Raw genomic sequence first — 42,837 nt, forward strand, 5'->3', positions numbered from 1 at the left:
TCCGGGTGCAGGAGGCGGTGTACCGCTATCCGGGCAAGGACAAGCCGGCCGTCGACGGGGTGTCGCTGACTCTGCGGCGCGGCCAGATCCTGGCGTGGCCGCGCACTCCGCGCAGCAGGCCGCCGGCGATCCGCTGGCCCCGTTCACCGCGGCCGGCCAGGGCGTCTCGGCGGCGGTCGCCGCGCTCGCGGCCGGCCTGCTCTTCCTTATCCGCGACCGCTTCGACCTCTTCCAGGGGAGCCCCGCATGACCCCGACCCCGACCGTCTCCGCCTCCGGGCTCGGTCTGCGCTACGGCGGTACCCGCGCCCTCGACGACGTGTCGCTGCGGCTCACCCCGGGTGTCACCGGGCTGCTCGGTCCCAACGGCGCCGGGAAGACCACCCTGCTCAGGGTGCTGGCCACCGCCGCGCCCGCCGACCGGGGCACGTTCACGGTCCTCGGCCACGACCCGTCCGGCTCGCGCGGCCGCCAGCAGGTCCGCCGCTCGCTCGGCTATCTGCCCCAGACCCCCGGCTTCCCCCCGGACTTCACGGCCTTCGACTTCGTCGACTACGTGGCGATCCTCAAGGAGCTGACCGACCGCACCGCCCGCCACCGCGAGGTGCGCCGGGTGCTGGAGGAGGTCGACCTCGGGGACGTGCGCGGCAAGCGCATCAAGAAGCTGTCCGGCGGTATGCGGCAGCGGGTCGCGCTGGCCGCCGCCCTCGTCGGCGACCCGGGTTTCCTCGTCCTCGACGAGCCCACGGTCGGCCTGGACCCCGAACAACGCATGCGCTTCCGGGAGTTGATCGCGCAGGCGGGCGAGGGCCGGACGGTCCTGCTCTCCACGCACCAGACGGAGGACGTGGCGATGCTCTGCCACCGCGTCCTCGTCATGGCCCACGGCCGCATCCTCTTCGAGGGCACCCCCGCCGAGCTGACCGCCCGCGCCGCCGGCCGGGTCTGGAGCAGCACCGAGCGCGCCCCGGGAGCGAAGGCGGGCTGGCGCACCGGCACCGGCTCCTTCCGCAACGTCGGCGACCCGCCCGAGGGCGCCGACCTCCTCGAACCGACTCTGGAGGACGGGTACTTGCTCACCCTCGACGCGGTGGAGGTGGCGGCCGCGTGAGCCTCGCAGTGGAGCCGACGGCCCGTCCCGCCGCCGTGGACGAAGGCGATCCGCGCCGCTCGTGGGCCGCCGTGTTCGCCCTCGCCCGCTTCGAGGCGCGCGACCTGCTGCGGTACGTCCCGGTGCTCTCGATGTTCGCGATCTACCTCGCCTACACCGTCTGGCGGATGTGGAGCGACTACGGCACGGACGGCTACCCCGCCCTCCAGGACGCCGACCGCGCCACCCAGTCCGGGCCGGTGATGCTGGTCGGGGTCGCCCTGTTCGTCTGCGTCAACCGCGCCGCGCTGCGCTCCCGACGGCGCGGCACCGACCGGCAGTTCGACGTGCTGGTCATGGAGCCGTGGCGGCGCACGGTCGGGCATCTGCTGTCCGTCGTGCCGTTCGTCGTGGTCACCGCGCTGGTCGTGCTGGCCGACTTCACCTCCCAGGCGCTGCGGCCGGGCGCGATCGGCCACGGCTCGCCGGCCGAGCTGGCCGTCGGCCCGCTGTACGTCCTGCTCTGCGGGGCGCTCGGACTGCTGCTCGCCCGGCTGGTGCCGACCACGTTCGTGGCACCGGTCGCGGTGATCGTCCTCTTCGTCTTCGACGCGGTCCTCTCCACCGGGCAGGGCTCGGCGCAGTGGAGCCGCTGGCTGTCCCCGGTCGTGACCGAGACCAGCAGCGACACGCTTCCCTCGGACCTCATCGGGCGGCCGGCCGCGTGGCACGCGCTGTATCTGACGGGCCTGATCCTGCTGGCGGCCGTCGCCGCGATCCTGGTCGCCGGGGGCCGGACGCTGCCGCTGAAGGCCGGTCTCGCGGGGGCGCTCGCGCTGACGCTGGCCGGGGCGGTGGGACAGGCCGGAGGAGTCTCGCCGGAGCTCGCCGCCGCGCGGGAGCGGGCGTCGGGGAACCCGCGATTGCCCTGTGTGCAGCGGGAGGGCTCGACGTACTGCGCGTTTCCCGAGTGGACAGGACGCGTGGACGACTGGGCGGGTGTCGTGAACCGGGTGCGGTCCCTGGCGGGCGGTACGACCGCCGAGCGGCCGTTGGTGGTACGGCAGCGGGTCGAGGCGCGCTACGGCCTCGACGGCAACGCGGCGATCTCCCCGTCGACGACGCCGGGACAGGCGAGCGTCGGGACGCACTGGGGCGGCAACCGGGTGCCCGAGTTCGCGGTCGGAGTGGCCGCCGTGCTGGTGGCGGGGGACGAGTCGAAGGGCGGGGAGCTGTGCGACGGGCGGGTGGTCACGCTGATGTGGCTGGCCCTGGGGAGCGACGCGCACCCGATGGCCACGCTCCGGAACGTCCGCCTCGACGACAGCGTCAGCGGCTCGGCGATCGCCCTCGCCCCGACGGACCCGGTGTCCATGTCGGCGGCCCAGACCGACGTGGTCCGCGCACTCCTGGGCCGGCCCCGGGCGCAGGTGACGGCGTCGGTGAAGCGGCACTGGAGCCGGCTGACGGCACCGGGGGTCACTACGGCGGAGGTGGCGCGGGTGCTGGGGACCGAGGTGCCGAAGGGGGCGAAGGACTGTGCGGAGGAGTGAGAGGAGCGAGAGGAGTGAGAGGAGTGAGGTGAGTGAGGTGAGCGGCGGGCGGTTGAGCGGGCGGTTGGCGTGGGCGTTGGCGTTGGCTTGGGCCGTGGCGCGGGGTGTGCCGTGGCGGGTGGTCGGGGTCGGGGCCGTCGGTGGGGCCGGGGTCGTCGCAGTGGTGCGGTGGATGGGGGGTGCGATGGACCCCTGGCTCGGCATCAATCTGCTGCGGGCCGCCGCTCTCGTCTTCGCGCTGGGGCTGGCCTTTCTGCTGGACGACCCGGCCCGGCACACCACCGCGCCCGTCCCGGCCCGGCGTTGGGTGCGGGCGGGGCTGCGGGTCGGGCTCGTCCTGCCGGTCGCCGCGCTGTGGTGGACGGCGGTGCTGGCCCTCGTACCGGAGCAGGCCCGTCCCCCGGTCGGCGCGGTCACGCTGGAGGCCGCGGCCGTCGCCGCGCTCGCCCTGGCCGGCGCGGCCGTCACCCTCCGCTTCACCGACGAACCCGAGCCGGGTCCGTCGGTCGCGGCGGGCCTCCTGACGGTCGCCGTCGTCGCCCCCCTGCTGACACCGGCCCGCTGGTCACTGCTCGTGGCCCCGGGCGACCCTCGCTGGGAGGCGTCCCACACCCGCTGGGCCTGGCTGCTCGCGGCGGCGGCGCTGGTGTGGGCGGCGTGCGAGCCGGAGCCCCTGCAAAGAAGGGCGTTGCGGAACGGAACGCGGCCGAGACCCGTCTTCGGGCGGGAAACCTCGCTGTCCGGCCGGTCCGACGGGTGACGATCTCCCGCCACCGGTAACGCAGTTGTCGATCTATAATCTCTCCTGCCCATGCCGTGGAACCGTGCTCGTGCCGAGAAGCCGGTGTGCGCTGAAGTCGTGACGGGTCGAGGCGGGCGGGGTGCGCAGCCGGATGGGTGGAGACGGCGGGCCGTCGACCGGGACGGCCGAACTGCGGGACCGGATGGGCGCGTTCGCGCGCGGTGAAGGGGACCCGCGGGCGCTGGTCGAGGCCGTGCGGGGCGCGGAGCTGCTGCTCCCTCTGCTCGGTGAGGACGCCGTGTGGACCGCGGATCTGGAGGACATCCGCTGGGTGTTCGCGTTCACCGGCACCCGCGAGATGCACACCTTCCTCCAGCAGAAGTGGGAGGCCGCCGAGCCGGGCGAACTGCCCGCGGGACTGGCCCGGTTCGCGCGGTACCTCGCCGTGGACGGTGAAGAGCTGCTGCAGGAGATGCTGCCCGCCTGGGTGGGGCGGGACCGGGTCCCGATGGGGGTCGTGGTGGACGTGACCTCCGACGCCCGCGCCTTCCTGCCGCCGGTGTCCGGGATCGTGCCGGACGCGATCGCGCTCGACCGGCAGCCGGTCGCCGAGGGAGAGGGGGCCGCGTCATGAGCGGTGGAGGGTACGGGGTCGACCCGCAGATCCTGAAGCAGGTCGCCCAGGGCATCAACGACGCGCTGGACGAGCTGAAGAAGATCACGGACGCGACCGGGGCGACCACCGGCCAGGGCTTCTCCGACCTGTCCGTGCCGCCGAACGCGATGGGCCACTCCGATGCCTCGCAGCGGCTCGACGACTTCTCCCGGCGCTGGGGCTGGGAGGTCCAGGCGCTCCTGGACGAGGGCAACGACGTGGCCGGGACGCTGGATCTGAACGCCGGCTACTACCACGAGGCGGAGGAGTACGGCATGGGCGTCCTCAAGGACGTCGCGCTGTCCGCGACCGCCGACCCGTCGCTGACCTCGCAGGACGCGGAGAAGATGTCCTGGGGCCAGGTGGGGGCCAAGGCCGCGGACACCTACGACCCCGACTACTCCATGGCGAGTTTCGAGAACGCCTCCGAGGAGAGCCGGAAGAACCTCTCCGCCACCTGGACCGATGTCACCGAGACCGGCACGGTCGGCACCGAGATCGGGGTGGTGAAGGCCGCCGGGGCCCTGCCCTTCGGCGGTGACGACGACGGCCAGGACTCCGGCGTCGCGGCGAAGGGCAAGTGATGGGCTTCCTCGACGACCTGGACGGCACCACCCAGGGCCTGCGCGACACCTTCGCCGACGGGGTGCAGTCCGTCACCCACGGCACCTCGGAGCTGCTCGACGCGGCGGGCGCCCACGGCTGGGCGGACAAGGCCGACGGAGCCGGCTCCTGGGTGGCCGACCGACTGGGTGCCGGGACCCGTGAGTTGGAGCTGGACGAGACCGACGACCCCGCCCTGCTGGTGCACGGGGACGCGGGCCGGATCCGTGCGTCCGCGGGGCAGTTGAGGAAGCTGGGCGCCGCCTTCGAACGTACCGGCCAGGCGCTGCGGAAGATGGATCCCGCGGACTGGCACGGACAGGCCGCCGACCGCTTCCGCGACAAGGTGCGGACCCACCCCAGGCGCTGGCTCAAGGCCGCCGACTCCTTCGAGGACGCGGCCGCCGCGCTGGACCACTACGCCCACACCGTCGAGTGGGCGCGGGGGCAGGCCCGCGAGGCGGTCGAGCGGTGGAGGCAGGCCCGGCGGCAGACCGAGGCGGCCCAGGCGCAGTACCGGCGCGAGGCCGACGACTACGCCCAGCAGGCCCTCGCGTTCCAGGTTGCGGGGCTGTCCGGCGGCAAGGACGGGCAGCGGCCTCCGCAGGAGCCGGGACCGTTCCACGACCCCGGGGCCGAGGGCCGTGACTCCGCGGAGCACCTGCTCAAGGCGGCCCGGGGCGAGCGCGACAGCGAGGGCGCCCAGCTGGCGCAGAAGCTCGCGCGCGGCACGGACCAGGCGCCCGCCGAGCCCCAGGGCCTGGACCGGCTCAAGCGCGAACTCGGCAACACGCTGAAGAACCAGCTGGTCGGCGCCGAGCACAAGCTGGGCGGCGTCATCAAGACCGGCACCGGGATGCTGCGCCTGGCCCGCACGGTCAACCCCCTGGACCCGTACAACCTGACCCACCCGGCCGACTACACCACCAACCTCACCGGCGTCGCCCGCGGTCTGGTGCACTCCGCCAACCACCCCACCGAGCTGGTCAAGGGCCTGGTCGGCGAGGGCTGGAGCACCGACCGCAACCAGGCCATGGGCGCCTTCGCGACCAACTTCATCGGCGGCGGGGGCGCCCTGGGCAAGGCCGGCGCCAAGTCCGTCGCCCACGGCCTGGAAGGCGCCGTAGCCAAGGAATCCACCAGGACCGTCGGCCAGGAACTCGCCGAGGACACCGCCGGGGCCGTCCAGCATGTCGACGACGTCTCCGAGGCGGCCGGGAAACCGGCCCCGGACGACCCGCGCAGCCTGCCCGCCGCCGTCGAGAAGGACATCGACATCGACGGCATGGAGCACCAGCCGGTGTGGCGGGAGAGCCACGAACCGCTGTACCGCAACGACAACCGTCATCCCCGGGAGATCTTCGAGCAGGGCTTCCATCCATGGGACGCGTCCAACAACGACCTGTTCGGCTATGTGGAGGGCAACCACAAGTCGGCCTTCGTGGGCACCACCACGGACCCGGACGCGAACTGGGTGAAGGACTACCGGTACGAGATCGACGCCCCCGGCGGGATCGACGTCAACCAGACCCTGCCGAACAACAAGTACGCGGACACCGACAAGGAGATCGCCTTCGCCGGCGGCATCGACCGCAAGCACATCAAGGGAGCCTGGGAGATCTTCCGCGACGGGACCAAGGGAGAATGGGTGCCGAACCCCCACTACGAGCCGCACGTCCCCCGGACTCCCGCCCCCGAACCACCGCCCGCCAGTCGACTGCCCCAAGGATGGACCCGATGAGCGGCCTCGTTCCCGACCGTTTCGACATCCTCGCCTTCAACGGTGCCTGGCAGACCCCCGCCGTGCTGCGCTGGGAGGGCGACGACCGCGAGCACGACTACACCGTGACCGCCGAAGGCCCCTGGGGGCGGTTCTCCGGCCGGGCGGGCGACTGCTTCGAGGCGCTCGTCCGCGTCCGTGAGCAGCTCGAACCCCTGGGGTGGTTCCTGGGGGTCAACGGTTCCCGGCGCGACACCTGGCCTTCCGGGATGTGCCGGGGCATGGGCGGGTTCCTGGTGTACCGCCTCAGCCTCGTCGCGCCGCTGACCAGCGCCGACCGTATCCAGACGTTCCACCCCGCACCCCGCGAGACGCTGGCCACCATCGCCGACCAGACCGCTTTCGAGAAGTACTGGCAGACCCTGTGACCCCTCCGCCCGGATCCGCGCCCGCCGTCCCTCCGGTCACCCCGGCCCTGCGTGCCCAGGCCGCCCGGCAGCGCGGCGGCTACGTGTACGCGATCGACCCGTTCTTCGACCCCGGCGGTGCGGTGCCCCCGTACGGCATCGTCGGTGGCTGGTCCGTCGACCGGGCCGGGCAGCTCGTCTCCTTCACGCCCAACCCGAAGTACCGTCCCTCGCCGGTCGCGCTGGAGTTCCCCGCACCGGTCTCCGCCCTGGAAGCCGTCGTGCAGCGGGCCGTCACCGGCTACTGCGACGAGGCGGAACTGCTCACGACCTTCTACGACGCCACGCTCCTTCTGTTCGCCGAGGAGGGCCGGGACGGGCTCTACACGGTGGTCGACGACGGCGGCGGCCGATACATCCCGGCCTTCACCCACCCCGACCGCGTCCCTGACGGCCGGCACCAGTGGCGGCAGGCCACCGGCCACTACCTCGCGGCCACCGGCCTCCCGATCCGCCTCGACCCCGGCCACCGCATCAGCCTGACGATCCCGGCGGGGGCGGGCGGCCGGGCCCGGGCGGGGGACTCAGCAGGTGCGGAAGGCGCCGGCATTGGGAGGGCCGGTGCGGGGGAGGCTGGTCGTGAGGGTGCCGGTGCGGGGGATGCCGGTCGTGAGGGTGCCGGTGCGGGGGATGCCGGTCGTGAGGGTGCCGGTGCGGGGGATGCCGGTCGTGAGGGTGCCGGTGCGGGGGACGCTGGTCGTGAGGGTGCCGGTGCCGAGGACATGCGTAGGGAGAGCGCCGGTAGCGAGAGTGCCGGTGCGGAGAGCGGCCGTAGCGGGATCGCCGGTATCGAGAACGCGGGTATCGAGAGCGCCGGTATCGAGAACGCGGGTAGTGAGAGCGCCGGTTCCGAAAGGGCCGGTCCCCAGGACGCCGGTCCCGAAAAGGCCGGTCCCCAGGACGCCGACTCCGAAAAGGCCGCTCCCGAGGGCGCCGGTCCCGAGGGCGCCGATATCGAGACCGCCGGTCCCGAGGGCGCCGCTCCCGAGACCGCCGGTCCCGAGGCCGCCCTCCTGGGCGCCCGCCTCCTGGATGCCGCCCTCCTGGACGCCCCCCTCCTCTCCGCCGGTCTGCTCTCTGCGCTCGCCCGGCGGAGCCGTACCGCTCTGTGGGAGTCGGCCATGGGTGCCGAGGGCCGCCGTGCCCCGGAGCCCGCGCCGCCGGCCGGGGGCGTCGCCGACATCCGGGACGCGCTGGTGGTCGGCGCGGAGTCGCAGGTCGTACGGGATCTCGACCGTGCCCTGCGGCAGCTGGCCGGCGCGCTGGCCGTGGAGTCCCGCGCTCTGCCGACCGTGCACGCCGCCTGGCTCACCGACGGCGAGCTCAGCCTTCAGCTCGCCCGGCCGGCGCCGCGGCCCCCGGCGCCGTGGCAGCCCGACCGGAACGACACGTTCTGGCGGATCCGGCTTGCCGACGTCCCGGTGCACGAGACGGACACCGCCGCCCCCTACCCCGGCCTGGTCAGCCTCGGCACCCACGGCCGGGCGCGGCTGCTGCTGAACCTCGAAGCCCTGCCCGGACTCGTCGCGCTGACCGGCGCCGAGGCGGACCGGACGGCCGTCCTCGCCTCGGTCGCCGCGGAACTCGCCACCAGCGCCTGGGCGGACCGGATGACCCTCACCCTCGTGGGCCTCGACGCGGAACTCGCCGAGCGGGCGGCCCCCACCCGGGTCCGCCGGGTCGACGACCTCGACGAACTGCTGGCAACCATGGAGGCCGAGACCGTCCGGCGCCGCGACGCCCTCGCCACGGCAGGCCACGACTCGGTGCTCACCGGGCGCACCGGCCGGTCCGGGGACACCTCATGGGAACCCCACCTCGTGCTGCTCGCCGCCCCGCCGAGCGAGGAGCAGGCGGCGAGACTCGCCGAACTCGCCGTGGATTCCGGCCGGTTGGGCATCGGCTACCTGGCCGCCACCGCCGCCACCACCGACGGCGGTCTGCCCGGCGCCTTCTGGAAACTCGACGTCACCCCCGACGGACGCCTCCTCGCCCCGTCGCTCGGCCTGGACCTCCAGGCACAGCTCCTGCCGCGGGAGCGTTACGACGCCGTGGTCCGGCTCTTCACGGACGCCGTGCCCGACGCCGGCGGCCCCCCGCCGTTCCGGGTCGACCTGACGCCCAGTGGACAACCCGCGGTGTACGCACGGCTGGTCGGCGCCTACGAGATCATCGGCCTCGACACCTCCGACACCGAGCACGGCCCGCTGCTCCGGGAGGCGCTGGCGATGCTCCTGCTCCACCGCGAGGGAGTGCACCCGCGCGTCCTGGCCCGCGGTCTGTGGCCCCGTGGCGTGACCGAGGACGTCCGGGACGCCTTCGTGGCCCGCCTGCGCACCTGGCTGGGAACCGACCCCGACGGAACCCCGCGCCTCCGCGTCGACGGCACCGGGCGGCTGACCCTCGCCCCCTCCGTCGTCAGCGACCTCGACGTACTGCGCACGCTCCACCACGAGGCCACCGCGGGCAGCGGTTCGGGTGACGCACGGCTACGGGAGCGTCTGCTCGGCGACGCCCTGGCACTGGCCCGCGGCCCCCTGCTCGCCGACCGCCCGCAGGGCCGCTACACCTGGCTCGCCCACGACATCGCCGAGACCCGGCTGTCCCTGCTGGTGGGAGACGTGGCGCTGGCCCTGTCCGCCCACCACCTGGAGGCCGGCGACCCGGCACGGGCGCGCGCCGCCCTGGAGACGGCCCTGACCACCACACCGGAGGACCAGCGACTGAAGAGCCGGCTCGCGCGCGAGGCCCCCGGAGCCGCCGACTGATCCGTCACGTCTCGGTGCGGTACATCAGGTCCGTCTCGTACGTGGTGAAGCCGAGGCGTTCGTAGACCGAGACCGCCGCCTTGTTGTCGGCGTCCACGTACAGCATCGACGTGGGAACCCCCTGCGCCGCCAGGTGCCGCAGGCCCGTCGTCGTGAGCGCCTTGCCCAGGCCCCCGCCCTGTGCGCCCGGCTTCACGCCGACGACGTAGACCTCGCCGAGGCCCTCCGCCGCGTGGACCTTCGTCCAGTGGAAGCCGATGAGTTCGTCGCCGCGGAAGGCGAGGAAGAAGCCCGCGGGGTCGAACCAGGGCTCGGCCTTGCGGTCGTCGAGGTCGCGCTGGGTCAGGGAGCCCTGCTCGGGGTGATGGGCGAAGGCGGCCGCGTTCACGGCGAGCCAGGCCGCGTCGTCCTCGCCCGGCACGAAGGTCCGCACGGTCACACCGAGCGGCAGCACCGGCTCGGGCAGCTCCAGACCGGTCAACGGGCGCCGCATCTGCCGTAGCTCCCGGAAGAGCGTCAGCCCGAGGACCTGCGCCAGATGCCGGGCCGCGGAGTGGCCGCCGTGGGCCCACACCCGCAGCCGCTTGCCGGAGGCGGCGAGCAGGGCGGCGCCGAGCGCGCGGCCGTGGCCGTGGGTGCGGTGGTCGGGGTGGACGACGAGTTCCGCGGCCGGTGCCTCGACCGGGTCGGTGTCCTCCAGCTGGGCATAGCCGACCAGTTCGGCACCGACGTGGAGAAGCAGATGGGACACGCCGTCCCGGGGGCCGCCGCGCAGCTGGAGCCGGCCCTGCTCGGACACCGCCTGCTGACCGTCCACGCGCGCGGCCTCGGTGATGATCGCGAGCACGGCCTCGGTCTGCTGCGGGGAGAGGGCCGAAGTGGTCTCGATGGAGCGGGAGATGGCGGGGCGTGCGATGTCGTCGCTGGTCATGCGTCGAGGGTAAGGGGAGGTCCGGGCAAAGTGGCGGCAAAGAAGCAACCAGGATGTAACCACGAAACCTCTGTCGCGCTACGCGCGTTGACCTTAGGCTGCGCCGGGACGGGGCCCACATCACCTCACTTCACACCCGGAACTCAGGGGGGCGTATGCCAGCCGTATCCCAGTCACACCCGCGCCGCAGACGGACGTACCGTCTGGTGGCCGCCACCGCCACGCTCGCCACCGCCGGTGCCCTCGCCGCCGCGCTGCCCGCCGACGCGCACGACGTGCAGCACGGCAAGCCGCTGCCGAGCCGCTACCAGGACGTGCAGCTGCTGTCCTTCAACGACCTGCACGGCAATCTGGAGCCGCCGTCCGGCTCCTCCGGCCGGGTCACCGAGCTCCAGGCGGACGGGACGACGAAGACGATCGACGCCGGTGGTGTCGAGTACCTCGCCACCCATCTGCGCCAGGCCCGCGAGGGCCAGAAGTACTCCATCACCGCGGCCGGCGGCGACATGGTCGGCGCCTCCCCGCTGATCTCGGGCCTCTTCCACGACGAGCCCACCATCGAGGCGCTGAACAAGCTCGACCTGGATGTGACGAGCGTCGGCAACCACGAGTTCGACGAGGGCGCCAAGGAACTGGGCCGGCTGCAGAACGGCGGCTGTCACCCCACCGCCGGCTGCTACACGGACAAGAAGTTCAAGGGCGCCGACTTCCCCTACCTCGCGGCGAACGTCCTGGACGAGAAGACCGGCAAGCCGATCCTCGCGCCGTACTGGGTGTGGCAGAAGAAGGACGTCAAGATCGGCTTCATCGGCGTGACGCTGGAGGACACCCCGGGTGTGGTCTCCGCCGAGGGTGTCAAGGGCCTGAAGTTCAAGGACGAGGTCGAGACGATCAACAAGTACGCCAAGGTGCTCCAGCGCCAGGGCGTGAAGTCGATCGTGGCGCTCATCCACGAGGGCGGACAGCCCGCGTCGGGCGCGTACAACTACGACTGCGACTCCCCGGGCGCCGGTGACGGCATCTCCGGCCCGATCGTGGACATCGCGAAGAACATCTCCCCGTCGGTGGACGCGCTGGTCACCGGCCACACGCACGCCGCGTACGTCTGCACGATCCCGGACCCGGCGGGCAACCCCCGCATGGTCACCTCGGCCGCCTCCTTCGGCCGGCTGTACACGGACACCACGCTGACGTACGACCGCTTCACCGGCGACATCGCGCGTACGACGGTGAAGTCGCCCACTTCGGCGAACCACGTGGTCACCCGGACCGTCGCCAAGGCGCCGGACATGACCGAGCTGATCAGCAGGTGGAACACCCTCGCGGCGCCCATCGGCAACCGCGCGATCGGCTACATCTCCGCCGACATCCCGAGCACCGGCACCGAGTCGCCCATGGGTGACCTGATCGCGGACGCCCAACTCGCGTACGGCAAGGGCCTCGACGCCGAGACCGACCTCGCGCTGATGAACCCGGGCGGGGTCCGGGCGGGCCTGACCTACGCGGCCAAGGGCACCGAGGGCGACGGCGTGGTGACCTACGCCGAGGGCTTCACCGTGCAGCCGTTCTCCAACACCGTGAACCTCCAGGACTTCACCGGCGCCCAGCTGATCCAGGTGCTCAAGGAGCAGGTCAGCGGCAGCAACACGGCCTCGCCGAAGATCCTCCAGCCGTCGGCGAACCTGACGTACACCCTGGACCTGACGAAGACCGGCGCCGACCGGGTCGTCACGGACTCGATCAAGGTGAACGGCACGGCCGTCGACCCGGCCGCCACCTACCGCATCGCGACGAACAGCTTCCTCGCGGGCGGCGGCGACGGCTTCACCACGCTGGGCCAGGGCACCAACGACCTCGTGGGCGGCGACGACCTGGCAGCCCTTGAGCAGTACCTGACGGCCAACTCCTCGGCCACCAGCCCGATCGCGCCGCCGGTGACCAACCGGATCACGATCACGCAGTAGAAGCCAGGAGGAGCAGGTCATCCCACCGGCTGGGGCCGGGTCCCCGCCGGACTCGCGAGCCCCAGCCGGTTGAGGAACTGCTCCAGCGTGAACGCCGCCATCCCCAACGACACGGCGTTGCCGGGGACTTCTGAGATGTCGACGGTCAACCCCGGCAGGGAGCCCGGCAGGACGTGGTGGGGCAGCTCCTCGCGCACCGCGGGGAGCAGCCACTCGGCGAGCGCCTTCGGCAGCCAGCCGGTGAGGGTCACCGTCGGCACGTTGAGCAGGTTGACCAAGTCGCCGAGGGCGGCGGCGAGATGGCGGCCGGTGCGTCGGAGCAGTTCCCGCAGTACCGGGTCCCCGGCGGCCAGCCCTACGGCGAGGGTCGCGACGAAGTCCCGCTGCCCGGGCTGCCCGAGCGCCGGATGGGACGGGTCGATCTCGGCGAGCGTCGTCTCCAGACCGGGCGCGCCGACGTACGCCTCGACGCAGCCCTGTCGCCCGCAGCGGCACGGACGGCCGTCCAGGGCGAGGAGCGTGTGCCCCCATTCGCCCGCGTTGTTGGTGGCGCCCCGCACGAGGGTGCCCTCCAGGGCGATCCCGGCGCCCGCGCCGGTGCCGATGTTGACCACGGCCATGCTGTCGACGACACGTCCGGCGCCGAACCACATCTCCGCGAGGATCGCCGCCTTGAGCGGGTTGTCCACGTACAGCGGTAACTCCAGCCGTCCGGCGAGGAGTTCCTCGATGCGGACGTCGTGCCAGTTCCAGTTGGGCGCGAAGACGGAGACCCCGCAGTCGTGCTGGACATGGCCCGGCATGCTGACCCCGACGCCGACGATCCGCTCGCGCCCGGTGCCGCTCGCCGCGAGGGCCGTACCGATCGCGGCGGCGATGCCGTCGACGACGTACGCCTGGTCGTTCTGGTCCTCGTCGAGCGCGACCTCGTGCCGGCCGAGCACACCGAGCGCGAGGTCGTACACCGTGGCGTCGACGTAGGTCTCGGCGACGTCGACGCCGATGATCCGGCCGCGGTCGGGGTTGATGGTGAGCCGTTCGTACGGCCGTCCCACCCTCTTGCGCTCCACGGCGGCGATGCGCAGCACGTCCTCCGCCAGGAACTCGCCGGCCAGCGTGGTGACGGTGGCCTGGCTGAGCCCGGTGTGCCGGGCGAGTTCCTGACGGGAGGACGGGCCGAGGTCGAACAGGGCGTGGAGTACCTCGAAGCGGTTCTCGCTGCGCACGTCACGGGCCGAGTGCCGGGCCACCGTCTCCCCCTCAGTCGGTCGTCGGAACTCCCGCCCACAGCGTACGGATCTCGGGGGGAGCGCTCCCCTCGATTCCCTGGACGAAGAGGGTCAGACCTCGCCAACCCGGCGGAATCCAGAGGGAGTCGGGGTCTCCGCCCGAGAACTCGGGCCGCTCACCGGCCCAGACGCGCCCCACGCACTCGCCGCCGGCCCAGCCGGTCACCCGGACCTGGGTGGCGTCCAGCCGGACGAGGAGACCGTACGGCGAAGGTGACGGCGGCAGGTCCACGTCGAGCCACGCCTCCTCGCCCGGCTTCAGCGCCAGCGGCAGCCGTACGGCCTCTCCCGCGAGGTCGTCCCGCGCGGCGAACGCCGTCAGCAGCCCGTCGTCCTGGGTCGCGCACGACCAGTCGGATACGGCGTCCAGGGCGAGGAGTTCGGCGCGCAGGCCGGGTCCGCTCGGGTGGTGCGGGAAGGTGACCGCCAACTCATGGGCACCGGCGGGCAGTTGCACCCAGGGGTTCTCGGTGTGCACGGTCTCCGGCGCGCCGCCGTCCACGCTCACCCGCAGCGGGGCGAGGACACCGTGCACGTGCAGGGCGGACGGGGTGGGCGAGTGGACCGTACGGCGGTAGGTGACCGGGACGCCGACGCGGGTGCTGCTCCAGCCGCCGAGCGTGCGCAGCGGTGCCGGTTCGCCCGACCAGTGGTCGTGCACGGTCCACAGGGCGGACACGTCCGTGACCGACCGCACCGTCCACAGCGTGCCGAGGCCGCGCAGGGCGCCCAGGCGCAGGGCGGGCAGCCGGGCGTCGTCGAAGTTGGCGTGACCCCAGATCTCCACGACGGCCTCGACCGCGACCTCGCCCGTCACATCCCGGACGTCGACGCGGTGCGCCGCGCCGAACCCGGCGACGGTCGGCAGCGCCCGGCCCGCGACGGACAGGTCGACGATGTCGGCGGCGTCGCTGAGCAGGAGTTCGTCGACGCCGGTCAGGTCGGTGGTGGTGCGGTAGGCGCCCCGGCCGCGGTACACGCCCAACGACTCCAGCGTGGGCGGCAGTTGGTGCAGTCCGGCGGTCTCCTCGGGGGCGGCCTCGACCCGCCTTCGCACCTCGCGCACGGCGACTGGTTCCGGTACGTCGGGCTGTGCGACGGCATCCGCCAAGTGGACCGTGCCGTCGTCCACCGACCGCAGCCGCGCCGCCTCGGCCGACGGCAGCACCACCAGGATCACTCCGCCCACCGTCTCCCGCCCGGACACCGGGACCTCCGCCCGAGTCCCGTCGAGTACGACGGTCACCGGCACGTCGGAGGAGAACACCAGCACCCCGTCCGCCCGCGCCACGAGGTCCGCCGAGGCGAGGTCCAGAGTCGCACCACCGAGGGGCACATCCAGAGCCATCAGCGGGCACGACCCCGGCGCGACCGCGACCGGCACACCCCCCAAGGCCGCCGTGCCCAGCGCATCACCGAGGTGCGGTACGGCCACCAACCGCCCACCCCCGTCCAGCTCCAGAGCTGACAGAGACGAGCTGGTGGGAAAGTCGCAGTCGACTCCGCCGTACGACACCGTTGTCGCCAGGGCCAGTTGGGGCCCCCACGCTTCCACGACCCGGGACAGCACCCGCGCCTCCGCGTACTCCGGGCGCTCCAGGCCGGTCGAGGAGACGTAGCCGCCGAAGTCGTAACCGTGGCTCATGAAGTTGCCCGGCCGACCCCAGTTGCCGCTCGACGGGGTGTACCCGAAGTTCCAGCCGGAGGACTGGAGATAGGGCGCGATCAGCTTGGCGCCGCTCGCCAGCAGTCGCCGTAGCGTGCGGTGGCGGCGGTTGGTCTCGGTGACCAGCAGCGGTACGCCCCGCTCGGCCACCAGGTCGGCGTAGCGCCGTACTTCGGGCTCGATGTCCGGGGAGTCGTCGTCCGGGTAGAAGTTGCTCGCCGGTACGACCCCTTCGACGTCCCCGGTGGCGCCGGGGAGGTCGCCCTGGCCGGAGCAGGCGATCAGCGGGACGGTGATGCCGTGCCGAACCGCCGTGTCCCGTAGGTGAGTTAGGTAGCCGGCGCGGTCCTCGCAGTCGAAGAAGTCCAGCTCGTTCTCCAGCTGCACCATGATCACCGGTCCGCCCGCCGGGAGTTGGCGCTCGGCCAGGATCGGCAGCACCCGGTCGAACCAGGCGGTGACCTGCGCCAGATAGCGGGGCTCGTTCTGACGGACCCTCAGCTCAGGGCCCAGGCCCAGCCAGGCGGGAAGCGCGCCGCCGTCCCACTCGGAGCAGATGTACGGGCCCGGGCGGGCGATGACGTACAACCCCTCTTCGCGCGCGAGGTCGAGGAAGGCGGCGACGTCCCGGCGGCCCTCGAAGTCCCACCGGCCGGGTGCCAACTCGTGGAAGTTCCACGGGAGATAGACGTCGACGCAGGTGTACCCCGAGGCCCGTACCTGGGCCAGGCGCTCGCGCCACTGCTCCCGGGGGAGGCGGAAGTAGAAGAGCGAGGCGCACAGCAGGGTGCGGGGACGGCCGTCGATCCACACCGCCCGGCCGTCCACATGGATGGTGGTCACTTCACTCCCGCGCTTCCGCCGCTGATGTCCATCTCGTACAGGTACTTCTGGCCCAGGTAGTAGACGAGGATCATCGGCACCGCGAGCATGATCGAGCCGACCATCACCAGGTTCCAGGGCGGCGCCTGGCCCGCCTGCGAGGTGGCGGTGATGTACTGCACGCCCAGCGCGAGCGGCATCTTCGACTCGTCGTTGAGGTAGATCAGGGGGCCCATGAAGTCGCCCCAGGTGTGGGTGAGGGTGAAGATGCCGATGGCGATCAGGACCGGCCTGAGCATCGGGAACATGATCCGCCGGTAGATGCCGAAGAAGCCCAGGCCGTCCATCATCGCGGCCTCGTCGAGCTGGCTGGGCAGCCGGGAGACGAACTGCCGTACCAGGAAGACGTTGAAGGCGTTGGAGAAGAAGTTCGGCACGATCAGCGGCAGGAAGGTGTTCACCCAGCCCAGGTCCCGGAAGAGGATGAACTGGGGGATCATCGTGATCTGCGTGGGGATCATCATCGTCGCGATGACGATGAGGAACATCGTGTTCTTGCCGGGCGCCCTCAGGCGGGCGAAGGCGTAGCCGACCAGGCCGCTGGAGAGGACCTGCCCCACCACCGAGAACAGCGAGATGAGCACCGAGTTGAGCAGGAAGCTGCCCATCGGCAGGTCGGTGCTGAACACCCGCGAGAAGTTGTCCCAGTGGAACTCGCGCGGGATGACCGTGAACCCGCCGGAGTTCACGGTGGCGTCGCTGGACAGGGCGATCGAGCCGACGAAGACCAACGGGGTGGTCAGGACCGCCGCGACGATCAGCAGGGTGCCGTAGGTGAACGGGGTCGCGCGGAACGCCCGTACGGCGGGGGCCTCTTGGCTCTTCCTGCGCAGGGGGGTGGCGAGGGTCGCCATCACTTCACCTCGGTCTCGTAGAACACCCAGCGCCGGGTGGTGCGGAAGGCGATCACCGTGAAGACGAGGATCACCAGGAACAGCAGCCAGGAGATCGCCGAGGCGTAGCCCATGTGGTAGTAGCTGAACGCCTGGTCGAAGAGGAACGGCACCATCGTCTGGGCCGCGTCGTAGCCGGCGGGGTTCTTGCCCTTCGAGACCAGGATGTAGACCTGCGAGAACACCTGGAACGCGCCGATCAGGCCCATGATCAGGTTGAAGAAGATGATGGGCGTCAGATGCGGCAGCGTGATGCTCCAGAACTGCCGCATCGCGCTCGCGCCGTCGACCTCGGCCGCCTCGTACAGCTCACGCGGGATGCCCTTCATCGCGGCGAGCAGCAGCACGGTCGCTGCGCCCGCGCCCCACGTCGACATCAGGATCAGGGCGGGTTTCACCCAGGGGCCGTCGTACAGCCAGTTGGGGCCCGAGACGCCGAACAGTCCGAGGAAGTCGTTGAGCGGGCCGTTCGGAGCGAGCACCATTCGGAAGATCATCGCGGTGGCGACCAGCGGGATCAGCGTCGGCAGGTAGATCAGGGTGCGGAACAGCTTGCGGGCGCGGATCTGCTTGTTGAGCAGGTTCGCCAGCCACAGGCCGACCACCAGGCCGAGCGGGACCGAGATCGCCGCGTAGTAGAGGGTGTTCCACAGGGCCTTCCAGAACACCGGGTCGTCCGTGAGGAGCTTGGTGTAGTTCTGGAAGCCGACCCACTGGGGCGGGGTGAAGGAGTCCCAGTCGGTCAGGGAGTAGTAGATCGACGCGATCATCGGCCCCAGCAGGAAGACCAGGAAGCCGATGATCCACGGCGAGACGAACAGGTAGAAGGAGAGCGCCTCACGCCGCCGCCGCTTGGAGAGCTTCGGCTTCTTCGGCGGGGCGGAGCTCTTGGCGGCCGCCGGCGCTTCAGGCGGCGGGGTCGGTGCGGTCGTGGTCGCCATCGCCGGTCATGACCCGGACTTGATGAGGGCTTCCAGGTCCTTCTGTACGGCCGTCAGCGCCTTCTTGGCGCTGCGCTCCTTGCCGAGCCAGAAGTCCGCGAGCCCGTTGGAGATGGTGTCGGTCATCTCCTGCCACTCGGGGATGAACGGGGCACGGAAGACGAACGCGCTCGACTCGGCGAAGACGCTCATGTCGACGTCCGTCTTCATCCAGGACGGCTTGAGGAACGCCTGGCTCTTCTGCACCTCCAGGTTGGCCGGCACGTCCTGGCCGGAGGAGATGATCTCCGTCTGCGCCGCGGGGGAGGTGAGGAAGTCGATCGCCTTGAAGGCGTTGTCGCGCTGCTTGGAGGTGCGGGAGATCGCGAGACCGCTGCCGAACGCCGACACGGCCTGCTTCTTGCCGCGCCACATCGGCGCGATGTCCCAGGCGAACTTCGCGTCCGTCAGGCCGCCCATGACCCAGAAGCCGTTGGCGTGCGTGGCGACCTTCTGGTTCGGGAAGGCCTGGTCGCCGCCGATGTCGGGGCCCATGTCGGCGTAGTCGGCCTTGCTGGGGACGACCTTGTGCTTGAAGACCAGGTCGCCCGCCCACTGGAGCGCCTCGACCACGGCGTCGCTGTCGACGGCGGGCCGGCCGTTGGCGTCGATGATGGTGCCGCCGTTCTGGTAGGCGAGGCTCCACCACTGCGGCCACCATTCGGCACCGCTGTAGCCCCACACCTTGCCGGGGACCGTCAGCTCCTTGAACGCGGCGAGGGCGTCGTCCCAGGTCCAGTCCGCGGTGGGGGCCTTGATGCCCTTCTTGTCGAACATGTCCTTGTTGTAGAACACGGTCACCGCGCCGGAGCGGTCCGGGATCGCGTACAGCTTCTCCTCGTACGAGTACAGCGTGCCGACCGGGCCGAAGCGCTGCTCGGGGTCGAGCTTCGCCGCCTTGGCGAGGTCGTCGAGGGCGAGCAACTGGCCCTTGCTGGAGTACGTGTTGACGCTCTCGGCGACCTGCATGATGTCCGGCCCGTTGCCGCCGGCGATCATCGTCTGGACCTTCTGCGGGTACGAGTCGTTCGGGATCAGCTGGAGCTTGACCTTGAGGTCCGGGTACTTCTTGACCAGCAGGTCGATACGGGCCTGGTACGTCTTGCGGTCGGTGTCACCGCCCCAGACGGTCATCAGAAGCGGGCCGGAGCCGGAGCCGCTGCTGCTGGAACCGCATGCGGTCAGGGTGATGGCACCGGCGGCCGCGACACCGAGGCCGAGAAAACCTCGGCGGGACACCTGAAGCTTGTCAACTGGCATGGCTGTACCCCTGCTGGGAGTGGGTGGGGCTTCGAGTGACGGTTAAACTAACCCTCGTTAAATCCCACGACAACCCCCTGTTCCGTGCATGTTTCGGGGAGCCTCGGGCGCCGCGCGCCCATGTTGGCCGGGTTGGTCCGTATTAAGCCCTGTGTGAGCCGGGGTTCGGTTCCACGGGTGTCCTGAGAATTTATTTTCAGAGGCAACTCTCACTCAGTCTTATTGACTTCCAAGGCGAATTGGCTTTTTCGGCCGCAGGAATGCCGTAGTGTTTTCCATGTCGACAGCGAACGACGCAGACGCAAAGGAGAACGAGATGAGCTTCCACAAGATCGCCCCGGTGAAGAAGGCCCGCAAGCCCGCCCCGGCCCCCAAGAAGGCGCAGCCGAAGAAGGCCGCCCCGAAGCGCCGCCCCGTCGCCAACCAGCACTGACAAGGAGAAACGAACCATGAGCTTCCACAAGATCGCCCCTGTCAAGAAGGCCGCCAAGCCCGCCCCGGTCCCCAGGAAGAAGGCGCCGAAGAAGGTCGCCCCGAAGCGCCGGCCGGTCGCCCACAAGGGCTGACACAGAATTTACTGACGTAAATCAAAATTATTCAAGGGTGATTGCAGCGGATCGGTAGAGGAACTGTTGCAGAATCACGACAGAGAGGGACACAGACATGAGCTTCCACAAGATCGCCCCCGTCAAGAAGACCCGCAAGCCCGCGCCGGCCCCCAAGAAGCCGCAGCCGAAGAAGGCCGCCCCGAAGCGCCGGCCGGTCGCCCACAAGGGCTGAGCCGGAACGCCACGAGGCGGGGCCACCGGTTAGCGAGCGCGTCTCGCGCCGGGGGCCCCGCCTCGGCCCTGTCCCGGCACCCGGAAGGAGTTGCTGATCATGAGGGAAGTCCGCGAGGCCTTCCGCAGGTTCTGGCCGCTGACCCGCGGCGACCGCAAGTGGCTGCTGGCGATCGTGGCCTGCGTGGTGGTCTCCGCGCTCGCCGAGACCGCCGCGATCCTGCTGTTCGCGCAGCTCACCGACACCGCCCTGAAGGCCGGTTCGCTCTCCGCGTTCTGGGGCCCGGCCGGCGCCTGGCTCGGCGTCGCCGCCCTCGGCGCGCTCGTCGGCTACCTCGGCAACTCGCTCGCGACCTGGACGGCCGAGAGATTCGTGCTGCGCCTGCGCGCCAAGGTCTTCCGGCACATCCAGGGAATGCCCCCGCACTTCTTCCAGAAGCACCGCCAGGGCGACCTGGTCGAACGCCTCACCGGGGACGTCGAGGCGATCGAGCAGATGGTCGTCTCGGGCGTCGTCGGCACGGTCGCCGCCGCCTTCTCCGCCGTCTTCTACTCCGCGGCCGCCCTGTACCTCCGCTGGGACCTGGCGCTGGTCACCTTCGTGCTGGCCCCGCTGTTCCTGGTCGCCGCCCGCCGCTTCTCCGGCCGTATCAAGGAGGCCTCCCAGGACGAGCGGGTCGCCGACGGCGCGATCACCTCCGTGGTGGAGGAGTCGCTCGGCAACGTCGTGCTGACCCAGGCCTACAACCGGCGCGGCGACGAGGAGAAGCGCCTCGACGTCGAGGCCCGCGCCTGGATGAAGGCGTCGGTGCGCGGTGCCCGACTGAGCGAGATGTACGAGCAGTTCGTCGAGGTCGTCGAGACGGTGTGCGTGCTCGCCGTCATCGGCCTCGGGGTCTGGGAGATCTCCGCCGACCGCATGACGCTCGGTCAGCTCCTCGCCTTCGCCGCGTTCATCGGCTATCTCTACCCGCCGGTCCGCAACCTCGGCCAGCTCGGGCTGACCCTCACGGCGGCGACCGCGGGTGCCGAGCGGCTCGGGGAGATCCTGGACGCCGAGCCCTCCGTCGGGGACCCGGACGAACCCGTGCCCGCGTGGCCGGTGCGCGGCTGGGTCGGATTCCACGGGGTGAGCTTCACCTACCCGAACGCGCCCCGCCCCTCGGTCAGCGACGTCACCTTCTCGGCCGCCCCCGGCGAGCTGGTCATCGTCACCGGCCCGAGCGGCGCCGGAAAGTCCACCCTGTCCAAGCTCCTCACCCGCTTCTACGACCCCTCGGCCGGCGTGATCACCCTGGACGGCGTGCCCCTGACGCAGCTGGGCCTGGAGTTCCTGCGCGAGCAGGTCGCGCTGCTCCCGCAGGAGACGCTGATCCTCAACGGCACGATCCGCGAGAACATCGCGGCGGGCCGCCCGGAGGCGACCGACGGGGAGATCGAGGAGGCGGCGCGGACGGCGGCGGCCCACGACTTCATCGCGGCCCTCCCCGAGGGCTACGACACCGAGATCGCCCCCGGAACGGCGGCGCTGTCCGGCGGCCAGCTCAAGCGGATCACCATCGCCCGCGCGATGCTCCGGGCCGCGCCCGTCCTGATCCTCGACGAACCCACGGCCGGCCTCGACTCGGTCGCCGCCCGCCAGGTCGTACAGCCGCTGCGACGGCTGATGTCCGGCCGTACGACGATCATGATCACGCATGATCTGAGCCTGGCGCCGGACGCGGACCGGATCCTGGTGGTCGACGGCGGCCGGCTGGTGGAGGCGGGGACGCACGCGGAACTGGTCGCGCGGCGGGGCGCCTATGCCCGCCTTCTCGGCCCGCTGCCGGAGGAGACGATGGTGCTGCGGCTGCCTTTTACGCGCTGACGCGCAGGCTGTACCCGAGTCCCCGCACGGTCTGGATGAGCCGCGGTTCGCCGTGGCTCTCCAGCTTTCTGCGCAGGTACATGACGTAGACGTCGAGGGTGTTGGAGGCGGGCTCGAAGTCGAACCCCCAGACCTCCCTGAGGAGATGGGAGCGGCTGAGGGCCTTCGCCGGGTGGCGCATCAGGTGGACGAGGAGGTCGTACTCGGTCCGGGTCAGCGTCAGGGGGCGGCCGGCGCGGGTGACGGTGCGGGTGCGCAGGTCCACGGCGAGGTCCTGGAAGACCAGGTCGGCGGGGGACTGCGCGGGCGGAGCGGGCCGGGGGGCCGTGCGGCGGAGCAGGGCGCGGACCCGGGCGAGGAGTTCCTCCGGCTCGAAGGGCTTGCTGAGGTAGCCGTCGGCGCCGTTGTCCAGGGCGACGATACGGTCGCCCACGGCGTCCCGGCCGGTGATCATCAGGATCGGCACGGTCGAGCCGGAGGCCCGGATCCGCCGCGTGGCGGCAAGCCCGTCGAGACCGGGCATCTGTACGTCCATGAGCACAAGATCGCTCGCCCCCACGAGCTCCAGCGCGATACGCCCGTCCGCGGCGAGCACGGTCTCGTACCCCTCGAACCTCAACAGCCGCCCGAGACCTTCCCGCACGTCCAGGTCGTCATCGGCCAGCAGAATCTTCTCCGCCATCCCACCAACGTGGGGTGAGGGGCTGTGGCGGGGCTGGCAGGGGGGTGTGGGTGGGCTGGGGGTGCCGATGCGTTCGGGGGGAGAGGACACCATTCGGGACACACGGTTCTGTGGTGTGCCTACGGTGGATCCATGGCAGAACGCATGAGCAGCCCAGCAGCCCAGCTGCCGACGACGGAACAGATCGCGGACCGGGTGGCGGCCGACCGTCAGGTGGTCCGCGATGTGATCGCTGCCAAGAAGACGCGCTCGGCGGGGGAGACTGCCACGTGATCACTTGGACACCGGTGCCACCAGGGCGCTGGCCGACGGACACAAGACACTGAACCTGCTCGCCGCGAATATGGCTCGCACACCGGGTGACCTGTTGCGGATCCCCGCCCTGTGCCTCATGCAGGCGGAGGCCGAGGACGCCGACGCGGCGCGCCGGGTCCTCGCGTTCTCCTCCGTCGTCGTCGACCCCCTGGACACGGTCTCGTCGGTCACCGTCGGCACCATGATCCGGGACGGGTACGGCGGGCCCGACACCTGTCACGCTCTCTACTGCGCGCTGCCCCGCGCCGAGTTCACGGGTATGTCGATCCTGCTCACGGCCCGGGAGGAGGCCTACCCGCCGGGCGTGGTCACCGTGGACATCGACTCGCCCGGCATGCTCGGCTTCTACTGATCCGTTCTCAGGACGCGCTCGGGGCCCAGTCGCCCAGCCAGTCGGCCACCTCCTGGTCGGCGGCCTGGGTGTCGGTGAGTTGGGGGCGGTTCGATGAGGCCGGTCCTGAGCCCGCGCCGGTGTTCTTGTACTCGGCGAAGCGGTCGTCCTTCCAGGAGAAGCCGCTCATGTCGGTCCAGGGGGTGGACTTGACCGCGGCCGACAGGGACGTGTTGCGGACCGTCGTCTGGGGGTCGAGGGTCGCGTCGCCGCCGGCGTGCCAGGGGCGGCCCAGGTAGAAGCTCGCCGCCGAGACGTCCCCGTTCACCGCCGAGTTGGCGATCAGGATGCCCTTGCGGTTCGCGACCGTGCTGGGTGCGGTGACGAACCCGGCGGAGGTGCCGTCCCACCGCTTCTTCAGCGTGATGACGGACTTGTCGATCACCGCGGTGGCCCGCCCGAAGATGAAGTCGACGTTGCCGACGACGTAGGAGTTCGTCATGTAGACCCGGCCCAGCTTGTCCTTCGCCGCGGTGTCCACGAGCAGCGTGTCCTGGTCGCCGCTGACGATGACCCCGTCCAGGAACACCTTGTCCGCGGCGGTGCGCAGCGCGACGGCCTGCTGGGCGATGTTCTGGTTCGCCTTCTCGTCGAAGTCGTTGGAGATGGTGAGGTTGCGCGCCTGGAAGTCGTCCGCCTCGACGGCGACGGTCGCGCTGCCCCCGGTGCCGTACGTCCCCGAACCGTCCGGCTTCGGCGTACCGGACGCGTTGTTGTAGACGATCACCGTGTCGCCACGGCTGCCCCCGGTGCCCTGGATGGTGACGTGCGGCTTGTTGGAGGGCACCTTGACGAGTTCGCGGTACGTCCCCGGCTTGACCGAAATGACCACGCGCGAGGGGTTGTTGGCCGGTACGGCGTTCACCGCGGCCTGCACGGTGGAGTACTGCCCGCTGCCGTCCTTGGCGACGGTGAGCGTCGTGGCCGCGGCGGCCTTGGTGGTGGCCGTCGTACCGATCGAACTGCGCGGCCCCGCACCGGACTTCAACAACGCCGGCACGTCCGCCGTCTTGTCGAGCGTGTAGGAGTAGTACGTCTTCGGATCGAAGGCCGTGCCCCCGCTCTCGTTCCGCCCGCTCGTCCCGACGAACGTGTTGCCCTTCTGGACGATGCTCGCCGTACTGTCCTTGATCACGGGGTTGTTGATGCCCTGGAAGTAGGAGTTCTCCAGCACCATCCTGGTCGCGCCGCGCGAGTAGTTGCCGTAGGAGGACGTGATGTCCGTCCCGGCCACGTCCTCCAGGTAGTTGTTGTACAGGTGCGCGTGGGCGACGTTGTCCGTGGAGGGGTTGCGCTGCTCGGTCTCGCGGATCCAGTTGTGGTGGATCGTGATGTCCGCGGTGACGTTCTCGGTCCAGCCGATGCCGAACGCCTTGTTCTCCTGGCTGAGCTTGTTCCAGGAGACCGTGAGGTAGGTGGTGTCCTTGCGGCTGTCGATGAGTCCGTCGGCCATGTGCCGCAGGTCGTTGTGGTCGATCCACACGTGGTGGGCGCCGTCCATCTGGATGGCGTCGAAGTCGTGCTCCTTGTCGTTCCACACGCCCTGGTAGGCGTCCCGGATCGTCAGGTTGCGGATGATGACGTTGTGCACGCCCTCGCCGAGGAAGAAGCCACCGCCGACGATCTGCCCGGACGTCCCGGACCCCACGATCGTCTTGTTCGACTGGACCTTGATCTCTTTCCCGACGGGGTCCATGGTGATGGTCGCGGCGACGACGATGACGTACGGCTCGCTCGCGGTCGCGTACTTCTCCAGGTCGGCGAGCGTCTTCACGGTGACGATCTGACCGTCCCGCCCGCCGTAAGTCCCGTTCTGCCCGAGGGCGTTGACGGACGCGAACCCGTCGGCGGTGGCGGTCGCCCAGGCGGGGGCGGCGGTGGTGGCGGCGGACGCGTGCGGCTGGCCGCCGGGCAGCAGACCGTAGGTGAGGCCGCCGGCGGCGGTCAGGGCGAGCGGAACACCGAAAGCTACGGCGGTTCGGCGTCGACGATGCTGAGCCATGGGGGGTTTCCGTTCCGTGCGGGGGTAAGGGACCGCAGTGCAGTCGCCACCCTCGCCAGGAAGGTTGCCGCCCGGAGCGCTTGGGGCCTGTCCGGCGGAGCATGCCGGCGTCGCGGGGCTGGGCACGCCTGTCTGCCGCGTTGTCGTCGGTTGCCGACTCCCCAGCGCTCGGCTTCGCTCGCGCGGGGAACGCCCACCGCCCCGCTCACCTGCACCGGTCAGCACCGCTTCTTGCAGCCGGCCTGATCCGCCGGACAGGCCCTAACCCGTGACGTTCTCCGGCGGCGGTGTCGGGGCCCCCGGCAGGCGTACGGTCGCGATGGTGCCGCCGCCCTCGGCGCGGGCCAGGGTGACCTCGCCGCCGGCCTGTTCCACCGTGCGGGCCACGATCGACAGGCCGAGGCCGGAACCGGGGAGCGCCCGGGCGCTCGGGGAGCGCCAGAACCGGTCGAAGACGTGCGGGAGTTCCTCGGCGGGGATGCCGGGGCCGTGGTCGCGGACAGTGAGGACACCGTCGGCGAGCCGGACCTCGACCGTGCCCGCCTCAGGGCTGAACTTCACCGCGTTGTCGAGGATGTTGACCACCGCACGCTCAAGCGCGGCCGGTTCGGCCCGGGTGTACCAGGGCTCCAGCGAGGCGTTGATGGTCAGCTCCGGACCGCGCAGCCGGGCCCGGCGCAGGGCCGCCTCCACGGTGTCCTCCAGCGCCACCACCTGCACGCGTTCGCCGCGCTGGCCCTCCGACCGCGACAGCTCCTGCAAGTCGCCGATCAGCGCGGCCAGTTCGGTCATCTGCGCCTTCACCGAGGCGAGCAGCGCCTTGCGGTCGGCCTCGGGGATGGGCCGGCCGGTCTCCTCGCTGCGGGTGAGGAGTTCGATGTTGGTGCGCAGGGAGGTCAGCGGGGTGCGCAGCTCGTGCCCGGCGTCGGCGATCAACTGCTGCTGCAGCTCACGGGAGTTGGCGAGCGAACTGGTCATCGAGTTGAACGACCGCGACAGCCGGGCGACTTCGTCCTCGGCATCGCTCTCGACGGGGATGCGGACGCTCAGGTCCTCGGTCCGGGCGACATGCTCGACGGCCTCGGTGAGCTTGTCGACGGGCCGCAACCCCGCACGGGCGACGGCGAGTCCGGCGGCGCCGGCGGCGAGCACACCGATGCCGGAGACGAGGAGGAGGATCAGGGCGAGATCGTTGAGCGTGGACTGGGTGCCCTTGAGGGAGACGGCGATGCTCACCGCGGCGCCGGGGTAGATCTGCGGCGGGCTGTTCATACCCTGGCTGACGAGCAGGGGCATGGTGAGCACCCGCAGGGCGTTGCCGTCGCTGTCGGTGCCGTTGCGGATGATCCCGTCGCCGGTGACGGTGACGTTCTTGATGACGTCCTTGTCGGCGCCGGTGACCTTGACGACGCCCGCCGAGGTCGCGGAGACGCAGAACTTGCCGTTCTCCTTCACCAGTTGGATGTAGGTGTTGCGGGTCCCGAGGTCGTTGGTGCCGGCCCGGTAGGTCTGGTCGGTCGACGGGGTCTGCGGACAACTGCTGAGCAGTTCCACCACCTGGTCGTACCGCTGCGGCTGGCGCATCTTCTTGAGATCGGCGTCGACCTGGTCGTACAGCTTCCCCTGCACGATGAACCAGCACGTCACCGAGACCGCCGCCACCGCGAACGCCACCGCGGCCGCCACCAGCAGGGACAGCCGCGTGCGGATCGGCAGGGAGCGGTAGCGGCGCAGCAGTTTCACTCCGCGCCGCCCTGGCGCAGGACGTACCCGACCCCGCGCACCGTGTGGACGAGCCGCGGCTCGCCGCCGGCCTCGGTCTTGCGGCGCAGGTACATCACGTACACGTCGAGGGAGTTGGACGAGGGCTCGAAGTCGAAGCCCCAGACCGCCTTGAGGATCTGCTCGCGCGTCAGGACCTGGCGCGGGTGCGCCATGAACATCTCCAGGAGCGTGAACTCCGTCCGGGTCAGCTCCACCGGCCGCCCGTCCCGGGTGACCTCGCGCGTCGCGAGATCCATCCGCAGGTCGGCGAAGGTGAGCGCCTCGTCGTCCTCGGCGGTCGCCGCCCCGGCCGCCGCCGCGTAGGAGGAGCGCCGCAGCAGCGCCCGGACGCGGGCGAACAGCTCGTCGAGTTCGAAGGGCTTGACCAGGTAGTCGTCGGCGCCCGCGTCGAGCCCGGTGACCCGGTCGCCGACCGTGTCACGGGCCGTCAGCATCAGGATGGGCGTGGTGTCACCGGCGCCCCGGATCCGGCGGGCGGCGGTCAGGCCGTCCATGCGGGGCATCTGGATGTCCAGGACGACCAGGTCCGGCTGGTACTGCGTCGCCTTGTCGAGCGCGTCCGCGCCGTCCACGGCGACCTCCGTGTCGTAGCCCTCGAAGGCGAGGCTGCGCTGGAGTGCTTCGCGCACCGCCGGCTCGTCGTCGACGATCAGGATGCGCTGGGGGTCACGGTCGCCTTCGGCGGGGCTCATGGCTTCGGATTCCTCGGGTGCGGTGGGACAACGGCGGACTGAAGGTACTGAACACTTTCAGCCTCGCACGGTTCCCTGCGGGTGCGTAAAGGCGCTGCGGTCAGGGCCTGTCCGGCGGATCATGCCGGCGTCGCGGGGCGCCGCGGAGATCCGTCAGAAGCGCCCTAGCCGCGGGCGGCGCTGCGGCGGCGGGTGCGGGTTCCCGGGGTCATGCCACGGCGGGCCACCGACCCGGACGCCACCTCGGGCGCCCGTGGGGCCGGTGCGTGCAGTTCGTACGCCACCTCCAGGGCGAGGGCGAACCCGGCCGGGTCGGTGCCGGCCACCGTGTGCGAAACCTGCTGGATCATGACGTACTCCTTACGCGCGTGACGCGGGGGTCAGTTGTTGTCGGCGCCGCCGGCCCGCAGCGTGGCGAGGTCGGCCTTGACGGTGTTGATCGGGATGGCGAAGCCGAGGCCCACGCTGCCCGCGTCGGACGAGGAGGAGGATCCGGCGGCCGAGTACATCGCCGAGTTGATCCCGATGATGTTGCCGTTCATGTCGATCAGCGCGCCGCCGGAGTTGCCGGGGTTCAGGGAGGCGTCGGTCTGCAGCGCCTTGTACGTCGTCGTGGACGTACCCGTGTCGCCGTTGAACTGCTGGCCGCCGAACTCGAACGGCCAGCCCCCGCCCTGCTGCTGTTGCTGCTGGCCCTGGCTCTCGTCCGTCGAGACGGTGACGTCCCGGTTGAGCGCGGAGATGATGCCGCTGGTGACGGTGCCGGTCAGGCCCTCGGGGGAGCCGATCGCCACGACCTGGTCGCCGACCTGGACACCGGCGGAGTTGCCGAGGGTGGCCACCCGGAGGCCGGAGGCGTTCTCCAGCTTGATCAGGGCCAGGTCCTTCTTGCTGTCGGTGCCGACGACCTTCGCGGTGTAGGTCTTGCCGTCGCTGGTGCTCACCTTGATGGAGGAGGCGCCGGAGATGACGTGGTTGTTGGTGATGATCTCGCCGTCGCTGGTGATGATCACACCGGAACCGGTGGACTCACCGGCGTTCGAGGTGGCGTTGATCTCGACGATGCTCGGGCTGACCGCGGCGGCCACGCCGGAGACCGTGCCCTTGGCGGAGGACGGCACCACATTGGTGCTGGTGCTGCTGGAGGCGACCGTGTCGTTGCCGGTCAGCTCCTGGATGCCGTAGGCCGTGCCGCCCCCTATCGCCGCGGCGACGATCGCCACGGCGGCGAGGAGGGCGAGCGGGCCCCGGGCGCGCTTCTTCGGAGCGGGGGCGGGGGACGGGGGTGCGGTGAGGAGAGCGGTTCCGCCGCCGTTGTCGTCGCCCTCACCGGCGCCTTCGGAGGCGAAGGAGGCCGGCGGCCGGGCCGGGGGAGGCGGCCACTCCGGGTTCACGGGGGAGGCGTCGTGCTGCTGGGCGCCCTGATACGGGTTCGCGTACTGCTCGTACTCGCCGTCGCGGCGGAAGCTCTCGGTCATGTAAGAGAGCTTGTCCCCCGACCATGAGAGCTTCCTGAGTGCTCGCTGAGAAGCCCGGCAGAACCTCGTATGCCCGATATAAAGCGGGTTCTCGCAGCTCGGGGAGGTCTCTCAGACGGCGTTCATAAAGCCGGGCCGCGCGCTACTCGCAGCCGCAGGACCGCCGCGCGACCAGCTTCGTCGGGAACACCTTCAGCCGCTCCCGGCGCGAGCCCGCGACCCGCAGCCCGTCGTCCAGGACGAGGTCCACCGCGGACCGGGCCATCGCCGAACGGTCCGATGCGATCGTTGTCAGCGGCGGGTCCGCCAGCGCCGCTTCCTTGATGTCGTCGAAGCCGGCCACCGCCAGCTCGCCGGGCACGTCGATCCGCAGCTCGCGCGCCGCGCGCAGCACACCGATCGCCTGGTCGTCCGTGGAGCAGAAGACCGCCGGCGGCCGCTCGGGGCCGGAGAGGATCCCCAGCGCCACCTGGTAGGCGTCGTAGCGGTTGTACGGCGCCTCGAAGAGCCGCCCCTCGGTCGGGATGCCGGCCTCGTCCATCGCGCGGCGCCAGCCCTCGACGTGGTCGGAGACGGGGTCGCCGACCGCCGGGGTGTCGGCGGTGCCGCCCAGACAGGCGACATAGGGGTAGCCGTGGCTCAGCAGATGGTCCACGGCCGCCTTCGCGCCCGTGAGGTCGTCGAGGACGACGGCGACGTCGTCGATCGCCTCCGGCCGCTCGTGGAGCAGCACCACGCGCGCGTCCCAGGCCTCGATCTCGGCCGCCGCGAGGTCGTTGAGCGCGTGCGAGACGAGGATCAGCCCCGAGACCCGCATCCCGAGGAAGGCCCGCAGATAGTGGGTCTCGCGCTCGGCGATGTAGTCGGAGTTGCCGACGAGCACCATCTTGCCGCGCTCGGAGGCGGCCTGTTCGACCGCGTGGGCCATCTCCGCGAAGAACGGCTGGCGCGCGTCCGGGACGATCAGGCCTATGAGATCCGTACGGCGGGACGCCATCGCCTGGGCGACCCGGTCGGGCCGGTAGCCCAGCTCCTTGATCGCGGCGAGGACACGCTCGCGCGTGGCCGGGGCGACCGGCCGGGGTCCGTTGTTGATGACATAACTGACGACGGCAGTGGAGGTCCCTGCCAGTCGCGCCACGTCATCTCGAGTCACCTTGGCCACGCGCGGAGTCTACGCGGATGGACCCACTCTGGGCAGGGCGAAAGGGAAGGCCCGGTGCTCCCGCGGTACCCGTTCGGCGCGATGCCGTGCGGGAGCCATGCCCGGGCGGGGTCCCTCTTATGCCTCGGCCGGTACCTCGGTGGCGTCCAGGGCGGCGTTCTCGTCCGCTTCCTCCACCTTTGCCCGGTCCTTGGCCTTCGCCTCGTCGGTCGCGGCAGCCCCGCCCTTCTCGGGCGTAACGAATCGATAACCGACGTTGCGGACGGTCCCGATCAGCGACTCGTGCTCCACGCCGAGCTTGGCGCGCAGCCGTCGTACGTGGACGTCGACCGTCCGGGTGCCGCCGAAGTAGTCGTAGCCCCAGACCTCCTGCAGCAGCTGCGCGCGCGTGAAGACGCGGCCCGGGTGCTGGGCGAGGTATTTGAGGAGCTCGAACTCCTTGAAGGTCAGGTCGAGGACCCGGCCCTTGAGCTTCGCGGAATACGTCGCCTCGTCGACCGACAGGTCGCCGTTGCGGATCTCCATGGGGGAGTCGTCGTTGACGATCTGCTGCCGGCCCATGGCCAGGCGCAGCCGCGCCTCGACCTCGGCGGGCCCGGCGGTGTCGAGGAGGACGTCGTCGATGCCCCAGTCGGCGGTGACGGCGGCGAGGCCGCCCTCGGTGACGACGAGGATGAGCGGACAGCCCGGCCCGGTCGAGCGCAGCAGCTGGCACAGGCTGCGCACCTGGGGCAGGTCACGGCGGCCGTCGATGAGGATCACGTCGGCGCCGGGGGTATCCACGAGCGCGGGACCCTCGGCCGGGGCCACGCGCACGTTGTGCAGGAGCAGGCCGAGAGCCGGGAGCACCTCCGTCGACGGCTGGAGTGCGTTGGTCAGGAGCAGCAGAGAACTCATTCGACTGGTTCCTCCTCGGTCCCGGCGAGGTGACAGCTTTCGTATACAGGTGATCCGAAAGCACAAAAGGACCCGGGGGCTGCGTTGCCCGAGTCCTCTGTTCAGGAGAATAGCCCACATGAGCATCGATCCGGCAGGTCGTGTGGCGCGTTCCACCACGATCCCGAACTCTGAGACACACAGAGCCGCACCTATACGGACGTTTCTGCACACCGCCGATGGCGTGACGATCGATTCCGTATACGACCCGCCGGCCTCCGTATACGACACTTCCGCGCCATCCGTACGTGGTCCGGTGTTCGTGATCGCGCACGGCTTCACGGGTGACGCGGATCGTCCTCATGTTCGCCGGGTGGTGGAGGCGTTCACGCAGTACGGCGGTGTCGTCTCGTTCTCCTTCCGCGGCCACGGCGCCTCCGGCGGGCGCTCCACGGTGGGCGACCGCGAGGTCCTCGACCTGGCCGCCGCGGTGGGCTGGGCGCGCGAACTCGGCCACGCGCGCGTGGTGACCGTCGGCTTCTCCATGGGCGGTTCGGTCGTGTTGCGGCACGCGGCGCTGTACCGGCGGGAGCACGACGGTCGCACGGGGGCGTATTCCGACGCCGTGGTCTCGGTCAGTGCACCGGCCCGGTGGTACTACCGCGGCACAGCCCCTATGCGAAGGGTCCACTGGCTGATAACCCGCCCCGAGGGCCGTCTGCTCGGCCGCTACGGCTTCCGTACCCGCATCCACCACCGGGACTGGGACCCGGTCCCCCTCTCGCCCGTGGAAGCGGTCCCGAGGATCGCCCCCACCCCCCTGCTGATCGTCCACGGCGACCGCGACGGCTACTTTCCCCTCGACCACCCGCGGATGCTCGCGAAGGCCGCCGCCGGCCACGCCGACCTGTGGCTGGAGCCCATGGGCCACGCGGAGCACGCCTCCTCGGACGAGCTGCTCGGCCGCATCGGGGACTGGGCTGTCACAGCGGCCCGCTAGCCTGGGCGGCACACATCGACGATCGATCGAGGAAGCGGATGCCAGAGGTCACGGTGCGCTACTGGGCCGCCGCGAAGGCCGCGGCCGGCGTGGGCGAGGAGGTGTTCGACGCGGACACGCTCGCCGAGGCGCTGGGCGCGGTGCGCGAGCGACACCCCGGTGAGCTCACGCGCGTCCTGCTGCGATGCTCGTTCCTCGTCGACGGCGACCCCGTGGGCACCCGCGGGCATGAGACGGTACGGCTGGCCGACGGCGGCACGGTCGAGGTGCTCCCGCCGTTCGCAGGAGGATGACGATGAGCGACCAGCAGCCGTACGAGGGGTACCCGCCGTATCCCCAGCAACAGGGGTGGCCCGCGCAGCAGGGGTACGACGAGGCGCAGGGCGACCGGCAGCACACCCAGCAGTGGCAGGGGCAGACGTGGGACACGCAGGTCCACACGCCTGCGGCGCCGGAGCAGGCGTATCTGCCGCCGCAGGGGTATGGCGCCGACCCGCGGCAGCAGGGCTACGAGGCTGGCTCGCATGCGCAGCAGCAGGGCTACGAGGCTGGCTCGCATCCCCAGCAGCAGGGCTACGGGACTGGCGCGCACCCTCAGCAACAGGGCCACGGCGCCGCCTCGCGCCCTCAGCAGCAGGCGGCTCCCTACGCGATGCCTGCGGAGGCATCGGCGGCCCCTCACGCCGTGACCTCCGAGGGCGGAGCGGGCTACGGGCCCTCCACGCTCGCGGGCAACGCCCGGATCACCGACGCGCAGCGGGCGCGTGCCGAGGGGCGGTCGCCCATCATCGAGCCCGGGGGGCAGCCTGCCGCGCTCACCGCGCTGCTCGGGCTGCTGCTCGCCGGGGCGGCGGCCGTGGGGTCGTACGGGCTGCTCGTGCCGCTCGTGCTGCTGCAGGCGGTCACCGCGGCGGGGTGGTTCCGGCTGAACGGCATGTGGCCGGCCCGGCAGGGGATCGCGCTGGCGTTCCTCGGTGCGCTGGTCGCGGACGCGGTGCTCCTCGTGGCGGGCCGGGAGAACGGTCCCGCGGCGATTCTCGGCACGCTCGGTGTGTGGGTGCTGCTGTCCCTGGTGCTCCAGCTGCGGTCGCATGCGGATGCGGACGAGCGGATGTACGGGCTGATGGCCACGGTTGCCTCGGCGGCGCTGGCGATCGTGGCGGGCGGGTATCTCGCGGCGGACCCGGATGCGGTGTCGGTAGGCGCGGCTGCGGTCGCGGTGGCCGTTCTGGCTCGCGCGCTGCCCCTGCCGACCCCGGCGTCGGTGACCGTCTCCCTGCTCGCCGCGGCCGGTGCGGGCATCGCGGTGGGCGGGATGACGGGGCTGGGGGCGAAGGGGGCGCTGCTGGGCGCGGGGGCTGCGGTGTGCGGTCTGATCGGTCACAGGGTTGCCAGCTATGACTACCCGTCCCGCTTCGTGCACTTCACAGCGGGAGTGGCGCTGCCGTTGGCTGCGGCGGCACCGGTGGTGTATGTGCTGGGCCGGGCGGTCGTGTAGTGCGTGCGGGTTCGGTGGGGGCGGGCGTTTTGCGCAGTTCCCCGCGCCCCTAAAAGACGCCCACGGTTCGGTGGTGGGTCGGGGCCGGGACGCCGGCCGCTGCGGGCCGTACGCGGCCAACGGTCCAATGGGGTCCAGGTGAGTGCTTTTAGGGGCGCGGGGAACTGCGCGACCAGCCCCCACCGGCCCGCACCCGCCAAACCACCGAACCCGGCACCCCACTAGGCACTGTCACCGCTTCTTGCCGTCCAGCTCGTCCCACCAGTCGTCCGACTTCGGATCCCCCGACGGCGCGTCCCACCACCGGTCATCCGGCCCCCGCCGATTCGCCACGATCGCGGCAAGCGGCGGAATGACCATCGCCACCACGCACATGCCCACGGCAACCGGCATCGACCACAGGCGCACGACCCCCCACGCCAGGACGAAGAGCCCGATGCACGTGCCCATCATGGCGAAGTAGACATGACGTCGTCGCGCCAGCATGTCTCCAGGGTAAGTCCGGACACGACGAAGGGCCGCACCCCGACAAGTGGTGCGGCCCTTCACCAAAAGGGTGCTCAGACCGCGATCGCGACCTCCGCGAGCGCGCCCTTCTCGGCCACGACGACCGTACGGTCGGCCGTACCGCCCGGCACCAGCGCCCGCACGGTCCACGTGCCCTCGGCCGCGTAGAAGCGGAACTGGCCCGTCGCGGACGTGGGAACCTCCGCGGTGAACTCGCCGGTCGAGTCCAGCAGACGGACGTAGCCCGTCACCGGCTCGCCGTCCTTCGTCACCTGACCCTGGATCGTGGTCTCACCGGGCTTGATCGTCGAGGCGTCGGGGCCGCCGGCCTTCGCTCCACACATGTTGAACTCCTTGAGGGGTAAAGGCCGGGCTTACTTGTTCGCGCCGAGCTCGATCGGAACGCCGACGAGGCTGCCGTACTCGGTCCAGGAGCCGTCGTAGTTCTTGACGTTCTCCACGCCGAGCAGCTCGTGCAGCACGAACCAGGTCAGCGCGGAGCGCTCACCGATGCGGCAGTAGGCGATGGTGTCCTTGGCCAGGTCGACCTGCTCCTCGGCGTAGAGCTCCTTGAGCTCGTCGTCCGACTTGAAGGTGCCGTCGTCGTTGGCGTTCTTGGACCACGGGATGTTGCGGGCGGACGGGACGTGGCCCGGGCGCTGCGACTGCTCCTGCGGCAGGTGGGCCGGGGCGAGCAGCTTGCCGGAGAACTCGTCGGGGGAGCGGACGTCGACCAGGTTCTGCGAACCGATCGCGGCGACGACGTCGTCACGGAAGGCGCGGATCGCGGTGTTCTGCGGCTTGGCCTTGTAGTCGGTCGTGGCGCGCTCGGGCACCTCCTCGACCAGCTCGCGGGCGTCCAGCTCCCACTTCTTGCGGCCGCCGTCGAGGAGCTTGACGTTCTCGTGGCCGTAGAGCTTGAAGTACCAGTAGGCGTAGGACGCGAACCAGTTGTTGTTGCCGCCGTAGAGGACCACCAGCGTGTCGTTGGCGATGCCCTTCGCCGACAGGAGCTTCTCGAAGCCCTCCTGGTCGATGAAGTCGCGGCGGACCGGGTCCTGGAGGTCCTTGGTCCAGTCGATGCGGATCGCGTTGCGGATGTGGTTCTTCTCGTAGGCGGACGTGTCTTCGTCCACCTCGACGATGGCGATGTCGGCGTTGTCGAGGTTGGCCTCGACCCAGTCGGCGTCTACGAGGACGTCGCTGCGGCTCATGCTGTTTCTCCTCCGGGGCAGTACGGGGCAGTTCGGGGCGCACGGGTGCCCATGGCAGGGCAGCTGGGAATGCGGAGGTCGGTGCCGTCCGCGTCAGAAGGGGCGACAGAGCATGGCGGCGACGCGGCACAGGTCTACTGCCCGCCGCTTCGTGAGATCCGCCTGTCGCTTCATAGTTGTCGATCGTAGGGACGGACAGGCGGGCGTGTCACCGGTGTGTCGTATTTTGAGATGCGATCGTCCGGGATGTGGGATCACCGCGGGGGATGCGCTTCGTTTCCCGGGGTTCCGGGCACCTGTGGCCGTGGTCACGGCCGGGGTGCGGACTGGGCGTCTCGCCCTTCGGACGGTCTACGTCCGCTGCCGAGCCGGTCCTACCCCGCGAGCTTGACGTTCGAACCCTTCACCGTGATCTCCACACCGTTCGTCCCGCCCTGGACCGTGTTCAGCTTGATGCCGCCGGGCAGGCCCTCGATCTTCTGCTGGAAGTCGGTGACCGAGCGCAGGACGCTGTCCGCGAGCGAGATGCCGAGGCTGGGCAGGGAGTCGGCCTTGACGACCACCGTGTCGCCGTCGACGACGGTCACCGAGGCGAGCACCGGGTACGTCTGTGATGCGCCGCCGACCGAGATCTTGATGCTGACCTTGATCTTGCCGCCACCGCCCGCGCTGATGCCGGTCACCTGCGCGGTGATGCCGGGAGCGAGCGTGACCGGCTGGGACTTGGCCGCCTTGAGCAGCTCGCCGTAGGGGATGACCGCCCCGCCGGTCGCCGTCGCCGCGGTCGCCGAGCTGTAGTCGCCGGAGAAGGAGACGTCCTTCATGGTCGCCTCCAGGTCCTCGATGCGGACCGTGCCGCCGACGGTGGTGTCCGCCTCGTAGCCGTCCATGCCGACCTGCACGTCGTTCAGCTTGCCGCCGGCGACCTGGGTGAGGAAGGGGAAGCCCTTGATGTCCACGCTCGGGGTCTCGGCCAGCCCCTCCTGCGTCTTGAGCCGGTCGGCGACCTCGCCCTCGGCGAAGTGCACGGCGAGCCGGTCGGCGGCGACGAACAGCCCGCCGAGGATCACGACGATGATGAGAAATATGCGCAGGGCTCGCATGCGGTGGTTCCCCCAGAGCGGCTTCGTGTCGGCGTAGGACGGGTGGCCGTCGAGCGCGAGACTAACCGCGCAGGGTGAGGGGACCGTGAGATTGTCGAGCAGCTGTGACAAGAGGAGCGGTCAGTAGACGAGCGCCTGCGTCCCGTCCGCCAGCGCCTCCTGGACGAACACCTGGGCCCCCGCGATCCGTACGCCCTCGATGACGTCCTTCTCCGTGATGTCCCGGCGGGCCGCGCACTGGGTGCAGAGGGTCAGGCGGCCGCCCGCGAGGATCGAGGCCAGCAGGTCGGGAAGTGGGGCGGCGTGCGGGAGTTCGAACTCGGCGGCGCGGCCCGGCAGCGCGAACCATGCCGACTCCCCGGTCAGCCACAGCGAGACCTCGACCCCGCTGGCCACGGCCACGGCCGCCACCGTGAACGCCTGCGAACACCGCTCGGGCGCATCCGCCCCGGCCGTCACCTTGATCACGAGCTTCTTCGCCATGCGGGCAGCGTAGCCTCGCGACGGCACCGGCGCGGTGTCGCCGGATCGTGATCCCACCGCGTACAACTCTGTCCGGCGTTCATGAGTCTTCCGTGAGCGCGCATACGGAATGCGCGCTTCACGTTTTGTGGGGGACGTAGTGGAAGTGCCCGAAGTGCCCGAAGACAGACCCGGTGGGCGCCGCCGGGGCCGTACGACACTGTTGATCGCCGTCGCGGCCGTACTCGGTATGGTCGCCGGGACGTGCACCGGATATCTGATCCAGGCCGACCGGGAGCCGACGGCACTGCCCTCGCTCTCGCAGCCGACGCTCGTCCAGGCCAAGGGGCCCGCGCCCGAGCCGTTGTCCGCTGCCGAGGACCGGCGGGTCAAGATGGACGGCGACCTGCGCAAGCTGCTGCTGAAGAAGCCGGCCGGGGCGAAGGCCGCCGACTGGCTGGGCGACGACGACGGCTGGATGGACCTGGCCGCGTACGCCGAGCTCTACGAGGATCCCGCCGCGGCCTTCAAGGACCAGGTGGGCGACGAGTTCCGCCGTGCGGCCGTCGTGGGCTGGGTGAGCGGGGACCGGCAGGTGACGGTCCGGCTGGTCCAGTACCGGCAGGTGGAGGACGTCGTGGCCGGGGACGGGGCGTACAACGGCAAGTACTGGGCGGACAAGGAGAGTTCGACCCGCAGCTGGGCCATACCCGGTACCGGGGAGGGCATGGCGTACGTGCACGACAAGCCCGACACCGAGCCCGGGTACGTGCCTGTCTACGGGGCGGAGGCGTATGCCTGGCGCGGTGACGTCGTGATGGAGATCCGGGTCTACGACAGCAAGCGGATCCCCAAGAAGACGATCATGGACCTCGCCGAGCGTCAGATGGAGCGGCTGTGAGCGAGAACGAGAGCGGTCCGGAGCCGACTGACCTGACGAAGCCGGAACCGGGGCCCGAGCCGGTTGCCGAGGCCGTCGCAGCCGACGTGCCCGCCGAGTCTGTCGAACCGGCGGAGCCCGTCGCGGCCGCTGAGGCGCCCGCCCGGCGTCGGCGCGCCGCCACCCTCGTGGGGGCGCTGCTGCTGGTCGGCGGTGTCGTCGGCGGGGTCGGGTACACCGTGGTCACCGTCGACGGGGCCGACCGTGACGCGGGGGCGCCGGTGTGGACGTTCCCGAAGGCCGCCGCCGAGACGGCGAAGCCCGCCGCCGCGAAGGGGCTCTCCGGGATGCTCCTGCCGTACGGCGGCGACAGCGCGTGGCGGAAAGGGCCCGACATCGGGGAGTACGGCAACGACGCCGTGCTGAGCGGGGCGCACGCGACGGCCCTGCGCAAGGAGTCGCTGAGCGGGCTGCCGCGCACCCAGCGCAAGGCGTTGGAGCGGCAGATCGACAAGCAGCGCCTCAAGGGCATCGCGATGCGCAGCTACCTCAGCTCCCCCTACGACCAGCAGTCCGCCACGGTGACCGTCGAGCTGTCCCAGATGGAGAACGCGTCGGCCGTGCGCGAGATCGCCAGGTACCAGGAGAAGTTCGTCGACGTGCTGGACGACGTCCTGCGCCCGGGTCCGAAGATCGTGGACCACAAGGACGCCCGCTGCTTCCTGGCGCCCGCGGACGAGGACGAGAAGCTCGACACGATGTTCTGCTTCGCGCATCAGGGCAACGTGCTGGTCAGCCTCACCGCGGAGAGCGCGAAGCCGATGGTGCAGGAGGGCGTTGCGAAGCTGCTGCGCGAGCAGCTCGACCGCATCGCGGAACCGGGGGAGTCGGTATGACCGAGCAGGCACAAGAGGCAGAGCAGGCAGAGCAGGCAGAGCAGACGGAGCAGGCCGAGCCGTCGGAGCCGAGCGAGCCGACGGGACAGGTCGAGGAGGCCGCGGTGGAGCCCGGTGCGGAAGCGCCGCAGGCACCCGCTCCGAAGGACCGCCGGGTCCTGCGTGCCGTCCTGCGCTGGACCGCGGCCGTCGTGGTCTTCGCGGCGGTCGGCGCCGGGACGGCGTACGGGATCGCGGGGATGGAGCGGACGGACGTACCGGGACTGGAGACCGCGACGGACGGCCGTTGGGACTACCCCACGCTCACCAGGCCGCCGTTGCCCTCCGGCCGCCCCGGCCCCTTCGCCGACACGAACGAGACCGACTCCCACTACGCCGACCTGCGACGGCTCGTGCTGCCCGCACCCCACGGCGCGACCGTCGACAAGAAGCTGGCCGGCACGGACGGCTGGCTGCCGACGAAGGACTTCCTCGCCCAGTACGCGGAGAAGGAGGACCGCGCCGAACTCGGGCAGACGTTCACCGACTACGGCCTCCGGCACATCGCGGCCCGCGGCTGGAGCACCCCCGACGGCACGCACACCGCCGTCTATCTGCTCCAGTTCGACAGCGCCACGGTCCTCGACGAGCTCACCGGCGGTATCGCCCCGTACGGCGCCCCCGGCTACGAGCTGCGCGGCGCCGCCGACTCCGTCGCCGACGAGGACTTCCCCGACGCCTCGCTGGTCACGAACGTCACGCGCGTCGCGTACGCCGAGAGCAAGCCGTACGGTGCCGAACAGACCCGGCAGGCCTACCTGACCGCGGGGGACGTTCTCGCCCTGGTCGTCCAGTCCCGTCGCGGCAGCGCCCTGACCGTCCCCTTCCGGCAGACCGTCACCCTCCAGGCGCAGCTCCTGGGGTGAACGGACCTCGCACGACCCCCCGGGCCCCGGCCGCGTAAGCTGGGGCCCGGCCCTGTGCACACGTACCGAACCACGCTCATCCGAGGAGCACCCCGTGGAGATCTTCTTCGAAGCCCTGCTGGTCCTGGTCTGCGTCGGCGTCCTCGCCTTCGCCGGACTGACCGTGAAGAAGTTGTACCAGGGCCAGCGCTGACCCACGTCTAGGAACCGCCACTCATGATCGAGATCCCGTCCGACCTCCACAAGGACCTCGTCCCGCTCGCCTTCCTGCTCGGCAACTGGGCCGGCGCGGGCGTGCACGACTTCCCCGGCTCCGAGAAATGCAACTTCGGGCAGGAGGTCGTCTTCACCCACGACGGCCGGGACTTCCTGGAGTACGCCTCGCACACCTGGGTGCTGGACGGCGAGGGCAACAAGGTCCGTCCGCTGGAGAGCGAGCACGGCTTCTGGCGCATCGACGCCGACCGCAAGGTCGAGGTGACGATGGTCCGCGACGACGGTGTCGTCGAGATCTGGTACGGCGAGATGGCCGACAAGAAGCCGCAGATCGACCTGGTGACCGACGCGGTGGCCCGTACGGCCGCCTCCGGCCCCTACTCCGGCGGCAAGCGCCTGTACGGCTACGTCAAGAGCGACCTCATGTGGGTCGGCGAGAAGCAGACCCCCGAGGTCGAGCTGCGCCCCTACATGTCGGCCCACCTGAAGAAGGTCGTCACCCCGGAAGAGGTCGAACGCTGGGCCAAGGCCCTCCCCGACGACATGCCGGACGACGGCATCGCCTTCTTCAAGTAGGCGGCTTCTCAAGCGGGCCGACGGTCACCCGGTGGTCCGCAAGGTCAGTAGACGGCGATCTGCTCGATCTTGTGGACCTCGCCGCTCGACGAACCGGACGCGAGCCCCAGGTCGAACGCCGTCCACTTCGCGAGCCGCCCCGAGTCCCACAGCGGCCCGCCCAGGACCGTACGGAACTTGAAGCTCACCTCGTTGTTGCCGGTGCTCGTCCAGCCCACGCCGTAGATGGCGACGTCGACGGTGCCGGCGTTGGCGAAGCAGGGGTTGACGCCGTCGACCTCGAAGTACAGGAAGTCGTTGCGGCCCGCGCAGTCCACCCGGTTGATGGCGTGGGCGGGGAGGGCGGTCGTGACGGTCGCCAGCAGCGCGGCACCGGTGACACCGGCTAAGCGCAGGGCCCGGCGGACGATCGTTCGGTTTACCGAGGACCTCTGGTTCTCTCGGGGATCTTCCGGCGAGTGAGACAGGTCATGAACCGGACGGGTTGCCAAGTGAAGGCAAAATCCGTCGGTGGACGTCCTTCGTGGCAACGGTCCTAGACTTGACCCCGTGGTGAGCACCGACTGGAAGAGCGACCTCAGGCAGCGTGGCTATCGACTCACGCCGCAGCGTCAGCTTGTCCTCGAAGCCGTGGACACCCTGGAGCACGCGACCCCCGACGACATCCTCACGGAAGTGAAGAAGACGGCGTCGGGTGTCAACATCTCGACGGTCTACCGGACCCTGGAGCTCCTGGAGGAGCTCGGGCTGGTCAGCCACGCCCATCTGGGGCACGGCGCGCCGACGTACCACCTCGCCGACCGCCACCACCACATCCACCTCGTCTGCCGCGACTGCCAGAACGTCATCGAGGCCGACATCAAGGTGGCCGCCGAGTTCACGGCCAAGCTGCGCGACACCTTCGGCTTCGAGACCGACATGAAGCACTTCGCGATCTTCGGCCGCTGCAAGGATTGTTCCCTCAAGGCTTCAACTACCGAGTCGTAGGCTTGTGCATATGAAGAGCCCTCTGCTGTCCCTGCCCGGCGCCGTCCCCGGCGAAGGCGTGGACGAAGGCGTCGCCGCCCACTACGGCGACCTGTTCCGCGAACAGCGCGCCCTCGCCGACGGCACCGGATTCGTCGACCTCTCCCACCGCGGTGTCGTCACCGTCACCGGTGAGGACCGGCTCAGCTGGCTGCACCTCCTGCTCACCCAGCACGTCAGCGACCTCCCCACCGGCCGCGCCACCGAGGCACTGATCCTCTCGGCGCACGGCCACATCGAGCACGCGCTCTACCTCGTCGACGACGGCACCACCGTCTGGGCCCATGTCGAACCCGGCACCCAGGAGGCGCTCATCGCCTACCTGGAGTCGATGAAGTTCTTCTACCGGGTCGAAGTCGCCGACCGCACGGAGGACTTCGCGGTCGTGTATGTGCCGGCCGGCTCCATCGCCGACGTGCCGGACGGGATCGCCGTACGCGAGACGGCGTACGGCCGTGATCTGTTCCTCCCGCGTACGGACCTGGAGTCGTACGCCGGGAAGTCCGGACCCGCGGCCGGGCTGCTCGCCTACGAGGCCCTGCGGGTCGAACAGCACCGGCCCCGGCTCGGCTTCGAGACCGACCACCGCACCATCCCGCACGAACTGGGCTGGATCGGTACGGCCGTTCACCTCCAGAAGGGCTGCTACCGCGGCCAGGAGACCGTCGCCCGGGTGCAGAACCTCGGCAAGCCCCCGCGCCGGCTGGTCTTCCTCCACCTCGACGGCAGCGACGTCCATCTCCCGCCCGCGGGCACGGAGTTGCGGGTCGCGGACGAGGGTCCCGACGGCCGCAAGATCGGCTTCGTGACGACGTCCGTACGGCATCACGAACTCGGTCCGGTCGCGTTGGCGCTGGTCAAGCGGAACGTCCCGGTGGACGCGCGGCTGCTGGCCGGGGAGACGGCGGCGGCGCAGGAGACGGTGGTCGAGCCGTAGCACCCCCCGGCCTGGTAGGGGATTGGTGCGTGACCGTGATCCGCAGCAGCTCCTCGCCGTACCCCAGCCGCACCCTCGCCCCCGAACCGCCCCCGTGCCTGGTCACGTTGGTGAGGGCCTCCT

Annotated in this window: 42 protein-coding genes; 22 read left to right on the forward strand and 20 right to left on the reverse strand. The window is 70.8% G+C overall.

Annotation, left to right across the window (positions count from 1 at the left end; translation table 11 throughout):
* Positions 1 to 94: 94 nt before the first annotated feature.
* The 9 genes from ABZ896_RS29985 (at position 95) to ABZ896_RS30025 (ending at position 9,597) form a co-directional block, all read left to right on the forward strand.
* A complete protein-coding gene (locus ABZ896_RS29985) occupies positions 95 to 250 on the forward strand; it encodes a hypothetical protein (protein WP_360935948.1) in 156 nt (51 codons plus the stop codon).
* Complete coding sequence (locus ABZ896_RS29990) at positions 247 to 1,110, forward strand: ABC transporter ATP-binding protein (protein ID WP_360935950.1); 864 nt, start codon at positions 247 to 249, stop codon at positions 1,108 to 1,110. The genes ABZ896_RS29985 and ABZ896_RS29990 overlap by 4 nt, the downstream gene beginning before the upstream one ends.
* Positions 1,107 to 2,642 (forward strand): ABC transporter permease, encoded by a 1,536-nt coding sequence (locus tag ABZ896_RS29995; protein ID WP_360935952.1) that lies wholly within the window; start codon positions 1,107 to 1,109, stop codon positions 2,640 to 2,642. The genes ABZ896_RS29990 and ABZ896_RS29995 overlap by 4 nt, the downstream gene beginning before the upstream one ends.
* Positions 2,643 to 2,679: 37 nt before the next feature.
* Positions 2,680 to 3,402, forward strand: coding sequence for an ABC transporter (locus ABZ896_RS30000; RefSeq protein WP_360936026.1), 723 nt, complete (start codon positions 2,680 to 2,682; stop codon positions 3,400 to 3,402).
* Positions 3,403 to 3,535: 133 nt separating this feature from the next.
* The gene (locus ABZ896_RS30005) at positions 3,536 to 4,018 is read left to right on the forward strand and encodes an SseB family protein (protein WP_360935954.1); all 483 of its coding nucleotides are present in this window, start codon (positions 3,536 to 3,538) and stop codon (positions 4,016 to 4,018) included.
* The gene (locus tag ABZ896_RS30010) at positions 4,015 to 4,623 is read left to right on the forward strand and encodes a hypothetical protein (RefSeq protein ID WP_360935956.1); all 609 of its coding nucleotides are present in this window, start codon (positions 4,015 to 4,017) and stop codon (positions 4,621 to 4,623) included. Before ABZ896_RS30005 ends, ABZ896_RS30010 begins: the two co-directional genes overlap by 4 nt.
* A complete protein-coding gene (locus ABZ896_RS30015) occupies positions 4,623 to 6,383 on the forward strand; it encodes a putative T7SS-secreted protein (RefSeq protein WP_360935958.1) in 1,761 nt (586 codons plus the stop codon). Before ABZ896_RS30010 ends, ABZ896_RS30015 begins: the two co-directional genes overlap by 1 nt.
* Positions 6,380 to 6,790: a hypothetical protein gene (locus ABZ896_RS30020; RefSeq protein ID WP_360935960.1), complete on the forward strand. Its 411-nt coding sequence runs from the start codon at positions 6,380 to 6,382 to the stop codon at positions 6,788 to 6,790. The genes ABZ896_RS30015 and ABZ896_RS30020 overlap by 4 nt, the downstream gene beginning before the upstream one ends.
* Entirely contained in the window at positions 6,787 to 9,597 is a 2,811-nt protein-coding gene (locus tag ABZ896_RS30025) for a type VII secretion system-associated protein (RefSeq protein WP_360935962.1), read from the forward strand. The genes ABZ896_RS30020 and ABZ896_RS30025 overlap by 4 nt, the downstream gene beginning before the upstream one ends.
* A gap of 4 nt (positions 9,598 to 9,601) precedes the next feature.
* Here the strand turns inward: ABZ896_RS30025 and mshD are convergent, their stop codons facing one another.
* Positions 9,602 to 10,528: a mycothiol synthase gene (mshD, locus tag ABZ896_RS30030; protein ID WP_360935964.1), complete on the reverse strand. Its 927-nt coding sequence runs from the start codon at positions 10,526 to 10,528 to the stop codon at positions 9,602 to 9,604.
* Positions 10,529 to 10,683: 155 nt separating this feature from the next.
* Between mshD and ABZ896_RS30035 the strand changes: the two genes are divergently transcribed.
* Positions 10,684 to 12,492: a bifunctional metallophosphatase/5'-nucleotidase gene (locus tag ABZ896_RS30035; protein ID WP_360935966.1), complete on the forward strand. Its 1,809-nt coding sequence runs from the start codon at positions 10,684 to 10,686 to the stop codon at positions 12,490 to 12,492.
* Positions 12,493 to 12,509: 17 nt separating this feature from the next.
* Here the strand turns inward: ABZ896_RS30035 and ABZ896_RS30040 are convergent, their stop codons facing one another.
* The 5 genes from ABZ896_RS30040 to ABZ896_RS30060 are packed head-to-tail and all read right to left on the reverse strand — an operon-like array spanning position 12,510 to position 19,462.
* Complete coding sequence (locus ABZ896_RS30040; RefSeq protein ID WP_360935968.1) at positions 12,510 to 13,742, reverse strand: ROK family protein; 1,233 nt, start codon at positions 13,740 to 13,742, stop codon at positions 12,510 to 12,512.
* Between the two features lie 10 nt (positions 13,743 to 13,752).
* A complete protein-coding gene (locus ABZ896_RS30045; RefSeq protein WP_360935970.1) occupies positions 13,753 to 16,290 on the reverse strand; it encodes a beta-galactosidase in 2,538 nt (845 codons plus the stop codon).
* Positions 16,287 to 17,183 (reverse strand): carbohydrate ABC transporter permease, encoded by an 897-nt coding sequence (locus tag ABZ896_RS30050; RefSeq protein WP_360935972.1) that lies wholly within the window; start codon positions 17,181 to 17,183, stop codon positions 16,287 to 16,289. Before ABZ896_RS30050 ends, ABZ896_RS30045 begins: the two co-directional genes overlap by 4 nt.
* Positions 17,183 to 18,163, reverse strand: a complete 981-nt coding sequence (locus ABZ896_RS30055; protein WP_360935974.1) for a sugar ABC transporter permease — start codon at positions 18,161 to 18,163, stop codon at positions 17,183 to 17,185. The genes ABZ896_RS30050 and ABZ896_RS30055 overlap by 1 nt, the downstream gene beginning before the upstream one ends.
* Positions 18,164 to 18,169: 6 nt before the next feature.
* A complete protein-coding gene (locus ABZ896_RS30060; RefSeq protein WP_360935976.1) occupies positions 18,170 to 19,462 on the reverse strand; it encodes a sugar ABC transporter substrate-binding protein in 1,293 nt (430 codons plus the stop codon).
* 879 nt (positions 19,463 to 20,341) lie between these two features.
* Here ABZ896_RS30060 and ABZ896_RS30065 point away from each other — a divergent pair.
* On the forward strand, positions 20,342 to 22,108 hold the full coding sequence (locus tag ABZ896_RS30065; protein ID WP_360935978.1) for an ABC transporter ATP-binding protein: 1,767 nt from the start codon (positions 20,342 to 20,344) through the stop codon (positions 22,106 to 22,108).
* On the opposite strand, the gene ABZ896_RS30070 is transcribed toward ABZ896_RS30065, so the two are convergent.
* A complete protein-coding gene (locus ABZ896_RS30070) occupies positions 22,098 to 22,790 on the reverse strand; it encodes a response regulator transcription factor (RefSeq protein ID WP_360935980.1) in 693 nt (230 codons plus the stop codon). The two genes, ABZ896_RS30065 and ABZ896_RS30070, sit on opposite strands and share 11 nt — an antisense overlap.
* Positions 22,791 to 22,922: 132 nt before the next feature.
* On the opposite strand from ABZ896_RS30070, the gene ABZ896_RS30075 reads away from it, so the two are divergent.
* Positions 22,923 to 23,063: a hypothetical protein gene (locus ABZ896_RS30075; protein WP_360935982.1), complete on the forward strand. Its 141-nt coding sequence runs from the start codon at positions 22,923 to 22,925 to the stop codon at positions 23,061 to 23,063.
* 4 nt (positions 23,064 to 23,067) lie between these two features.
* Positions 23,068 to 23,457 carry a hypothetical protein gene (locus ABZ896_RS30080; protein ID WP_360935984.1) on the forward strand — a complete coding sequence of 130 codons (390 nt, stop codon included), beginning with the start codon at positions 23,068 to 23,070 and terminating at the stop codon, positions 23,455 to 23,457.
* Between the two features lie 7 nt (positions 23,458 to 23,464).
* Here ABZ896_RS30080 and ABZ896_RS30085 read toward each other — a convergent pair whose 3' ends face one another.
* From ABZ896_RS30085 to ABZ896_RS30115, 7 genes are all read right to left on the reverse strand, one after another.
* The gene (locus ABZ896_RS30085; protein WP_360935986.1) at positions 23,465 to 25,498 is read right to left on the reverse strand and encodes a pectinesterase family protein; all 2,034 of its coding nucleotides are present in this window, start codon (positions 25,496 to 25,498) and stop codon (positions 23,465 to 23,467) included.
* A 261-nt stretch (positions 25,499 to 25,759) separates the two neighbouring features.
* Positions 25,760 to 27,235: a HAMP domain-containing sensor histidine kinase gene (locus ABZ896_RS30090; protein WP_360936028.1), complete on the reverse strand. Its 1,476-nt coding sequence runs from the start codon at positions 27,233 to 27,235 to the stop codon at positions 25,760 to 25,762.
* 2 nt (positions 27,236 to 27,237) lie between these two features.
* Complete coding sequence (locus ABZ896_RS30095; protein WP_360935988.1) at positions 27,238 to 27,975, reverse strand: response regulator transcription factor; 738 nt, start codon at positions 27,973 to 27,975, stop codon at positions 27,238 to 27,240.
* A gap of 164 nt (positions 27,976 to 28,139) precedes the next feature.
* A complete protein-coding gene (locus tag ABZ896_RS30100; RefSeq protein WP_360935990.1) occupies positions 28,140 to 28,325 on the reverse strand; it encodes a hypothetical protein in 186 nt (61 codons plus the stop codon).
* A 30-nt stretch (positions 28,326 to 28,355) separates the two neighbouring features.
* Positions 28,356 to 29,453, reverse strand: a complete 1,098-nt coding sequence (locus tag ABZ896_RS30105; protein WP_360935992.1) for a trypsin-like peptidase domain-containing protein — start codon at positions 29,451 to 29,453, stop codon at positions 28,356 to 28,358.
* Positions 29,454 to 29,595: 142 nt separating this feature from the next.
* Positions 29,596 to 30,618 carry a LacI family DNA-binding transcriptional regulator gene (locus ABZ896_RS30110; RefSeq protein ID WP_360935994.1) on the reverse strand — a complete coding sequence of 341 codons (1,023 nt, stop codon included), beginning with the start codon at positions 30,616 to 30,618 and terminating at the stop codon, positions 29,596 to 29,598.
* Positions 30,619 to 30,735: 117 nt separating this feature from the next.
* Positions 30,736 to 31,515, reverse strand: a complete 780-nt coding sequence (locus ABZ896_RS30115; protein WP_360935996.1) for a response regulator transcription factor — start codon at positions 31,513 to 31,515, stop codon at positions 30,736 to 30,738.
* A 118-nt stretch (positions 31,516 to 31,633) separates the two neighbouring features.
* Here ABZ896_RS30115 and ABZ896_RS30120 point away from each other — a divergent pair, with 118 nt between their 5' ends.
* From ABZ896_RS30120 to ABZ896_RS30130, 3 genes are read left to right on the forward strand one after another with little or no spacing between them, the layout of a single operon-like run.
* The gene (locus ABZ896_RS30120; RefSeq protein WP_360935998.1) at positions 31,634 to 32,494 is read left to right on the forward strand and encodes an alpha/beta fold hydrolase; all 861 of its coding nucleotides are present in this window, start codon (positions 31,634 to 31,636) and stop codon (positions 32,492 to 32,494) included.
* Positions 32,495 to 32,532: 38 nt separating this feature from the next.
* Positions 32,533 to 32,787, forward strand: coding sequence for a MoaD/ThiS family protein (locus tag ABZ896_RS30125; RefSeq protein ID WP_360936000.1), 255 nt, complete (start codon positions 32,533 to 32,535; stop codon positions 32,785 to 32,787).
* A gap of 2 nt (positions 32,788 to 32,789) precedes the next feature.
* A complete protein-coding gene (locus ABZ896_RS30130; protein ID WP_360936002.1) occupies positions 32,790 to 33,992 on the forward strand; it encodes a hypothetical protein in 1,203 nt (400 codons plus the stop codon).
* A gap of 231 nt (positions 33,993 to 34,223) precedes the next feature.
* Here the strand turns inward: ABZ896_RS30130 and ABZ896_RS30135 are convergent, their stop codons facing one another.
* The 5 genes from ABZ896_RS30135 to ABZ896_RS30155 all read right to left on the reverse strand — a co-directional run bounded on the left by ABZ896_RS30135 (position 34,224) and on the right by ABZ896_RS30155 (position 37,299).
* Positions 34,224 to 34,478: a DUF3099 domain-containing protein gene (locus tag ABZ896_RS30135; protein ID WP_360936004.1), complete on the reverse strand. Its 255-nt coding sequence runs from the start codon at positions 34,476 to 34,478 to the stop codon at positions 34,224 to 34,226.
* A 74-nt stretch (positions 34,479 to 34,552) separates the two neighbouring features.
* Positions 34,553 to 34,843, reverse strand: a complete 291-nt coding sequence (locus tag ABZ896_RS30140; protein ID WP_093904296.1) for a DUF1416 domain-containing protein — start codon at positions 34,841 to 34,843, stop codon at positions 34,553 to 34,555.
* Between the two features lie 30 nt (positions 34,844 to 34,873).
* On the reverse strand, positions 34,874 to 35,713 hold the full coding sequence (locus ABZ896_RS30145) for a sulfurtransferase (RefSeq protein ID WP_360936007.1): 840 nt from the start codon (positions 35,711 to 35,713) through the stop codon (positions 34,874 to 34,876).
* Between the two features lie 374 nt (positions 35,714 to 36,087).
* Positions 36,088 to 36,816 (reverse strand): DUF2993 domain-containing protein, encoded by a 729-nt coding sequence (locus ABZ896_RS30150; RefSeq protein ID WP_360936008.1) that lies wholly within the window; start codon positions 36,814 to 36,816, stop codon positions 36,088 to 36,090.
* A gap of 120 nt (positions 36,817 to 36,936) precedes the next feature.
* Positions 36,937 to 37,299, reverse strand: coding sequence for a DsrE family protein (locus tag ABZ896_RS30155; RefSeq protein ID WP_360936010.1), 363 nt, complete (start codon positions 37,297 to 37,299; stop codon positions 36,937 to 36,939).
* Positions 37,300 to 37,453: 154 nt separating this feature from the next.
* Between ABZ896_RS30155 and ABZ896_RS30160 the strand changes: the two genes are divergently transcribed.
* From ABZ896_RS30160 to ABZ896_RS30175, 4 genes are all read left to right on the forward strand, one after another.
* The gene (locus ABZ896_RS30160; RefSeq protein ID WP_360936012.1) at positions 37,454 to 38,179 is read left to right on the forward strand and encodes a hypothetical protein; all 726 of its coding nucleotides are present in this window, start codon (positions 37,454 to 37,456) and stop codon (positions 38,177 to 38,179) included.
* The gene (locus ABZ896_RS30165; protein ID WP_360936014.1) at positions 38,176 to 39,054 is read left to right on the forward strand and encodes a hypothetical protein; all 879 of its coding nucleotides are present in this window, start codon (positions 38,176 to 38,178) and stop codon (positions 39,052 to 39,054) included. The genes ABZ896_RS30160 and ABZ896_RS30165 overlap by 4 nt, the downstream gene beginning before the upstream one ends.
* Positions 39,051 to 39,959 (forward strand): hypothetical protein, encoded by a 909-nt coding sequence (locus tag ABZ896_RS30170; protein WP_360936016.1) that lies wholly within the window; start codon positions 39,051 to 39,053, stop codon positions 39,957 to 39,959. The genes ABZ896_RS30165 and ABZ896_RS30170 overlap by 4 nt, the downstream gene beginning before the upstream one ends.
* Positions 39,960 to 40,175: 216 nt before the next feature.
* Entirely contained in the window at positions 40,176 to 40,751 is a 576-nt protein-coding gene (locus ABZ896_RS30175; RefSeq protein WP_360936018.1) for an FABP family protein, read from the forward strand.
* A 44-nt stretch (positions 40,752 to 40,795) separates the two neighbouring features.
* Here ABZ896_RS30175 and ABZ896_RS30180 read toward each other — a convergent pair whose 3' ends face one another.
* On the reverse strand, positions 40,796 to 41,242 hold the full coding sequence (locus ABZ896_RS30180) for a beta/gamma crystallin domain-containing protein (protein ID WP_360936020.1): 447 nt from the start codon (positions 41,240 to 41,242) through the stop codon (positions 40,796 to 40,798).
* A gap of 58 nt (positions 41,243 to 41,300) precedes the next feature.
* Between ABZ896_RS30180 and ABZ896_RS30185 the strand changes: the two genes are divergently transcribed.
* The gene (locus ABZ896_RS30185; RefSeq protein WP_360936022.1) at positions 41,301 to 41,738 is read left to right on the forward strand and encodes a transcriptional repressor; all 438 of its coding nucleotides are present in this window, start codon (positions 41,301 to 41,303) and stop codon (positions 41,736 to 41,738) included.
* Positions 41,739 to 41,748: 10 nt separating this feature from the next.
* Positions 41,749 to 42,714, forward strand: a complete 966-nt coding sequence (locus ABZ896_RS30190; protein WP_360936024.1) for a folate-binding protein — start codon at positions 41,749 to 41,751, stop codon at positions 42,712 to 42,714.
* The last annotated feature ends 123 nt before the right edge of the window (positions 42,715 to 42,837 follow it).

This window comes from Streptomyces sp. NPDC047072, assembly GCF_040643855.1.
Classification (GTDB): domain Bacteria; phylum Actinomycetota; class Actinomycetes; order Streptomycetales; family Streptomycetaceae; genus Streptomyces.

Bases quoted from the DNA above. Each gene is read 5' to 3' on its own strand.
- mshD (WP_360935964.1), bottom strand. From the start codon at position 10,528: ATGACCAGCGACGACATCGCACGCCCCGCCATCTCCCGCTCCATCGAG.
- ABZ896_RS30130 (WP_360936002.1), top strand. From the start codon at position 32,790: ATGAGCGACCAGCAGCCGTACGAGGGGTACCCGCCGTATCCCCAGCAA.
- ABZ896_RS30105 (WP_360935992.1), bottom strand. From the start codon at position 29,453: ATGACCGAGAGCTTCCGCCGCGACGGCGAGTACGAGCAGTACGCGAAC.
- ABZ896_RS30140 (WP_093904296.1), bottom strand. From the start codon at position 34,843: ATGTGTGGAGCGAAGGCCGGCGGCCCCGACGCCTCGACGATCAAGCCC.
- ABZ896_RS30005 (WP_360935954.1), top strand. From the start codon at position 3,536: ATGGGTGGAGACGGCGGGCCGTCGACCGGGACGGCCGAACTGCGGGAC.
- ABZ896_RS30070 (WP_360935980.1), bottom strand. From the start codon at position 22,790: ATGGCGGAGAAGATTCTGCTGGCCGATGACGACCTGGACGTGCGGGAA.
- ABZ896_RS30145 (WP_360936007.1), bottom strand. From the start codon at position 35,713: ATGAGCCGCAGCGACGTCCTCGTAGACGCCGACTGGGTCGAGGCCAAC.
- ABZ896_RS30150 (WP_360936008.1), bottom strand. From the start codon at position 36,816: ATGCGAGCCCTGCGCATATTTCTCATCATCGTCGTGATCCTCGGCGGG.
- ABZ896_RS30010 (WP_360935956.1), top strand. From the start codon at position 4,015: ATGAGCGGTGGAGGGTACGGGGTCGACCCGCAGATCCTGAAGCAGGTC.
- ABZ896_RS30075 (WP_360935982.1), top strand. From the start codon at position 22,923: ATGGCAGAACGCATGAGCAGCCCAGCAGCCCAGCTGCCGACGACGGAA.
- ABZ896_RS30020 (WP_360935960.1), top strand. From the start codon at position 6,380: ATGAGCGGCCTCGTTCCCGACCGTTTCGACATCCTCGCCTTCAACGGT.
- ABZ896_RS30095 (WP_360935988.1), bottom strand. From the start codon at position 27,975: ATGAGCCCCGCCGAAGGCGACCGTGACCCCCAGCGCATCCTGATCGTC.
- ABZ896_RS30170 (WP_360936016.1), top strand. From the start codon at position 39,051: ATGACCGAGCAGGCACAAGAGGCAGAGCAGGCAGAGCAGGCAGAGCAG.
- ABZ896_RS30120 (WP_360935998.1), top strand. From the start codon at position 31,634: ATGAGCATCGATCCGGCAGGTCGTGTGGCGCGTTCCACCACGATCCCG.
- ABZ896_RS30055 (WP_360935974.1), bottom strand. From the start codon at position 18,163: ATGGCGACCACGACCGCACCGACCCCGCCGCCTGAAGCGCCGGCGGCC.
- ABZ896_RS30060 (WP_360935976.1), bottom strand. From the start codon at position 19,462: ATGCCAGTTGACAAGCTTCAGGTGTCCCGCCGAGGTTTTCTCGGCCTC.
- ABZ896_RS30035 (WP_360935966.1), top strand. From the start codon at position 10,684: ATGCCAGCCGTATCCCAGTCACACCCGCGCCGCAGACGGACGTACCGT.
- ABZ896_RS30085 (WP_360935986.1), bottom strand. From the start codon at position 25,498: ATGGCTCAGCATCGTCGACGCCGAACCGCCGTAGCTTTCGGTGTTCCG.
- ABZ896_RS30155 (WP_360936010.1), bottom strand. From the start codon at position 37,299: ATGGCGAAGAAGCTCGTGATCAAGGTGACGGCCGGGGCGGATGCGCCC.
- ABZ896_RS30115 (WP_360935996.1), bottom strand. From the start codon at position 31,515: ATGAGTTCTCTGCTGCTCCTGACCAACGCACTCCAGCCGTCGACGGAG.
- ABZ896_RS30065 (WP_360935978.1), top strand. From the start codon at position 20,342: ATGAGGGAAGTCCGCGAGGCCTTCCGCAGGTTCTGGCCGCTGACCCGC.
- ABZ896_RS29990 (WP_360935950.1), top strand. From the start codon at position 247: ATGACCCCGACCCCGACCGTCTCCGCCTCCGGGCTCGGTCTGCGCTAC.
- ABZ896_RS30015 (WP_360935958.1), top strand. From the start codon at position 4,623: ATGGGCTTCCTCGACGACCTGGACGGCACCACCCAGGGCCTGCGCGAC.
- ABZ896_RS30050 (WP_360935972.1), bottom strand. From the start codon at position 17,183: ATGGCGACCCTCGCCACCCCCCTGCGCAGGAAGAGCCAAGAGGCCCCC.
- ABZ896_RS30100 (WP_360935990.1), bottom strand. From the start codon at position 28,325: ATGATCCAGCAGGTTTCGCACACGGTGGCCGGCACCGACCCGGCCGGG.
- ABZ896_RS30190 (WP_360936024.1), top strand. From the start codon at position 41,749: ATGAAGAGCCCTCTGCTGTCCCTGCCCGGCGCCGTCCCCGGCGAAGGC.
- ABZ896_RS30135 (WP_360936004.1), bottom strand. From the start codon at position 34,478: ATGCTGGCGCGACGACGTCATGTCTACTTCGCCATGATGGGCACGTGC.
- ABZ896_RS30175 (WP_360936018.1), top strand. From the start codon at position 40,176: ATGATCGAGATCCCGTCCGACCTCCACAAGGACCTCGTCCCGCTCGCC.
- ABZ896_RS30125 (WP_360936000.1), top strand. From the start codon at position 32,533: ATGCCAGAGGTCACGGTGCGCTACTGGGCCGCCGCGAAGGCCGCGGCC.